This is a genomic window from Bacteroides sp. 4_1_36, assembly GCF_003466325.1.
In the GTDB taxonomy this organism is placed as follows: Bacteria; Bacteroidota; Bacteroidia; order Bacteroidales; family Bacteroidaceae; genus Bacteroides; species Bacteroides uniformis.
This window is the reverse complement of record NZ_QSOX01000028.1, coordinates 1-41,935: the sequence shown is the minus strand read 5'-3', so window position 1 is coordinate 41,935 and position 41,935 is coordinate 1. Positions and strand designations below refer to the sequence as shown.

Here is a 41,935-nt window from a genome sequence, read left to right as displayed (position 1 = left end):
CGTTTTCAGAAGAAGCCTCCGTGTCTGATAAGGATACGGAGGCTTTGTTCGTTTTATATCTTTACATATACTTGGATGCCGGCATGGATTGTTCTTGTGTTTTAGGCCATGAGTTTTCTGCTGATTTGTAGTGATATCAGGGTGAAATGAACATAAAAAAATGAATATTTTACTCTAAATACTACATAATGAGGATAATTATTCGTATCTTTGTCGCCCGAATAAACAAAAGAAGCTTTGGGAAAGTTTGATAAATACAAAATAGACCTGAAAGGTATGCAAGCAGATTCATGCAAATATGAGTTTGTGCTAGACAACCTTTTCTTTGCCAATATTGATGGACCGGAAGTGCAGAAGGGTAAAGTCAATGTGGTGTTAGTTGTAAAGAAAACATCTCGTGCTTTCGAATTGAACTTCCAGACAGACGGAATGGTGTGGGTGCCATGTGACCGTTGTTTGGACGATATGGAACAGCTTGTCAGCTCGACAGATAAGCTGCTGGTTAAGTTCGGTCATGAATATGCCGAAGAAGGTGACAATCTCATTGTAATTCCCGAAGAGGAAGGTGAGATTAATGTAGCATGGTTTATGTACGAGTTTGTAGCTTTGGCCATCCCCATGAAGCATGTGCATGCTCCGGGTAAGTGTAACAAGGCAATGACCAGCAAATTGAGTAAGCATATGCGCACTACTCCGGATGATGATATGGCTGAGGACACATTTGCTCCGGAAGAAGAGGTGGAGCTGATGAATGAAGAAGAAACGCAGGTAGACCCGCGTTGGGACGAATTAAAGAAAATATTAGATAACAATTAAAGATTAAAGAAAATGGCACATCCTAAGAGAAGACAGTCAAAAACAAGAACTGCGAAGAGAAGAACTCATGATAAAGCAGTAGCTCCTACACTGGCTATTTGCCCGAATTGTGGTGAGTGGCATGTATATCACACTGTATGTGGTGCATGTGGTTACTATAGAGGTAAGCTTGCAGTTGAAAAGGAAGCTGCCGTATAATTACGGTCAGTTTGACTAAAACTTATACTTGAATATCGGGCGTCTAAAAAGATTTGTAATTTAATAAGCAAACCTTTTTAGACTACCGTTGTTTCAGTAGTTCTATAAGTAAACAAGATTTTAATGGAAAAAATAAATGCAGTAATTACAGGAGTCGGCGGTTATGTACCTGATTACGTCTTGACAAACGACGAAATCTCAAGAATGGTGGATACCAATGACGAATGGATTATGACTCGTATCGGAGTAAAGGAAAGACGTATCCTGAATGAAGAAGGGTTAGGTAGTTCCTATATGGCGCGTAAAGCTGCCAAACAGCTGATGCAACGTACTGGCGCGGATCCGGATGATATAGATCTGGTGATTGTAGCTACTTCCACTCCGGATTATCATTTCCCTTCTACAGCTTCTATTTTATGTGATAAGCTAAGGCTGAAAAATGCATATGCTTTTGACTTGCAGGCAGCCTGCAGCGGATTTCTCTATCTGATGGAGACGGCGGCCAATTTCATCCGTTCTGGAAGATATAAGAAGGTTATCATTGTGGGAGCCGACAAGATGTCGTCAATGGTTGATTATACAGACCGTGCTACTTGTCCTATCTTTGGAGACGGCGCTGCAGCTTTCATGCTCGAGCCGACAACAGAAGATGTAGGTATTATGGATGCTATTCTGAGAACCGACGGCAAAGGTTTGCCTTTCCTGCATATGAAAGCGGGTGGGTCGGTTTGTCCTCCCTCTTATTTTACTGTAGACAACCACATGCATTACATTTATCAGGAAGGACGTACTGTGTTTAAGTATGCCGTATCCAATATGTCGGATGTTAGCGCGGCCATTGCCGAGAAAAACGGTCTGACAAAGGATAGCATTGACTGGGTGATTCCGCACCAGGCCAATCTTCGTATCATTGATGCTGTGGCACATCGTCTGGAAGTTCCTCGTGAGAAAGTACTGATTAATATCGAACGTTACGGCAATACCAGTGCTGCTACGTTGCCTCTTTGCATCTGGGACTTTGAAGATAAGCTGAAGAAAGGCGACAACCTTATTTTCACTGCATTCGGCGCAGGATTTACCTGGGGAGCCGTGTATGTGAAGTGGGGATACGACGGAAAGAAGCAGTAACATACTATTGCTAAATATAATATGATAAAAACGCATCCTATTTCGATTCGATGCGTTTTTTTGTCTCAATTCAAATACTGAAGTCATGCACAAAGCAGGTTTTGTAAATATCGTGGGAAATCCGAATGTGGGCAAATCCACATTGATGAACGTTTTGGTAGGTGAGCGCATTTCTATCGCCACTTTCAAGGCGCAGACCACCCGTCATCGGATTATGGGCATCTATAATACGGATGACATGCAAATTGTGTTTTCGGACACTCCGGGTGTATTGAAGCCAAACTATAAGTTACAGGAGTCCATGCTGAATTTCTCCACTTCGGCATTGACGGATGCGGATGTGTTGCTGTATGTGACAGATGTGGTTGAGACTCCCGACAAGCATAATGACTTTGTGGAGAAAGTGGGACACTTGGACGTTCCGGTATTGCTGCTTATCAATAAGATTGATTTAAGCAACCAGGAAAAGCTGGTGGAACTGGTGGAAGCATGGAAGGAATTGCTGCCGAAGGCGGAAATTATTCCTATCTCTGCTACTTCGAAATTTAATGTGGATTATGTCATGAAGCGGGTGAAGGAGCTGTTGCCCGACTCTCCTCCCTATTTCGACAAGGACCAGTGGACGGACAAGCCGGCGCGTTTCTTCGTGACCGAAATAATCCGTGAGAAAATTCTGTTGTACTACGATAAGGAAATCCCTTATTCGGTGGAGGTGATGGTAGAACAGTTTAAGGAGGAGGCAAAGAAGATTCATATCAGTGCCGTAATCTATGTGGAGCGTGATTCGCAAAAAGGTATTATCATAGGCAAGCAGGGGAAGGCTTTGAAGAAAGTGGCTACTGAAGCGCGCCGTGATTTGGAGAGGTTTTTCGGGAAAACGATATTCCTGGAGACGTTTGTGAAAGTTGATAAGGATTGGCGGAGTTCGGACAAGGAACTGCGTAATTTTGGTTATCAGCTGGATTAAGAGTTATTCATACGACTGTGACAGTCGCAAAAAACAAAGAGTGTGAACTATGGGAAATTTAGTTGCAATCGTAGGACGTCCCAATGTGGGAAAGTCTACATTATTTAACCGTCTGACCAAGACACGTCAGGCAATTGTGAATGAGGAAGCGGGAACCACCCGTGACCGCCAATATGGAAAGACCGAATGGTTGGGACGTGAGTTCTCCGTGGTAGATACCGGCGGTTGGGTAGTGAACTCTGATGATATTTTCGAAGAAGAGATTCGTAAGCAGGTATTGATGGCGGTGGACGAAGCCGACGTGATACTGTTCGTGGTGGATGTGATGAACGGGGTTACGGACCTCGACGAGCAGGTAGCTGCCATCTTGCGTCGTGCCAAGAAGCCTGTGTTGCTGGTTGCCAATAAGACTGATAATCATGAACTGCAATACAATGCTCCTGAGTTTTACAGTTTGGGTTTGGGTGACCCTTATTGTATTTCTGCTGTAACGGGTAGCGGTACGGGCGATATGATGGACCTTATCGTCAGCAAGTTCAAGAAGGAATCTGATGAAATTCTGGACGAGGATATTCCCCGCTTTGCAGTAGTGGGACGCCCTAATGCCGGAAAGTCTTCCATAGTCAATGCCTTTATTGGAGAAGACCGCAACATCGTGACGGAGATTGCCGGTACCACGCGCGATTCTATCTATACCCGCTACAATAAATTCGGTTTTGATTTCTACCTGGTAGATACGGCGGGTATCCGTAAGAAGAACAAGGTGAATGAGGATTTGGAGTACTACTCTGTAATCCGTTCCATTCGTTCCATTGAGAATGCAGATGTATGTATTTTGATGGTAGACGCTACGCGTGGCATCGAAAGCCAGGATTTGAATATCTTCTCCTTGATACAGAAGAATGCCAAGGGGCTGGTGGTTGTGGTGAACAAGTGGGACTTGGTGAAGGACAAGACTGTGAAGGTGATGAAGACTTTCGAAGATGCTATCCGCAACCGTTTCGCTCCGTTTGTGGATTTTCCTATCATCTTTGCTTCGGCACTGACCAAACAGCGTATTCTGAAGGTATTGGAAGAGGCGCGTGATGTGTACGAAAATCGTATGACGCGTATTCCGACAGCTCGTTTGAACGAGGAAATGCTGCCGCTTATCGAGGCGTATCCACCCCCTTCAATTAAGGGTAAGTATATCAAGATAAAGTATATTACGCAGTTGCCCAATACCCAGGTGCCGTCATTTGTTTATTTTGCAAATCTTCCACAATATGTGAAAGAGCCTTACAGACGATTCCTGGAAAATAAGATGCGTGAGAAATGGAAGTTGACCGGAACTCCGATAAATATCTATATCCGGCAGAAGTAAAATATATCGTGATGATATAGTCGATTCTATTAACTGGTTTTATGAAGAGAAAGCGTCCGGAACATAGCTTCCGGACGCTTTCTTATGTAATAGGTTAGAAAATGAGGTGTGGTTTTATCCTTCAAGGTTCTGTATCTCCACTTCTTTGACTTTCCGGAATAGGTCAGATGCAAATATGAAACTGTTCAACCGCTCGTTGGTGGAAGTGAAGATATCGTCTTTATTGCCTTCCCATTCTTTGTGTCCTTCGTAAATATAGATGATTTTTTCTCCGATACCCATTACAGAGTTCATGTCATGAGTGTTGATGAGAGTAGTCATATTGTATTCTCGGGTTATATCTTGTATCAGTTCGTCGATGACAAGCGAGGTCTTGGGGTCAAGTCCTGAATTCGGCTCGTCACAAAACAAGTATTGCGGGTTTAGGGCAATGGCACGGGCAATGGCTACGCGTTTCTGCATACCGCCGCTGATTTCTCCGGGAAATTTGTCTTTGGCTTCAATCAGGTTTACACGCTCCAAGCAGAACATGGCACGACGAGTCCGATCGCGCAGGGTATCGTTGCTGAACATGTTCAGTGGAAACATCACATTGTCCAGTACCGTCATGGAATCGAACAGCGCGGCACTTTGGAAAATCATTCCCATTTCCCGGCGGAGCGCTTTCTTTTCCTTCTTTCCCATGGCGAGGAAGTTGCGGTGGTCATACAACAATTCTCCTTTGTCCGGTGTCAGCAGACCCACGATACATTTCATGAGTACGGTTTTTCCCGAACCGCTCTGCCCTATGATTAGGTTGGTCTTTCCATTCTCGAAAGTGGCATTGATATCTTTCAGTACCTCTTTCTCTTCAAATGATTTGCAAAGTCCTTTCAGTTCAATCATCCCATTAAAAGTTGAGTTAATATTAGGTCGGCGAATAAGATAAGTACGCTGCTGCATACTACGGAGTCGGTGGACGCCTTGCCCACTTCGATGGAACCGCCTTCGACGGTGTAACCGAAGAATGCCGATACGCTGGCAATGATAAAGGCAAAGAACAGTGACTTGATGATGCCGCACCAAATAAACCATTCGACAAACATGTACTGCAAGCCGTATTCCAAATCTACCGCCGACATGATGCCGCCGAACCAGCAAGTACAGAAGGCACCTATGATGCCGGCGAATATACTGAACGTCACCATCAGTGGAATGGTTGTCACCATAGCGGCAATTTTCGGTAGGATGAGATAGTTGGCAGAATTGACACCCATAATTTCAAGGGCGTCTATCTGCTGGGTGACTCGCATGGTGCCCAGCTCCGAGGCGATGTTTGACCCGACCTTTCCTGCCAGAATCAGACACATGATGGAGGAGGAGAATTCCAGCAGCATGATTTCTCGGGTTACATATCCCACTGTCCATCGAGGCATGAAAGGACTCTCGATGTTCAACTTTATCTGTATGGTGATTACAGCTCCGATGAAGAACGATATCAGCAATACGATGCCGATAGAGTTCACGCCGAGCTGTTCCAACTCGTTGACATATTGGCGGAAAAACATACGCATACGTTCGGGACGGGCAAATACGCGTCCCATCAGTATGATATATCGTCCCACTGTCTTAAGTGCTTTAAACATAACATATAAGTATTTGAATGCAAATGTACACTATTTCGGCTTATTTTTGCTACATTTGCGGCGAAAACCTTTAGAGTATGGAAGAAGAAAAAGGCATAAAGGACAATGTAGAGGAAGTTAAGGAAAATCTGCAGGCCGGACCAAGCTTGACTGCCGGGGCAGAGCCACGGGAGGAAGGTAGCATGGTGCTGCGTACGGAGGATTTGGTGAAAAAGTACGGAAAGCGTACGGTAGTGAGCCATGTGTCCATTGATGTGAAGCAAGGGGAGATTGTCGGTTTGCTGGGGCCGAATGGCGCCGGTAAGACAACTTCGTTTTATATGACCGTAGGGCTGATTACTCCCAATGAGGGACGTATCTTCTTGAATGATTTGGATATAACGAAATATCCGGTATACAAGCGTGCGCAGACGGGTATCGGTTATTTGGCGCAGGAGGCTTCCGTGTTCCGTCAAATGAGTGTGGAAGACAATATTGCATCTGTACTGGAAATGACCGACAAGCCTTTGGAGTATCAGAAAGACAAGCTGGAGAGTCTGATTGCAGAGTTCCGCTTGCAGAAGGTAAGGAAGAACAAGGGTAACCAGTTGTCAGGTGGCGAGCGGCGCCGTACAGAAATTGCCCGTTGTCTGGCCATTGACCCCAAATTTATTATGTTGGACGAGCCTTTTGCCGGTGTAGACCCGATTGCAGTGGAGGATATTCAGCAGATTGTGTGGAAGTTGAAAGATAGGAATATCGGCATTTTGATTACTGACCACAATGTGCAGGAGACGCTGAGCATTACCGATCGTGCTTATCTGCTGTTTGAAGGAAAAATTCTGTTCCAGGGTACGCCGGAAGAGTTGGCCGAGAATAAGATTGTACGTGAAAAGTATCTGAGTAATAGCTTCGTACTTCGTCGCAAGGATTTTATGAAGTAATCCCGGATACTGTCGATTGATAGAAATAAAAAAAGACCACTCATTCAGTGGCCTTTTTTTATTTCTCCTTAAATCTCTATGATTAATATTTTGGAGGTCTTGCTTCTTTCACTACCATTTGGCGGCCGAAGAATTCAGCACCGTCTAGTTCGGCAATAGCTTTAGCTGCAGCAGCGTCATCTTCCATTTCTACAAAAGCGATGCCTCTGAAACGTCCGGTGGTGCGGTCATTGATAAATTTTACAGAAGATACTGTGCCGTAATCTTCCATTGCCTTCTGCAGGTCACTCTCCTTAACGCGGTAGTTAAGGTTTCCAACATAAATGTTCATAATGAAATTGATAAAATAAATATAATGAATAAAACTCTCTTGGAAGGAAGGCTGAATAATAAATGGATTACAACGACAGAGAGTTTACAAAAGCGTTCTTGAAAACGGAAGTAAAAACCATGTAATGGAAATCGAAAAACTAATGCGCCATCATTCCGCGACAAAGAAACGCATAAAATTCGGATAAACAATGTTTTTCCTTAATTATTTTTGTAGATTGTCGTGCCTTCGGGCATCTCCCATTTCTCTTCATAGAAACTGGACGGTTCGGTTTATCATCGTCTTTTCCCTGAGTATCTTTCCCGTAAACGTCCTCCGTTGTCAGCCCGATGGTTGGGCTCTTCTACCGCTCTATCCAAGAATTAAACTGAAATAAATCGGCAATGTTCTTTTGATAATTGAAAGAATAACGCTAATTTTGCACGCCCATTTGAGATATGGAACAAAGTATAAATCAAATAAATAATTGTCAGAATGAACGTTTCATTACAAAACATTGACAAAGTAAGCGCACTGCTTACTGTAAAGCTTGAGAAAGCAGATTATCAGGAAAAAGTAGACAAATCATTGAAGAGCTTCCGTCAGAAGGCACAGATTCCCGGTTTCCGTAAGGGAATGGTTCCTATGAGCTTAGTTAAGAAAATGTATGGTAAGTCTGCATTGGCTGAAGAGGTGAACAAGCTGCTTTCAGAAACAGTATATAAGTATATCCAGGACAATAAGGTAAATATATTGGGCGAGCCTTTGCCCAACGAAGACAAGCAGCAGGAAATTGATTTCGATACTATGGAAGAGTTCGAATTCTTGTTTGATATTGCTTTGGCTCCGGAATTTAAAGCTGAAGTCAGTGCAAAAGATAAGGTAGATTACTATACTATTGAAGTTACAGACGAAATGGTGGATAACCAGGTCAAGGCTTACACTCAACGTAACGGCAAGTATGACAAGGTAGACGTTTACGAGGACAATGACATGCTGAAAGGTTTGCTTGCTGAACTGGATGAAGAAGGTAATACCAAAGAGGGTGGTATTCAGGTGGAAGGTGCTGTAATGATGCCTTCGTACATGAAAAATGATGAACAGAAAGCTATCTTTGCCGGTGCAAAAGTGAACGATGTGCTTGTATTCAATCCGAATACTGCTTGGGACGGAAATGCTGCCGAATTGTCTTCTTTATTGAAGATTGACAAGGAAGCTGCTCCCGAAGTAAAATCCAATTTCAGCTTCCAGGTAGAAGAAATCACACGTTTCGTTCCGGGTGACTTGACTCAGGAAATTTTCGACCAGGTATTTGGCGAAGGTAATGTGAAAACGGAAGAGGAATTCCGTGCCAAAGTGAAGGAAGTTATTGCCAACCAGTTCGTGGCAGACAGTGACTATAAGTTCTTGATTGACGCACGTAAGATGCTGACAGAGAAAGTAGGCAAGCTGGAATTCCCGGATGCATTACTGAAGCGCATTATGCGTCTGAACAATCCTGACAAGGAAGAAAGCTTTGTAGAGGACAACTATGACAAGAGCATCGAAGAGCTGACTTGGCACCTGATTAAAGAACAGCTGGTGAAAGCCAATGATATCAAGGTTGAGCAGGAAGACATCACAAACATGGCTAAGGAAGCTACCCGCGCACAGTTTGCACAATATGGTATGATGAGTGTGCCTGAAGAAATCCTGGAAAACTACTCAAAGGAAATGCTTAAGAAGAAAGAGAGCATAGAAGGCTTGGTTAATCGTGTGGTTGAATCTAAATTGGCTACAGCATTGAAGTCTCAGGTGGAACTGGAGCATAAGAACGTTTCTGCTGAAGAGTTCAATAAGATGTTTGCATAAGAGTAATGTGAGCCTACGGCTAAAATTTATAAAGAAACACAGAGTTTGACAAACTATAACTCTGTGTTTTTTTGTGTCTCTGTGTTCTTTTTTGTTTCTTTGTATCCTTATAAATTAAAAAATAGAAAGAAATGGATGATTTTAGAAAATACGCTACCAAGCATCTTGGTATGAACAGTTTGGTGCTGGACGATGTGATTAAATCACAAGCCGGCTATTTGAATCCCTATATCCTCGAGGAACGCCAGCTCAATGTAACGCAGTTGGACGTGTTTTCCCGTCTGATGATGGACCGCATCATTTTCCTCGGTACGCAGGTTGATGACTATACAGCCAATACTTTGCAGGCTCAGTTGCTTTATCTGGATTCGGTGGATCCGGGCAAGGATATTTCCATCTATATCAATTCGCCGGGCGGTTCGGTATATGCCGGTCTGGGTATTTATGATACCATGCAGTTCATCAGTAGTGATGTGGCTACCATCTGTACTGGAATGGCGGCAAGCATGGCAGCCGTATTGCTGGTTGCCGGTGCCGAAGGCAAACGCTCCGCATTGACCCACTCCCGCGTGATGATACACCAGCCGATGGGAGGTGCCCAGGGGCAGGCCTCGGATATTGAAATCACGGCACGTGAAATCCAGAAGTTGAAGAAAGAACTTTATACCATTATCGCCGACCACTCCCACACTCCCTTTGACAAGGTATGGGCAGATTCTGACCGTGACTACTGGATGACAGCCCAGGAGGCCAAAGAATATGGTATGGTAGATGAGGTTTTGATTAAAAAATAAATATGGCAGATTCAAGAAAGAATAAAAATAGATGCAGTTTTTGCGGTCGCACCGAAGATGAAGTCGGATTTCTCATAACGGGGATGAATGGCTATATCTGCGACAGTTGCGCCACCCAGGCTTATGAGATTACTCAGGAGGCTTTGGGGGCTGGCAAGAAGGCAAGTGCCACGAAGCTGAATCTGAAAGAACTTCCTAAACCCGTAGAAATAAAGAAGTTCCTCGATCAATATGTCATTGGTCAGGACGATGCCAAGCGTTTCTTGTCTGTGTCGGTGTACAACCATTACAAACGTCTGCTCCAGAAGGACGGCGGTGATGATGTGGAGATTGAAAAATCGAACATCATCATGGTAGGCAGTACCGGTACGGGAAAGACGTTATTGGCGCGTACTATCGCAAAGTTGCTGCATGTTCCTTTTACTATTGTAGATGCAACAGTTCTGACAGAGGCAGGTTATGTGGGTGAGGACATTGAAAGCATTTTGACACGTCTGCTCCAGGTGGCGGATTATAACGTGCCCGAGGCAGAGCAAGGTATCGTGTTTATTGATGAGATAGACAAAATAGCGCGCAAGGGTGATAATCCTTCCATAACCCGTGATGTGAGTGGTGAAGGCGTGCAGCAGGGATTGCTGAAACTGCTGGAAGGTTCTGTGGTGAATGTGCCTCCCCAGGGTGGGCGCAAGCATCCCGACCAGAAAATGATTCCGGTCAATACCAAGAATATTCTGTTCATTTGCGGTGGGGCTTTCGATGGCATTGAAAAGAAAATTGCCCAGCGGCTGAATACGCACGTTGTCGGGTATAGCGCTGTACGCAATACGGCAACCATTGATAAGAGCAACATGATGCAGTACATTGCTCCGCAGGATTTGAAGTCGTTCGGACTGATTCCCGAGATTATCGGCCGCCTTCCGGTGCTGACTTATCTGAATCCGTTGGACCGTGCGGCATTGCGCTCCATTCTTACGGAACCGAAGAATTCCATCATCAAGCAATACATCAAACTGTTTGAGATGGACAATGTGAAGCTGACGTTTGAAGATGCTGTATTTGAATATATCGTGGATAAAGCGGTAGAATATAAGTTGGGAGCCCGCGGCTTGCGTTCCATTGTGGAGACAATTATGATGGATGCCATGTTCGAAATTCCGTCAGAACAGAAGGACAATTTTGTTGTGACGTTGGACTACGCCAAGCGCCAGCTTGAAAAGGCAAATATAGCACGACTGCAAAGTGCTTAAGAATCAGATGGTAATACGGGGTAAAACCGACTATTTTACTTTTTATTGAAAAATATTCGATGGATTATGCTTGAAATTTAAGAAGTTGTTTATAACTTTGTTAGGGTTCTTTGTGAAAACAAGGCGGAGTACCACTATTAAAAGTTAACTCAATAAACAACAACCTAATGAATCATGGCAGGGAAGAAGATTAATTTGATAGACCAGCTGAAGAAATACTTCGGGTTCGATACATTTAAAGGAAATCAGGAAGCAATCATAGAGAATCTGTTGGCGGGTAATGATACATTCGTGTTGATGCCTACCGGTGGTGGAAAATCTTTGTGCTACCAACTGCCGTCCTTGTTGATGGAGGGCACGGGTATCGTGATTTCTCCTCTGATTGCCTTGATGAAGAATCAGGTCGATGCGATGCGTAACTTCAGCGAAGAGGATGGGATAGCCCACTTCATCAATTCTTCCCTAAACAAGAGCGCGATAGACCAGGTCCGGTCCGACATACTCAGTGGTAAGACAAAGCTGTTGTATGTAGCTCCGGAATCACTGACGAAGGAAGAGAATGTGGAGTTTCTGAAAACGGTGAAGATTTCGTTCTATGCCGTGGACGAAGCCCATTGTATTTCTGAATGGGGTCATGACTTCCGTCCTGAGTATCGCCGCATCCGTCCCATTATCAATGAAATAGGAAAAGCCCCTCTGATAGCGTTGACTGCGACGGCTACACCGAAAGTGCAGCATGACATCCAGAAGAATCTGGGTATGGTGGATGCGCAGGTGTTCAAGTCATCGTTCAACCGCCCGAATCTCTATTATGAGGTACGCCCCAAGACTGCAAATGTAGACCGGGACATCATCAAGTTCATTAAGAACAATCCCGAAAAGTCAGGCATTATCTATTGCCTGAGCCGGAAGAAAGTGGAGGAGCTTGCTGAAATCCTGCAGGCAAACGGAATCAATGCCCGTGCCTATCATGCCGGAATGGATTCGGCTACACGAACACAGAACCAGGATGATTTCCTGATGGAAAAAATTGATGTGATTGTAGCTACCATTGCTTTTGGTATGGGGATTGACAAACCGGATGTGCGCTATGTCATCCATTACGATATACCCAAAAGTCTGGAAGGATATTACCAGGAGACCGGACGTGCCGGAAGAGATGGAGGAGAAGGGCAGTGTATTACTTTCTATACCAATAAAGACTTGCAGAAGCTCGAGAAGTTTATGCAAGGCAAACCTGTAGCAGAGCAGGAAATTGGCAAGCAGCTTCTGCTGGAGACTGCTGCGTATGCCGAATCTTCCGTATGCCGCCGAAAAGCATTGCTTCATTACTTCGGCGAAGAATATATAGAAGAAAATTGTGGTAATTGTGACAATTGTTTAAATCCGAAAAAACAAGTGGAAGCTCAAGAATTATTGTGTACCGTGATTGAAGCTATTCTCGCGGTGAAAGAAAATTTTAAAGCGGACTATATTATAGACATAATACAAGGTAAGGAAACTTCAGAAGTGCAGGCGCATCTGCATGAAGATCTCGAAGTGTTCGGCTCTGGTATGGGCGAAGAAGACAAAACGTGGAATGCTGTGATCCGTCAGGCACTTATTGCCGGTTACCTGAGTAAGGATGTCGAAAACTATGGCTTGCTGAAAGTGACAGATGACGGTAAGAAGTTCCTTAAACATCCCAAATCATTCAAAATAGTGGAAGACAATGACTTTGAGGATGTGGAAGAGGAAGCACCTGCACGTGGAGGCGGTGCGTGTGCGGTAGACCCGGCATTGTACTCCATGTTGAAGGACTTACGAAAGAAGTTGTCCAAGAAGTTGGAAGTGCCTCCTTATGTCATTTTCCAAGACCCGTCTTTGGAAGCGATGGCGACCATATATCCGGTGACTTTGGACGAGTTGCAGAACATACCGGGTGTAGGAGCCGGAAAGGCAAAACGCTACGGCGAGGAATTCTGTAAACTCATTAAGCGGCACTGTGAGGAGAATGAGATTGAACGTCCCGAGGACTTGCGTGTGCGTACTGTGGCCAATAAGTCAAAAATGAAGGTGGCCATCATTCAGGCCATTGACCGTAAGGTGGCATTGGATGACATTGCCATGTCAAAGGGCATTGAGTTTGAAGAGCTGCTGGATGAGATAGAAGCTATCGTCTACTCCGGAACGAAATTGAATATCGACTATTTCTTGGAGGATATTATGGATGAAGACCACTTGCTGGATATCTATGATTATTTCAAGGAATCTACCACTGATAAGATTGACGATGCTCTGGATGAGTTGGGTGATGACTTTACGGAAGAAGAGGTACGTTTGGTACGCATCAAGTTTATTTCAGAGATGGCAAACTGATTGGTTTTAGTTGATAAAAAAGAAAAAAATGTTGCGTGCAAGTATACGGAATGGAATAAAAACCGTATATTTGCACGCAATAAATTTTAAACGCATAGCCCTATGTCATTTATTGCTGATAAGATTGTAATGGATGGATTAACTTATGACGACGTACTGTTAATCCCCGCTTATTCTGAAGTCTTGCCCAAAACAGTCGAACTCTCGACTAAGTTTTCACGAAACATTGAGTTAAAAATCCCGTTTGTAACTGCTGCCATGGATACGGTTACCGAAGCGAAGATGGCTATTGCCATTGCCCGCGAAGGTGGTATCGGAGTTATTCATAAGAATATGTCCATTGAGGAGCAGGCACGTCAGGTAGCTATTGTGAAGCGTGCCGAAAACGGTATGATTTATGACCCGGTGACTATCAAGAGAGGTTCTACGGTAGCTGATGCGCTGGCTTTGATGGCTGAATACAAGATTGGTGGTATTCCGGTGGTAGATGATGAAAGATATTTGGTAGGCATTGTTACCAATCGTGACCTTCGTTTTGAGAAAGATATGAATAAGCGTATCGATGAGGTAATGACTAAGGAGAACATCATTACTACCAATCCTACGACGGATATGGAGGCTGTTTCTCAAATTCTGCAAGAACATAGAATCGAGAAGTTGCCGGTAGTAGATAAAGACAACAAATTGGTAGGTCTGATTACCTATAAGGATATTACCAAGGCAAAGGATAAACCTATGGCGTGCAAGGATAGCAAAGGTCGTCTGCGCGTTGCTGCCGGAGTGGGAGTGACGAATGACACTTTGGAGCGCATGCGGGCTTTGGTGGATGCAGGGGCGGATGCCATTGTCATTGATACGGCTCACGGACATTCCAAGGGGGTTATTGAAAAATTGAAAGAAGCCAAGGCTAACTTCCCTCATATTGATATTGTTGTTGGTAATATTGCTACCGGTGAAGCTGCGAAGGCATTGGTCGAGGCTGGTGCTGATGGAGTAAAGGTGGGCATCGGTCCGGGTTCCATCTGCACTACCCGTGTAGTTGCCGGTGTGGGTGTTCCTCAGTTGTCTGCGGTTTATGATGTGGCAAAGGCACTGAAGGGCACGGGTATTCCTTTGATTGCCGATGGCGGTTTGCGTTACTCGGGCGATGTGGTGAAGGCGTTGGCTGCCGGTGGTTACAGCGTGATGATCGGTTCGCTGGTTGCCGGAACGGAAGAGTCTCCGGGCGATACGATTATTTTCAACGGTCGTAAGTTCAAGTCCTATCGGGGTATGGGGTCGCTGGAAGCTATGGAAAATGGTTCCAAGGACCGCTACTTCCAAAGCGGTACCAGTGACGTGAAGAAATTGGTTCCAGAGGGCATTGCTGCCCGCGTTCCTTATAAAGGTACTTTGTATGAAGTGATTTATCAGTTGGTTGGCGGTCTGCGTGCCGGTATGGGCTATTGCGGTGCAGCCAATATAGAGAAACTGCACGATGCCAAGTTTACCCGCATTACTAATGCAGGTGTACTCGAAAGCCATCCGCATGATGTATCTATAACCAGTGAGGCACCGAACTATAGCCGTCCAGAGTAAGATAATAACAAAATAATAGTGAATGCCCGGAGAGAGATTGCCGCTTTCCGGGCATTTTGTTTATATTTGCAGCCGTATAAAAAGAACGGATGGTGCTTATGGTTAGATTGTTTTGGGTGTTTTTCTTCCTCGGGTTCGGATTGGCTGTTTCGGCCCAGGACGATCCGGTACTGATGCGTATCAATGGAAAGGAGGTCCTCCGTTCTGAATTCGAACGTAGCTATAATAAGGGCGGTACCTCTGTCGGTGCAGGCCGGAAGGCATTGGATGCATATGTGAATAAGTTTATAGACTTCAGGCTGAAAATAGAGGCTGCCGAAGTTGCGGGATTGGATACTTCCCGTGTCTTCCAGAAGGAGCAGGATGAGTATCGCCGCTGTCTGATTAAATCATACTTGACAGATGAGGAGACGGCAGAGCAGGAGGCACGGCAGTATTATGACAAGATGAAATCCGGCCGGCGTGCGGGCCGGGTATATGTGAAGCATATTTTTAAATATCTTCCCCAGAATATTTCCGGTCATACCTTGCGTGAGATGGAGTCCAGGATGGATTCTATCTACAGGGCTCTTGCAAAGGAAGGGGGAGCTGTGCCGTCTTTCGATGCTTGCGTCGAGCAATTTTCCGATGAGAAGAAAGCGTTTTGGGTGGGTTGGCTGCAGATGCCGGTGGAGTTTGAGGATATTGTATTCGGGTTGAATGCCGGAGAGATTTCCCGTCCGTTCCTCACTCCTCAAGGCATTCATATCGTGAAAGTACTCGAACAGCAGGAAATCCTTCCTTTTGAGAGGATGAAGGACAAGATAATCCGTTGTCAAACCCGTCGTCATGGAATGGATAAAGGAACGCGGGCTTTTGTGGATAAACTGAAGAAAGAATATCACTATATGCCGGATAAAGCCGGTATCGACGAACTGCTGGCCAAAGGAAGCACTTCCCGTGTATTGTTTACACTGGATGGCAAGGCATACGGTGGAAAAGAGTTTGCCGGATTTGCCGCTGTTTATCCGGCAGGGACGCGCAGACAGTTGGAGGCTTTTACAGTAAAAACGATTCTGGACTATGAAAACTCCCGTCTGGAATTGAAGCATCCCGAATTCTGTGCGTTGGTGCAGGGGCATCGTGACAGCATGTTGCTTGCCGAAATCACTGACCGTGAAGTGGGAAAGAGGAGTGTGGTGGATGAAGCGGGATTGAAAGCATATTTTGAGGCGCACCGTTCGGACTTCCATTGGGACGAACCGCGTTATAAGGGTATTGTGCTGCATTGTACTACCAAGCGGGTGGCGAAGCAAGTACGGAAATTTCTGAAACAGATTCCGGAAGAGGAGTGGATGGATGCCATCCGTCTCACTTTCAATGCCGGCGATACTCCCAAGGTGCGGGCAGAGCAAGGATTATTTGCTCCCGGTGATAATGCATATGTGGATGAATTGGTGTTCAAAGGGAAGAATGCAACCCCGGTTTTGTCATTTCCCTTTACTGCTGTACAAGGTCGTAAGCAGAAGGGACCAGATAGTTGGCAAGAGGTGCGAGAGCCGCTCGTAACCGCTTATCGGAACTATTTGGAAACGCATTGGGTGGCAAAGTTGCGTGCTGCCGGTAAGGTTGAAATTGACCAAGAGGTTTTAAAAACCGTTAATAATCACTGATGCAACCGATTAAAACACTATCTTCGTACCTCAAAACGAAGTAAATATCAGTTGGTGATGCGAACAACCTGCTTTGGGCTTTTAATTTTCCTTCTCTGTGCGGCGTGCAGCGAGCAGCACGACCATAAAGGGTGGACACCGTTAGTGGAGTTGGACGGCAATTTCCTTTACCGGGAAGATTTGCAATCGGTACTTCCTGCCGGTTTGTCCAAAGACGACAGTCTGTTGTTTGCAGAACATTATATCCGTAATTGGGTGGAAGATATTTTGCTGTACGATAAAGCGCAGAGCAATATTCCCAATAACGGTGAGATTGATAAACTTGTGGAGAATTATCGCAAAGCATTGATAATGCATACCTATCAGCAGGCTTTAATACATCAGCGGCTATCAGAGGAGATTTCAGAACAAGACTTGACGGAGTATTACGAGAAGAACCAGGCGCTCTTCAAGGTGGAACGTCCGTTGATGAAAGGCTTGTTCATCAAAGTTCCTTTGACAGCCCCGCAGCTGGGCAATGTTCGTCGCTGGTACAAGACGGAAACCCGTGAGGCGGTGGAACATCTGGAAAAGTACAGTCTGCAGAATGCTGTGAAGTATGAGTATTTTTATGATAAATGGGTGCCGGTATCGGAAGTGCTGGATATGCTGCCCTTGAAGGTTCCTAATGTGGACGAGTATCTGGACAAGAATCGCCATGTAGAGCTGAAGGATACGGCTTTCCATTATTTCCTGAATGTGAGCGATTATCGCCCGGTGGGAGAGCAGGAACCCTATGAGTTTGCCCGTAGGCAAGTGAAGGATATGCTGCTGAACGTGAAGCAGGTGGAATTCATGAAGCAAGTGAAGGATGATTTGTACCAACGGGCGGTGAAAAGAGACAAGATTAAATATTATTTAGAATAAGACACCAAGAATGAAACAGTGTATGAACTTTAAGTTTGTAATTTTATTTGCCTTGACGCTATTAGTCGGTTCTACCGTTTATGGACAAGACAACGTAATTGACGAGGTAGTGTGGGTAGTAGGTGACGAGGCTATACTGAAGTCCGAAGTGGAAGAAGCACGCATGAGTGCATTGTATGAAGGACGCAAATTTGACCGTGACCCTTATTGCGTGATACCGGAGGAGATAGCCGTGCAGAAGCTGTATCTTCACCAGGCTGCCCTCGACAGTATCGAAGTATCCGAGAGTGAGGTTATCCAGCGTGTGGACTATATGACGAACATGTATATCGCCAACATCGGTTCGCGTGAGAAAATGGAGGAATACTTCAATAAGACTTCCAGCCAGATTCGTGAAACGCTGCGCGAGAATGCCCGTGAAGGATTGAAAGTTCAGAAGATGCAGCAGAAACTGGTGGGTGAGATTAAGATAACTCCGGCTGAGGTGCGCCGTTACTTCAAGGATTTGCCGCAGGACAGCATTCCTTATATCCCTACCCAGGTGGAGGTGCAGATTATCACTCAGCAGCCCAAGGTTCCTTTGGAGGAAATAGAAGATGTAAAGAGGCGTCTGCGTGAGTATACCGACCGTGTCAATAAGGGCGAAAGCTTTTCCATGTTGGCTCGTCTGTACTCCGAGGACCGTGGCTCGGCCATGCGTGGCGGTGAAATAGAGTTTTCGGGACGCGGTATGCTGGACCCCGCTTATGCCAATGTAGCTTTCAACTTGCAAGACCCCAGCAAGGTTTCCAAGATTGTAGAGTCTGAATATGGTTTCCATATCATTCAGTTGATAGAGAAGCGCGGTGACCGTATTAAAACACGCCACATTCTGTTGAAACCGCATATTCCGGAAGAAGCTCTGGCTGCCGGTTGTGCCCGTTTGGATTCTATTGCCGATGATATCCGCAATAACAAGTTCTCTTTTGAAGAGGCTGCCTCAGTGCTTTCGCAGGATAAGGATACGCGTAACAATCATGGTTTGTTGCCGAATCCCAATACGAACACTTCCCGTTTTGAGATGCAGGAACTTCCCCCTGAAATAGCCAAGGTGGTGGATAAGATGAAAGTGGGCGAAATCTCCGAAGCCTTCACCATGATTCCGCAAAAGACCGGAAAAGAAGAGTGTGTGATTGTGAAACTGAAGAGCCGTACGACGGGACACAAGGCTACCATTGCCGATGACTATCAGAACTTGAAAGAGATTGTGTTGGAGAAACGCCGCGACGAAGTGCTGGACAAGTGGATTCGTGAGAAGCAGAAGCACACGTATGTCCGTATCAAGGATAATTGGAAGAATAACTGTACGTTCAAGTATCCGGGCTGGATCAAAGAATAATCCGGAAGGATTTACATGGATTTGTATGCAAAAGAAGAATACAAAAAATCATTTCCTGAACAAGCATAGATACCTCCTGGTAGGCATTCTATGCTTGTTTGGCATCTGTCTGCTGAGTGCGCAGGACAAAAAGAAGAGTACTGGTGCACCGGAGAAGAGGAAAGTGGACTCGATTGAACAGAAAAAGACGGAGACGTCGGAAAAGAAGAAGACGCGCGTCGATTTGTTGTACGCAGATGAGGCGCAGGCGGACAAACAGTTGCGTCCTGATGTGCAGGTACTCATCGGTTCGGTGAGGATGAAGCATGACAGTATGTACATGTTCTGTGATAGTGCGCTGATATTCGAAAAGATAAATTCTGTGGAGGCATTCGGCAATGTGCGTATGGAGCAGGGCGACACCTTGTTTATCTATGGAGACTATCTGTATTATGACGGCATGTCGCAGCTGGCCATGCTGCGTGAGAATGTACGTATGATAAATCGTAATACGGTGCTGACAACCGACAGTTTGAACTATGACCGTCTGTACGATTTGGGTTATTACTTCGAAGGCGGTACGCTGACCGACGAGGATAATGTGCTGACTTCCGAGTGGGGAGAATATAGCCCTGCCACCAAGTTGGCTGTCTTCAATCACGACGTGAAGCTGGTCAATCCGAAGTTTGTCTTGACTTCGGATACCTTGAAGTATAGTACAGCTACCAAGATTGCTACTATTTTAGGCCCCTCCGACATTGTGAGTGACCAAAATCATATTTATTCCGAACGTGGCGTGTACAATACGACTACTGAGCAGGCAGAACTGCTCGACCGTTCCGTACTGACTAACGAAGGCAAGAAACTGACCGGTGACAGCCTTTTCTACGACCGCATCTTGGGATACGGCGAGGCTTTTGACAATGTACAGATGAATGATACGGTCAACCGGAACATGTTGACTGGCGACTATTGTTTCTACAACGAACTGACCGGAAGCGCCGTTGCCACCAAACGTGCCGTAGCTATCGACTATTCGCAGGGCGACAGTCTGTTTATGCACGGTGATACTTTGCGGCTGATTACCTACCATATGAATACCGATTCCATGTACCGGGAGATGCGTGCCTATCATAAGGTGCGTGCTTATCGCACGGATGTGCAGGCCGTATGCGATTCGTTGGTGTATAATTCCAAGGACTCTTGCATGACGATGTACACCGACCCTATCTTGTGGCACGGGGAACAACAGTTGTTGGGCGAGGAAATTAAAATTTACATGAACGATAGTACCATCGACTGGGCACATATCATCAATCAGGCCCTGACGGTAGAGAAAAAGGACAGTATTCACTATAACCAAGTTTCCGGTAAGGAGATGAAAGCTTTCTTCATAGATGGAGACATGCGTCTGGTGGAGGTAAACGGCAATGTATTGGTGGTGTATTATCCGGTAGAGGAGAAGGACAGTTCGCTGATTATGATGAACTATTCGGAAGGTGGACTTTTGAAAATGTACTTGAAGGAGAGAAGAATGGAGCGCGGAGTCTTTGTTGGAAAGACTACCGGTACAGCCTATCCTTTGGACCAGATTCCACCAGATAAGAGCAGGCTGCCTTCTTTTGTTTGGTTCGACTACATCCGTCCGCTCAACAAGGAGGACATCTTCGAGTGGAGGGCTAAAAAAGCAGGTGAAGTATTGAAGAAAAGTGACCGGAAACCTGTAACTTCGCCAAGGAATATGCATATTAAACGAAATAATAAGTAGCGTCATGGGAATGTTTGCAATGCGGAAGCCTCGTGGCTTCAATCATAGCTATATCTATGTGGATGAGCGGAAAGAGAAGTTGGCGAAGATGGAAGAAAACGCCAAGCGTGACCTGGGTATGCTGCCGGAAAAGGAATTCTCGCCCGAGGATATACGGGGCAAATTCATAGAAGGAACAACTCACTTGAAGCGGCGCAAGGAGAGCGGACGTAAGCCGATGCATTTGGGCATAATCCTTGTTGTCATAGCTGTGCTGATTTATCTGTGGTATGCCATCAGTAACGGAATCATTTAATAATGATTAATCATTAATCTCTAATCATTAAACATTATCATGAGCGATATCATTCATTTGCTGCCCGATTCGGTTGCCAATCAGATTGCTGCCGGAGAGGTGATTCAGCGTCCGGCATCTGTTGTGAAGGAATTGGTGGAAAATGCAATTGATGCCGAAGCAGAGGAAATACATGTGCTGATTACCGATGCGGGCAAGACCTGCATCCAGGTGATTGATGACGGAAAGGGGATGTCCGAAACGGATGCGCGTCTTTCTTTTGAACGCCATGCAACTTCAAAGATACGCGAAGCTGCCGATTTGTTTGCCCTACGCACCATGGGCTTCCGTGGAGAAGCGTTGGCTTCCATTGCTGCGGTAGCTGAAGTGGAGTTGAAAACACGCCCAGCCAGCGAGGAACTGGGGACGCGACTGTTGATTGCCGGCTCTAAAGTCGAGGGCCAGGAAGCCGTTTCCTGCCCTAAGGGAAGCAATTTTTCCATCAAGAACCTATTCTTCAATATTCCTGCCCGGCGTAAATTCCTGAAAGCCAACTCTACGGAGTTGAGCAATATCCTTACGGAATTCGAGCGTATAGCGCTGGTGCATCCTGAGGTAGCCTTCTATCTGTATAGTAATGATACGGAATTGTTCAATCTTCCGGTAATGCCTTTGCGGCAACGCATCATGGCAGTTTTCGGAAAGAAACTGAATCAGCAGTTGCTGTCCGTAGACGTCAATACGACGATGATAAAGATTTCCGGTTTTGTTGCCAAGCCGGAAACCTCGCGCAAGAAAGGAGCGCACCAATACTTTTTTGTGAACGGGCGTTATATGCGTCACCCCTATTTCCACAAAGCGGTGATGGACGCTTATGAGCAGCTGATTCCTGCCGGTGAGCAAATCTCCTACTTTATTTATTTCGAGGTAGACCCTGCCAATATCGATGTGAACATCCATCCGACGAAGACGGAGATTAAGTTCGAGAATGAGCAGGCTATCTGGCAGATTCTGTCGGCTGCGGTCAAGGAATCCTTAGGCAAGTTTAGCGCTATACCTACTATCGATTTTGATACCGAGGACATGCCGGATATTCCTGCATTCGAGCAGGCTCGTCCGATAGAGCCTCCGAAGGTACACTATAACACGGATTTCAATCCCTTCAAGACGTCTTCCGCTTCTTCCTATGGAGGCGGTGGCAATTATTCGCGCCCCAAAGTGGAGTGGGAGGGGCTTTATTCCGGTTTGGAAAAAGCCAGCAGGATGAACGAGCCGATGGAGGAAGAGCCTTTTGTAGAGGATACGGTTACCGGTACGGCTCCAAGAGAGGAGGAGAGGGTTCCTTATTTCCAGGAAACGGTTCCTTCCGGGGCAAGCGCCTCTTTCTATGGCAATGAGGCAACGGTAGAGAAAGGAGCGCAACACTTCCAGTTCAAGGGGCGTTTTATTCTGACTTCCGTTAAATCGGGTCTGATGCTGATAGACCAGCACCGGGCGCATGTCCGGGTATTGTTCGACCGCTATATGAGCCAGATTCGACAGAAACAAGGCGTATCCCAGGGGGTATTGTTTCCGGAGATTATCCAGTTGCCGGCTTCGGAAGCTGCCGTACTGGAAAGTATATTGGAAGATTTGTCGGCAGTAGGCTTCGATTTGAGCCCGCTGGGTGGCGGCAGCTATGCCATCAACGGCATACCTTCGGGCATAGAGGGGTTGAACCCGGTAGAATTGGTCCGGAATATGGTACATACTGCTATGGAAAAAGGGAATGACGTTAAGGAAGAGGTGCAGACAATTCTTGCATCGACCTTGGCACGTGCTGCGGCCATCGTCTATGGACAAGTGCTGAGCAACGAGGAAATGTCCAATCTCGTGGACAATCTGTTTGCATGCCCATCCCCGAATTATACTCCGGACGGAAAGACGGTGCTGGCGACCATTAAAGAAGACGACATAGAAAAGCTTTTCTCCAAATAAGGAAGAGTACTTTCTTTTGCATCAAGGCAAAAAAAGTACAAATATTCAGAACCTTTTAGTTCTGTTGGCGTTAATTAGACAGTTTGAATGATAAAGAGTTTAATTAACCACTTAACTATTTTAAGGTATATGAAAAAGATTCTAATGTTACTGGCTTTAGCTGGTGTGTCTTCTGTTGCCATGGCGCAGCAAAAGACTGAAGTTGTGGAAGAATTTGGTGTTATCCAGGTTCAGGATAAATATCAGGTAATCACTAATCCGTTCTGGAGTAATTGGTTTTTCTCTATAGGCGGTGGTGCCGAAGCAACTTTTGGAGATAATGATAAGGCAGGAAGTTTTGGCAAGCGTATCAGTCCGACGCTGAATTTTGCCATCGGCAAATGGTTCACCCCGGGACTGGGAGTACGTCTGCAATATAGCGGCCTTCAGGCAAGAGGATATACGTATGATGCAGGTGCTGACTACGTGAAAGGCACTCAGATGGATGACGGCTACTACAAACAGCGTTTCGACTATATGAATCTGCACGGAGATGTGATGTTCAATCTGAATGCGCTGTTTGGAGGATACAACCAGCACCGTGTGTATGAAATCATTCCTTATGTAGGTGCTGGCTTCACTCACAACTACACAAAGCCTCACCGCGAAGCTCTGTCTGTAAACGCGGGTATCATCAATCGCTTCCGTATTTCCAATGCGATAGATATTAACCTGGAGCTGAGCGCAATGGGCGTTGAAGATAAGTTCGATGGCGAAGTTGGCGGCGATCATGGATATGATGGCGTGCTGAGTGCAACGGTAGGGTTGACATACCGTTTCCCCGCCCGTGGATTCCGTCGCCCGATGCCTCAGTTGATTTCTCAGGTAGAGCTGGCTGCCATGCAGGCACAGCTTGCAGAGATGGGAGCTGCCAACCAGCAGCTGCAGAATGCATTGGTGGCTGCACAGAACCAGCCGGTGGCCGAAGTTACGGAAACCGAAGTGATTGTTCCCGATCCGGATATAGCACCGCGTACCGTATTCTTCAATATCGGTTCTGCCGAAGTCTCTCCACGTGAAGCAATGAACTTGTCTTATCTGGCAGACCAGATGAAACAGTTCCCGAACGCCACTTACACTGTAAACGGATATGCAGACTCTGCAACCGGTACGCCGGCATTCAACAAAGAGTTGAGTTTGAAGCGTGCACAAGCCGTGGTCGATGTATTGGTAAAACAATACGGAATTCCTGCTGACCGCCTGAAGGTGGATGCCGGTGGTGGTGTCGATAAGTTCGGACAGCCGATTCTGAACCGTGTGGTATTGGTGAAATCTGCCAATTAGAAAGCTACGAGCTACAAGCTACAAGGAGTTACGAGTTATAGAAATGAGAAGGGGCATGCGTTATTATGACGCATGCCCCTCATTTTTTGTAACCAGTAACTTGTAACAGGTAGCTCCTTGTAACTCGTAACTTCTGTAACTCGTATCTCCTATCCCTTATTCTCCGCCGAATTTCTTTACTTGCTCTGCAATCAGTTCCGCATCATCAAAGTAGTTTATCTTCATAGCCTTGCGTACATCGTCCAAGGTTGCGGCAGCGGTTTCCCTGGCAGTTTCGCAACCTTTCTTCAGCATGTCGTAGATGGCGGGGATGTCTTTTTCAAACTCCTTGCGGCGGTTGCGGATAGGCTCCAGTGTCTCCTGCATAATTTCGTTGAGGAACTTCTTCACTTTCATGTCGCCCAGACCGCCACGTTGGTAGTGGGCTTTCAGTTCGTCCAGATTCGGATATTCGGGCAGATAAAGGCCGAAGTGTTCCGGACGGCAAAAGGCATCCAGGTAAGTGAATACGGTGTTGCCTTCCAATTTTCCGGGGTCTTGCACACGCAGGTGGTCGGGGTCGGTATACATGCTCTTCACCTTCTTCTGCACCTCGTCGGCAGAGTCCGAAAGATAGATACAGTTGCCGAGGCTCTTGCTCATCTTGGCTTTGCCGTCCGTTCCCGGCAGGCGCAGGCAGGCTGCATTGTCGGGCAACAGGATTTCCGGTTCCACGAGGGTTTCACCATATATATAGTTGAAACGGCGTACGATTTCACGAGCTTGTTCAATCATCGGCTCCTGGTCTTCGCCCACGGGCACGGTAGTGGCGCGGAAGGCGGTAATGTCCGCTGCCTGGCTGATGGGGTAGGTGAAGAAACCTACGGGGATGCTTGTCTCGAAATTACGCATCTGGATTTCGGTCTTTACCGTCGGGTTGCGTTGCAGGCGGCTCACGGTCACCAGGTCCATATAGTAGAAGGTCAGTTCGCAGAGTTCCGGTATCTGGGATTGGATGAAGATGGTACTCTTCGTCGGGTCCAGTCCGCAAGCCAGGTAGTCCAGTGCCACCTCGATGACGTTCTGGCGCACCTTTTCCGGATTCTCCATATTGTCCGTCAGCGCTTGTGCGTCGGCGATGAAGATGAAAATCTTGTCGTACAAGCCGGAGTTTTGCAGTTCCACTCTTCTTCTCAATGAGCCTACATAGTGTCCTATGTGCAGGCGTCCTGTGGGGCGGTCGCCCGTAAGGATGATTTTTTCTTTTGCCATATTATGTATTTTTTAGTTTCTTCATTGTATAAAAGCCATTAAGACCGGCAAAGATACCTATAATTATCGAAACCTCAAGGGATGACGCTTTCTTTCCTTTTCACGTATACCTTATGGCTTCCGATGCCGCTTGTATCGATTCCGCTGCCGGGAGTATGTGCCCATTTGCGCAGTTCCACGGTGGCGGTGGAGCGGACGAGTCCGGTCAGTTGCCGGTAGATGCTGACAGTAAGGAAGGCGTGCTTGTCCAGATACTGATGCGCCAGAGCCAGACGTTGTTCGGGGGTGTATTTCTTCGACGAGTGTGCGGGTTTCCAGGAGGCACGTTCCAGTTCGCACCAATGGTTGGTTTCTCTAATCAAGGCCTTGTCCGTGCGGAAGTTCACGCCGCTTACGTAGATGCTCCGTGCATTTCGCTTCGTGCTGCTTTCTTGGGGCTGTTCGCGTTCTTTGTCGGGGTAGATGGACAGTGCGGGGGTGAATACGCCCAATCCTTCTATCTTCACCGAGCGTCCCATTCCCATTTCGTGGGCCAGGGCTTCGCCCAGCTCGCAGATAACTCCTTCGGTTACGCCTTTCGAGAATCCCGAGGTCATGGCGATGTATTCCGCCAGTTCGCGCGTGCCGGTCTGTCCGGTCATCACCATCTTGGGGTAGGTGATTGGTTCGCCCGTACCTTGCAAGTCGGGCATTTCTTTCATTTGGTAGCGTGTGGTCATTGTTGCGTTCTCCTTTCTTTTCTTTCCTTCGTTGCAAAGTCCTTTTCCCTGCGGAGCAAAGTTCTTTTGGTGGCGGAGAAATCTTAGAATAAAGCCTTTATTCCAAGGAATAGAAATTTTATTTTTAAGAATAAAGGCTTTGTTTGTAGAAACAGAATCCTTGTTCTATTTTTGTATAGGCACAAAGGTAAGTTTCCGTGGCGAGAAAAGCAAGTTTTGGTGGGGAGAATCTTCATATTTATCCGCAAATGCCTTTACTGAGATATAGTCTTTCTTTTTTATATGGAATCGCATTTTTCGGAAAAAGATTTCGGTTGTGGGCGACGGCCGCTCTTCTATTATGGAGGATGACGTTTCTTTTATGCAAAAAAATATGCCACAATTTGCTCTTTTCGTAAATAAGTCGTTACTTTGCACAAATTTTAAAGAGACTATGCAATCGCAGGAAATGAGAAGCAAATATAACCTCCGTTCGAATGAATTTCATTCGGGAGCCGTCAGTTTCTCTTTTTTCGAGAAAGATATTTTTAGTTCTTTGGTAATGCGTTAATCCTTTATTGGGTGACGCATTTTTTTTGTGAAATAGCTACAACTCGTAGTTCGTAGCTTGTAACTCGTAACTTAATAGACAACAAGAGAATATGGAAAAGAATTTAAAGAAAGTGCTTGTCTTGGGTTCTGGTGCGCTCAAGATTGGTCAGGCCGGAGAGTTTGACTATTCCGGTTCGCAGGCGCTGAAGGCGTTGCGCGAAGAAGGTATCGGTTCTGTTTTGGTAAACCCGAACATTGCTACTATCCAGACATCGGAAGGTATCGCCGATCAAGTTTATTTCTTGCCGGTAACTCCTTATTTCGTGGAAGAAATCATCAAGAAAGAACGTCCCGACGGCATTTTGCTGGCATTCGGCGGACAGACGGCGCTGAACTGCGGTACGGAACTCTATCAGAACGGAATTCTTCAGAAATATGGCGTGCGCGTGCTGGGTACTTCCGTTGAGGCGATTATGTACACCGAAGACCGTGACCTCTTTGTGAAGAAGCTGGACGAGATTCCGATGAAGACTCCGAAGAGCCACGCTGTGGAGAGCATGGAGGACGCACTGAAGGCAGCCCGCGAGATTGGCTACCCCGTGATGGTGCGCTCGGCTTATGCTCTGGGTGGACTGGGAAGCGGTATTTGTCCGGACGAGGAAGCCTTCATTAAATTGGCCGAAAGCTCTTTCACTTTCTCCAAGCAGATTCTGGTAGAAGAGTCTCTGAAGGGTTGGAAGGAAATTGAATTCGAGGTAATCCGCGATGCCAACGACCACTGCTTCACGGTGGCAAGCATGGAAAACTTCGACCCGCTGGGCATTCATACGGGTGAGTCCATCGTAGTGGCTCCCACTTGCTCATTGACCGACGAGCAGGTGAAAATGTTGCAGGAGCTCTCCACCAAATGTATCCGCCACCTGGGCATCGTGGGCGAATGTAACATCCAGTATGCGTTCAACGCCGAGACAAACGACTATCGTGTCATCGAGGTGAACGCCCGTCTGTCCCGTTCTTCCGCATTGGCTTCCAAGGCTACCGGTTATCCGCTGGCATTCGTGGCTGCCAAGATTGCGTTGGGCTATACGCTCGACCAAATCGGCGAGATGGGAACTCCCAATTCTGCATATGCTGCTCCGCAACTTGATTACCTGATTTGCAAGATTCCGCGTTGGGACTTGACGAAGTTCGTAGGTGTCAGCCGCGAAATTGGCTCCAGCATGAAGTCGGTAGGCGAAATCATGTCTATCGGACGTTCCTTTGAAGAAATTATCCAGAAGGGCTTGCGTATGATTGGTCAGGGAATGCACGGATTCGTGGGCAATGAGGGAGTGGAGTTCGATGACTTGGATTACGAACTGTCACATCCCACCGACCTGCGCGTCTTTGCCATTGCCGAGGCTCTGGAAAAGGGATATGCCATCGACCGCATCTTTGAGCTGACCAAGATTGACCCCTGGTTCTTGGGCAAGCTGAAGAACATCGTAGACTACAAGCAGAAACTTTCCCAATATAATAAGGTGGAAGACATCCCCGCCGACGTGCTGCGCGAAGCCAAAGTGCTTGGCTTCTCCGACTTCCAGATTGCCCGCTTCGTGCTGAATCCGCAAGGCAATATGGAGAAGGAAAACCTTACCGTACGCGCCCGTCGTAAGGAGCTGGGCATCCTGCCCGCCGTGAAGCGCATCAATACGGTGGCTTCCGAACATCCGGAACTGACGAACTACCTCTACATGACGTATGCCGTTCAAGGTTATGATGTGAACTATTATAAGAATGAAAAATCAGTGGTTGTGCTTGGTTCGGGCGCTTACCGCATCGGTTCGTCTGTAGAGTTCGACTGGTGCTCGGTGAATGCCATCCAGACTGCCCGCAAGCTGGGCTACAAGTCCATCATGATTAACTATAACCCCGAAACCGTTTCTACGGACTACGACATGTGCGACCGTCTCTACTTCGACGAGCTCTCCTTCGAGCGTGTGCTCGACGTTATCGACCTGGAGCAGCCGCGCGGTGTCATCGTGTCCGTGGGTGGACAGATACCGAACAACCTGGCAATGAAGCTTCACCGCCAGTCAGTTCCCGTGTTGGGTACTTCCCCCATCTCCATCGACCGTGCCGAAAACCGTAACAAGTTCTCTGCCATGCTCGACCAGCTGGGCATCGACCAACCGGCTTGGCAGGAACTCACTAGCCTGGAAGATGTGAAAGGCTTTGTAGAGAAGGTGGGCTATCCGGTACTGGTGCGTCCGTCTTACGTACTCTCCGGTGCTGCGATGAATGTATGCTACGATGAAGAAGAACTGGAAAACTTCTTGAAGATGGCTGCTGAGGTATCTAAGGAATATCCGGTGGTGGTATCCCAGTTCTTGCAGAACACCAAGGAAATCGAGTTCGACGCTGTTGCCCAAAACGGTGAAGTGGTGGAATACGCCATCTCCGAGCACGTAGAGTTTGCCGGTGTACACTCCGGTGACGCTACGCTGGTATTCCCGGCACAGAAGATTTACTTTGCAACGGCACGCCGCATCAAGAAAATCAGCCGCCAGATTGCGAAGGAACTCAATATTTCCGGTCCTTTCAATATCCAGTTCCTGGCACGCAACAACGAGGTGAAGGTTATCGAGTGTAACCTCCGTGCATCGCGCAGCTTCCCGTTCGTATCCAAGGTGCTGAAGCGTAACTTCATCGAGACTGCTACCCGTATCATGCTGGACGCTCCCTATACACAACCGGACAAGTCGGCATTCGACATCGACCGTATCGGTGTGAAGGCAAGCCAGTTCTCCTTCTCCCGTCTGCACAAGGCAGACCCGGTATTGGGTGTGGACATGTCGTCTACGGGCGAGGTAGGCTGTATTGGCGACGACTTCTCCGAAGCATTGCTGAATGCCATGATTGCTACCGGATTCAGAATCCCCCGTCCCGAGAAGGGCGTGATGTTCTCCTCCGGAGCCATGAAGTCCAAGGTGGATTTGCTGGATGCCAGCCGCATGCTCTTTGCCAAAGGCTATAAGATTTATGCTACGGCAGGTACAGCCGCTTTCCTCAACGCCCATGGCGTGACGACGGAAGCCGTTTACTGGCCGGATGAACGCCCGGATGCGGAAAACAACGTGATGACGATGATTGCCGACCATGCCTTCGACCTGATTGTCAACATTCCGAAGAACCATACGAAACGCGAGCTGACCAATGGCTACAAGATTCGTCGCGGTGCTATCGACCACAACATTCCGTTGATTACCAATGCCCGCCTGGCAAGTGCCTTTATCGAGGCATTCTGCGAAATGAAGCTGGAAGATATCCAGATTAAGAGCTGGCAGGAGTACAAATAAATTGTTTGCTCTATAAACGATTGCAGGAGCGGAAAGCCGAAAGGTTTTCCGCTCTTTTGGTATACTGCGTTTATTTCCGTATTTTTGTTCGGGGCTGAGTCTCTGTATGAATCAAAAGAAGAAATAATATGAATGAAGTGGAAAAAATGCGTAGCTCCCAGTTGGCGGATATGTCCGTTCCGGAGATACAGGTGAAGTTCGAGCATGCCAAGCGCTTGCTGGCAAAAATGCGTGTGATGAGTACTTACGATGAGGATTACCGGAGTTTGCTGGAGGAACTGGTGCCAGGTATTCCCGCTACTTCCATCATCTGCCCGCCCTTCCATTGCGACCACGGGGATGGGATCCGGCTGGGTGAGCATGTCTTTGTCAATGCCAATTGCACTTTCCTGGACGGGGGATATATCACGATTGGTGCCCATACGTTGGTCGGTCCATGCGTACAGATATACACTCCCCATCATCCGATGGATTATATCGAGCGTCGTACGGAAAAGGAATATGCCTATCCGGTGACGATAGGAGAGGATTGCTGGATTGGCGGCGGTGCCATTCTGTGTCCAGGCGTCACCGTCGGCGACCGTTGTATCATCGGTGCGGGTAGTGTGGTGACGAAAGATATTCCATCCGATAGCATAGCCGTTGGTAATCCGGCAAAGGTCATCCGGAAAAATGAGGCAAAAAAGTGAACGTACTAAATGCTTGAGAAACAGAGCGTGTCGCTAAATGACTAAAAAAATATCGAAAAATATTATGCAAAAGTTTTGGTAATGTCAAAATAAGCTGTACCTTTGCATCGCTTTTGAAACGGAAGTGTACGGGCGTTTAGCTCAGCTGGTTCAGAGCATCTGCCTTACAAGCAGAGGGTCGGCGGTTCGAATCCGTCAACGCCCACACAAAATCCAAGCACTTTCGTTCATCAAAAGGGCGTTTAGCTCAGCTGGTTCAGAGCATCTGCCTTACAAGCAGAGGGTCGGCGGTTCGAATCCGTCAACGCCCACACAAAATCCAAGCACTTTCGTTCATCAAAAGGGCGTTTAGCTCAGCTGGTTCAGAGCATCTGCCTTACAAGCAGAGGGTCGGCGGTTCGAATCCGTCAACGCCCACACAAAATCCAAGCACTTTCGTTCATCAAAAGGGCGTTTAGCTCAGCTGGTTCAGAGCATCTGCCTTACAAGCAGAGGGTCGGCGGTTCGAATCCGTCAACGCCCACTGGAAATTTTCATTCGAAGGTGGTCTTGCAAGTGATTGTAAGGCCATTTTTTTATCCGTTAACTTCCTTTTCTTAAAATCTTTATCCTTTATGTCTTGTTACTCAGAAAAAAGCAGTAATTTTGCAGTCCGATAATTATCATCATAAATACGACGTATGAAACTTGATTTACTTACCGCAATCTCTCCGATTGACGGTCGATACAGAGGCAAAACGGATGTTTTGGCTGCCTATTTTTCAGAATTTGCACTGATTAAATACCGTGTACAAGTTGAAATAGAATACTTTATCACGCTGTGTGAGCTGCCTTTGCCGCAACTGAAAGGGGTGGATAAGGGCGTTTTCGAAACCTTGAGAAACATTTACCGTAACTTCTCCGAAGCCGACGCGCAACGCATTAAGGACATTGAGAGCGTGACGAACCATGATGTGAAGGCTGTGGAGTATTTCTTAAAAGAAGAGTTTGACAAGTTGGGTGGTATGGACGACTATAAGGAGTTCATCCATTTTGGCCTGACTTCACAAGATATCAACAATACGTCTGTTCCTTTGTCTGTAAAGGAGGCGTTGGAGCAGGTGTACTATCCTCAAATAGAGGAACTGATAGCGCAGCTCCGTGCTTATGCGGAAGAGTGGGCCGCTATCCCCATGCTTGCCAAGACACACGGACAACCGGCTTCGCCTACCCGTTTGGGCAAGGAGGTAATGGTGTTTGTCTACCGTCTGGAACGCCAGTTGGCAACGCTGAAGGCTTGTCCGGTGACAGCAAAGTTCGGTGGCGCTACGGGTAATTACAATGCCCATCATGTGGCTTATCCGGAATATGACTGGAAGGCATTCGGCAATAAGTTCGTTTCCGAAAAGCTTGGCTTGGAACGCGAGGAGTATACTACCCAGATATCCAATTACGATAATCTGTCTGCCATCTTTGATGCCATGAAGCGCATCAATACGGTGATGATTGATATGAACCGTGACTTCTGGCAATATATCTCTATGGAATACTTCAAGCAGAAGATTAAAGCCGGTGAGGTGGGCTCCAGCGCGATGCCGCACAAGGTGAACCCGATTGACTTTGAAAATGCGGAAGGAAACCTGGGCATGGCGAATGCTATTCTTGAGCACTTGGCGGTAAAACTGCCGGTTTCCCGTTTGCAGCGTGACTTGACGGACTCTACCGTGCTCCGCAATGTGGGTATGCCGTTCGGGCATATCATTATTGCCATACAAAGTTCTTTGAAGGGTTTGCGTAAGTTGCTGTTGAACGAACCGGCCATCTACCGTGACCTGGACAATTGCTGGAGCGTGGTGGCCGAGGCTATCCAGACCATTCTGCGCCGCGAGGCCTATCCGCATCCCTATGAAGCGTTGAAAGCGTTGACCCGTACCAATCAGGCCATTACGGAAGCGTCTATCAAGGAATTTATAGAGGGACTGAATGTAAGTGAAGAGATAAAGAAAGAATTGCGGGTGATTACCCCCCATACTTATACGGGAATTTAAGCAACCACAGAAGTGTACCGGAGGAATTTCAACTTTTTACTCCGGCAATTGTTATAGAAACATATAAAATTCAAGGTATAATAGAGACAATGAATGGCCGTGAGGCCAAGGTTTAATTTTATTCGAATAAAAAACAATGAGTACAGAAAACGAAACTTGGCGTGATGCTTCTTCCGCAGAGGAGAACTCAGGTGCCGGCCGCGATGGTAACCAATTTAACAAGGAAGGTGGCTACAGCCGTCCGTCTTACAACCGTGATAATGGCGACCGTCCTTATCGCCCCAGATTTAACAGTGAAAACGGGGACCGCCCGCAGCGTCCTTATAACAGTGACCGCCCTTATCGCCCGCGCTTTAATCCTGGTGCGGACAATGGTGACCGTCCGCAGCGTCCTCGTTACAATAACGATAATGGCGACCGTCCCTATCGTCCGCGCTATAACAGCGAAGGCGGCGACCGTCCGCAACGCCCTTATGGAAACAATTCGGGTGACCGTCCTTACCGTCCGCGCTATAACAGCGAAGGTGGCGACCGTCCGCAACGCCCTTATAATAGTGACCGTCCGCAGCGCCCGCGTTATGGCAATGAGGGTGGTGACCGTCCGCAACGTCCTTATAACGGCGACCGCTCCTACAACAGCGACCGTTCTTATAATACGGACCGTCCCTATCGTCCGCGCTACAACAGCGAAGATGGCGACCGTCCGCAGCGTCCTCGCTACAATAATGAGGGTGGTGACCGTCCTTATCGTCCACGCTTCAATTCGGGTGGTGGAAGACCTGGCGGATACGGCAACAGAGACAGCTATAGCCGTCCAGTCCGTCGTTCGGCCGATTATGACCCCAATGCTAAGTACAGCAAGAAGAAACAGATAGAATATAAGGAGCAGTTTGTGGACCCGAACGAGCCTATCCGCCTGAACAAATTCCTGGCCAATGCCGGTGTTTGCTCCCGTCGCGAGGCTGATGAATTCATCACTGCCGGAGTCGTTTCTGTAAACGGAGAGGTGGTGACGGAATTGGGAACCAAGATTAAGCGCGGTGATGAAGTGAAGTTCCACGACCAGACGGTCAGCATAGAACGTAAGATTTACGTACTGCTGAACAAGCCGAAGGATACTGTGACTACTTCGGATGACCCCCAAGCACGTCGCACGGTGATGGATTTGGTGAAGGGCGCATGCGACGAACGTATTTATCCGGTAGGTCGTCTGGACCGCAATACTACAGGTGTATTGCTGCTGACAAACGATGGTGACCTGGCTTCCAAGCTGACGCATCCCAAGTATCTGAAGAAGAAGATATATCATGTGCATTTGGACAAGAACCTGACAAAAGCCGATATGGAGCAGATTGCAGCCGGTATTCAACTGGATGACGGGGAAATCCATGCAGATGCCATCAGCTATACGGATGACTTCAAGAAAGATGATGTCGGTATTGAAATCCACTCCGGCAAGAATCGTATCGTGCGTCGTATCTTCGAATCGCTGGGATACAAGGTGATGAAACTGGACCGTGTGTATTTTGCCGGTTTAACCAAGAAAGGCCTGCGCCGCGGCGAATGGCGTTACCTCACGGAACAAGAGGTGAACTTCCTGCGCATGGGTTCTTTTGAGTAATATATAATAAGGTATAATAACTGTTTTATGGAAAAGATTAGTAGAACAAAGATTGTTGACCTGCTGAAGCGTGAAGATTTTGGCGCTATGGTCAACGTGAAGGGCTGGGTTCGTACCCGCAGAGGTAGTAAGCAAGTAAACTTTATCGCGCTGAATGACGGTTCTACAATAAATAATGTGCAGATTGTAGTAGACTTGGGTAACTTCGATGAGGAGATGCTGAAAGAGATTACTACCGGTGCTTGTTTGAGCGTAAACGGTGTGCTGACGGAATCTGTCGGTTCCGGTCAGAAGGCCGAAGTGCAGGCCCGCGAAATCGAAGTGCTGGGAACTTGCGATAACACGTATCCGTTGCAGAAGAAAGGTCATTCCATGGAGTTCCTCCGTGAGATAGCCCATCTGCGTCCCCGTACCAATACGTTCGGGGCTGTGTTCCGTATTCGTCATAATATGGCGATTGCCATCCACAAGTTCTTCCATGACAGAGGATTCTTCTATTTTCATACTCCGATTATCACGGCTTCCGACTGCGAAGGCGCAGGCCAGATGTTCCAGGTGACTACGAAGAACCTTTACGACTTGAAGAAAGATGAGAACGGTTCCATTATTTACGATGATGACTTCTTCGGAAAGCAGGCCAGCCTGACTGTTTCCGGACAGTTGGAAGGCGAACTTGCCGCTACTGCATTGGGAGCCATCTATACATTCGGTCCTACGTTCCGTGCCGAGAATTCCAATACTCCCCGCCACTTGGCAGAGTTCTGGATGATTGAGCCGGAAGTGGCGTTCAATGATATTACGGACAATATGGACCTGGCGGAAGATTTCATCAAATATTGTGTACAGTGGGCTTTGGACAACTGTGTCGACGATGTGAAGTTCCTCAATGACATGTTTGATAAGGGCTTGATTGAACGTCTGCAAGGTGTCTTGAAAGAAAGCTTCGTGCGCCTGCCTTATACGGAAGGTATCAAGATATTGGAAGAGGCTGTTGCCAAAGGGCATAAGTTTGAATTCCCGGTGTACTGGGGAGTTGACTTGGCTTCCGAACATGAGCGCTATCTGGTGGAAGACCACTTCAAGCGTCCGGTTATCCTGACTGACTATCCGAAGGAAATCAAAGCGTTCTATATGAAGCAGAACGAAGACGGCAAGACCGTGCGTGCCATGGATGTACTCTTCCCGAAGATTGGAGAAATCATTGGCGGTTCCGAACGTGAATCGGATTACAACAAGCTGATGACGCGCATTGACGAACTTCACATCCCGATGAAGGATATGTGGTGGTATCTCGATACCCGTAAGTTCGGTACATGTCCCCACTCTGGGTTCGGTTTGGGCTTTGAGCGCTTGCTGCTGTTCGTTACGGGCATGACGAATATCCGTGATGTCATACCGTTCCCGCGTACGCCGCGCAACGCCGAGTTCTAAGTTTCGGAATATACAAACTGGATAAAATCATCCGCACAAACATTCTGTTGTTTGTGCGGTTTTTTTATACCCAAAAATGTTATAATCTCAAAATAAATCTTTATATTTGTGTCTAACGGAACGACATAACGTTAACCAACATCATACGAATATGAAACGGAACTATTTCTTTACCATGCTGGCAGCGGTGCTGCTTGCGGTAGCGGGAGCCAATGCGCAGGAGAGCGCAGAGTTTAGGCCTGCGGAACTGGCAGGAATTTGGCAGTTATGTCATTATGTGTCTGAAATCCCGGATGTTCCCGGGATATTGAAACCGAGTAACACCTTTAAAGTGCTGAGTGATGACGGCCGTATTGTCAATTTTACAATTATTCCAGGCAAAGATGCCATCATCACTGGATATGGGACTTATCAGCAGCTGACGGATAATTCCTATAAGGAAAGCATTGAGAAAAACATCCATTTGCCCATGTTGGACCATAAAGACAATATACTGGAGTTTGAAATAGGGGACGACGGGGTAATGTACCTGAAGTATTTTATAGCTAAGGACTTGAATGGTAATGAACTGAATACATGGTTCCATGAAACATGGAAGCGGGTGGGCATGCCTGCAAAATTTCCCGAAGACCTTGTCCGTTGATATTTCTTTCTCTTTCCCGTTTCTTTCTCATGCAGCTTTGAAAGCCTTCTATGACGGCACCGACCGATGAAGGCCGCATCATAAAGAGTTGTTCTGCGGAGATTCTTCCCTTTCTCCGCAGGATAACTTTGTCTGTTGTATATCAGCCAAGTGGCTCTCTAAAAAAAAGTGGAAAACTTTTGCCAGTTCTAAGAAAAACCGTACCTTTGCAAGCCGATTATTATCTCAAAAGGATAAGCATTTAATTCATAGCGAGTTAATCTTCCATTGTCCGGGATGACTGGCTTGCGGTGAAGAAAAAATTTTAGTAGTAACATTTTAAAAAACAATTAAGAGTGGATACTTTAAGTTACAAGACCATTTCTGCAAACAAAGCTACAGTGACTAAAGAATGGGTCATTGTTGACGCTACAGACCAGGTATTGGGTCGTCTGGGCGCAAAAGTTGCGAAACTGTTGAGAGGAAAGTATAAACCTAACTTTACCCCTCACGTAGATTGTGGCGATAATGTAATCATTATCAACGCCGACAAAGTAAAATTAACCGGTAACAAGTGGAATGACAAGGTATATCTGTCATATACAGGTTATCCCGGCGGCCAGAGAGAAATCACTCCTGCCCGTTTGCAGGCAAAACCGAACGGTGATGACAAGTTACTGAGAAAAGTAGTAAAGGGTATGTTGCCTAAGAACAAGTTGGGCGCAAAATTGCTGGGCAATATGTATGTATATGCCGGCAGCGAGCACAAACACGATGCTCAGAACCCGAAAATGATTGATATTAACGTACTTAAATAAGAGATAATGGAAGTAGTAAATGCATTAGGCAGACGTAAAAGTGCAATTGCACGTATTTTCGTAAGCGAAGGTACTGGAAAGATTACTATTAATAAGAGAGACCTCGCAGAGTACTTTCCATCAAGCATTCTTCAGTATGTAGTTAAACAGCCGTTGAATAAGCTGGGTGTTGCTGAAAAGTACGACATCAAAGTTAATCTCTGCGGTGGCGGTTTCACCGGTCAGTCTCAGGCTTTGCGTTTGGCAATTGCCCGCGCACTGGTGAAAATCAATGCTGAGGACAAGGCTGCTCTCCGTTCTGAAGGCTTCATGACTCGTGATCCTCGTTCTGTTGAACGTAAGAAACCGGGACAACCGAAAGCACGTCGTAGATTCCAGTTCAGTAAACGTTAAGAGTTGGAGAACGGTTGGGGCGGACAAGTTGCTTAATTCTCGACTTTCACCTCTCAACTCTCAACTGAAAAAGCGTTTAGTATCTAAACTACCGGGACTCTTCAGATTCAGACTACCCGGCGGTTGGTTTAGAAGAAACAAAAAAGAAAGTAAACGATTAATTTAAAAAAAAATGTCTAGAACAAATTTTGATACATTATTGGAAGCCGGTTGCCACTTCGGTCACTTGAAAAGAAAGTGGAACCCTGCAATGGCTCCTTACATCTTCATGGAGCGCAATGGTATTCACATCATTGACCTCAACAAGACGGTTGCTAAAATTGACGAAGCTGCTGAAGCTTTGAAGCAAATCGCTAAATCAGGAAAGAAAGTCCTGTTTGTTGCTACTAAAAAACAAGCTAAGCAGGTGGTTGCCGATAAGGCTGCATCTGTAAATATGCCTTATGTAATCGAGCGTTGGCCGGGTGGTATGTTGACTAACTTCCCGACTATCCGTAAGGCTGTCAAGAAGATGGCTACCATCGACAAGTTGACAAGCGACGGTACCTATTCAAACCTCTCCAAGAGAGAAATTCTTCAGATTTCACGTCAACGTGCAAAGTTGGACAAGACTTTGGGCTCTATCGCTGACCTGACTCGTCTGCCGTCTGCTCTGTTCGTTATCGACGTAATGAAGGAAAACATCGCAGTTCGTGAAGCTAACCGTCTGGGGATTCCCGTATTCGGTATCGTTGATACAAACTCCGATCCTACGAATATCGATTTCGTAATCCCGGCAAATGATGACGCTACTAAGTCAGTAGAAGTTATTCTTGATGCTTGCTGCGCTGCTATGCAGGAAGGTCTGGAAGAACGTAAGGCCGAAAAGGTAGACATGGAAGCTGCCGGTGAAGCTCCTGCCAACAAAGGTAAGAAGAAAGCTACAAAAGCAAGACTCGACAAGTCCGACGAGGAAGCAATCAATGCCGCTAAGGCTGCTGCTTTCATGAAGGAAGAAGAGGCTTAATCATACTGTTGAGAGTTGAGAATTGAAAGTTGAGAGTTACTTTACGGCAATTCTCAATTCTCTATTCTCAACTCTCAATTACTTTATAAGGATATTATTAACAATTAAAATAAAAAGATATTATGGCTGTAAGTATGGCTGATATAACCAAGCTCCGCAAGATGACCGGTGCTGGTATGATGGATTGCAAAAATGCTTTGACTGAAGCTGAAGGCGATTTCGACAAGGCAATGGAAATTATCCGTAAGAAGGGACAAGCTGTTGCAGCTAAGCGTTCAGATCGCGAGGCTTCTGAAGGCTGTGTGCTGGCTAAGACTACGGGTGACTTTGCCGTTATCATCGCTCTGAAGTGCGAAACTGACTTCGTGGCTCAGAATGCTGATTTCGTGAAATTGACTCAGGACATTCTGGACCTTGCCGTGGCTAACAAGTGCAAGACTCTGGACGAAGTAAAAGCTCTGCCGATGGGCAACGGTACTGTACAGGATGCTGTAACAGACCGTAGCGGTATCACTGGCGAGAAGATGGAGTTGGATGGTTACATGACTGTAGAAGGTGCAAGCACTGTGGTTTATAACCACATGAACAGAAATGGCCTCTGCACTATTGTTGCTTTCAACAAGGCTGTTGAAGAAGGACTGGCTAAGCAGATTGCCATGCAGATTGCTGCCATGAACCCGATTGCAGTAGACGAAGATGGCGTATCTGAAGAAATCAAGCAGAAGGAAATAGATGTTGCTATCGAGAAGACAAAAGCTGAACAGGTACAGAAGGCTGTTGAGGCTGCTTTGAAGAAGGCTGGTATCAACCCGGCTCACGTGGACAGCGAAGACCACATGGAAAGCAACATGGCCAAAGGCTGGATTACTGCTGAAGACGTGGCAAAGGCAAAGGAAATCATTGCTACTGTTTCTGCCGAGAAAGCTGCACATCTGCCTGAACAAATGATTCAGAATATTGCTAAGGGCCGTCTTGGCAAGTTCTTGAAAGAAGTTTGCTTGCTGAACCAGGAAGACATCATGGACGGCAAGAAGACAGTTAGAGAAGTCTTGAAAGAAGCTGATCCTGAATTGAAGGTTGTTGACTTCAAACGTTTTACTTTGCGCGCTGAATAATTCCGCTTAGAAACGATTCTATAAAAAGAAGTGGCCGTATATGGAGTTGAATTCCTAAACGGTCACTTTTTTATGCCTCTACAGTTGCAGTGAGACGGATGATGCGTTTATCCCACGGGCTTGGTTTGCGTGTATCCTTCTGCCTTCAGGAGGTCGATGACACGTTGTTTGAAGTCGCCTTGCACGATGATTTCTCCATCTTTGGCACTTCCGCCTACTCCACATTTACTTTTCAGCAATTTGCCCAGTTCTTTCAGATTATTGTCGGTGCCCACGAAACCGGTGACAAGAGTGACGACTTTGCCACCCCGGTTCTTGCGGTCCAGCTGTACACGCAGGCGTTGTTGTGCAGGGGGGAGGGTAGCTTGCTCCTCATCGTCATTCATCTCATAGTTGTAGTCCGGGTTGGTGGAATAGACTATATTCAACCGTTCTTTCCAATCATTATTCTTCATACTTCTTTCTTTTAAACTTCCCAAAAGTACGATATTATGTGGAATTATGCAATTAGAAATTATGTTAAGCTTTTGTTGCATCCGTGTTACTGATTAGAAAAAAAGCACTACTTTTGTCAATCGCAATATTGAGAACTTAAATAAGAAACTATGAGCAGTCCGTTACAGAAAAAAGAAACCATGAAGGTGCCGGAACCTACCTTGCGCCGGCTTCCGTGGTACCTTTCTAATGTAAAGTTGCTGAAACAAAAGGGGGAACGATTCGTATCATCCACCCAGATTTCCAAGGAAATCAATATTGATGCTTCACAAATTGCCAAAGACCTTTCGTATGTCAATATCTCGGGGCGTACGCGTGTGGGCTATGAGGTGGACACACTGATAGCTGTACTGGAGGACTTCCTGGGATTTACCAATATACACAAAGCCTTTCTGTTCGGTGTCGGAAGCTTGGGAGGTGCCTTGCTGCGCGACTCGGGCCTAAGCCATTTCGGTTTGGAGATAGTGGCTGCTTTCGATGTGAAGCCCGAACTGGTGGGTACGACACTGAGCGGCATCCCCATCTATCACTCGGACGAGTTCAAGCAGAAGATGCAGGAGTACGATGTCAATATAGGCGTGCTGACGGTACCTATCGAAATAGCCCAGCAGATAACGGATTCCATGGTAGAGGGCGGTATCAAGGCCGTATGGAACTTCACCCCGTTCCGTATCCGTGTTCCCGAGAACATTGTCGTGCAGAACACTTCCCTTTATGCCCATCTGGCCGTGATGTTTAACAGACTGAACTTTAACGAAATCAAGTAATGAAGATTATTGCTGTAGGAATGAACTATGCTCTGCACAACAAAGAGCTGGGACATACACACGAGAATAAGGAACCGGTTATTTTCTTGAAACCCGATTCGGCCATTCTGAAAGATGGCAAGCCTTTCTTTATCCCCGATTTTTCCAACGAGGTACATTATGAGACGGAAGTGGTGGTGCGCATCTGCCGTTTGGGCAAGAATATTGCTCCTCGCTTTGCCCATCGCTATTATGATGCGGTGACGGTGGGCATCGACTTCACGGCACGCGACTTGCAACGTAAGTTCCGTGAGGCGGGTAATCCGTGGGAGCTTTGCAAAGGTTTCGACAATTCGGCAGCTATCGGCACCTTTGTCCCTTTGGAACAAGTGGGCGGCAATGTACAGAATCTGGACTTCCATCTGACGATTGATGATAAGGAGGTGCAACGTGGCCATACATCGGATATGTTGTTCCGGGTAGATGATATCATTGCCTATGTCAGTCGCTTCATGACCTTGAAAATCGGTGACTTGCTGTTCACGGGTACCCCTGTGGGAGTAGGTCCCATCAGCATCGGACAGCACTTGCAGGGCTATCTTGGGGAAGGGAAAGTACTTGACTTCAATATCCGGTAAATATGTTTAGCTGTCTTATCTTGATATAGGTAGACACATTTACAAACTAATAAATGTGTTACTATTATGACTTCAAAACG

Annotated in this window: 36 protein-coding genes and 4 tRNA genes; 34 read left to right on the top strand and 6 right to left on the bottom strand. The window is 46.7% G+C overall.

What is annotated here, in order from left to right; translation table 11 throughout:
- Nucleotides 1–237 precede the first annotated feature (237 nt).
- The 5 genes from DXD65_RS19140 (at nucleotide 238) to der (ending at nucleotide 4,472) form a co-directional block, all read left to right on the top strand.
- Nucleotides 238–816 carry a DUF177 domain-containing protein gene (locus DXD65_RS19140; protein WP_005829530.1) on the top strand — a complete coding sequence of 193 codons (579 nt, stop codon included), beginning with the start codon at nucleotides 238–240 and terminating at the stop codon, nucleotides 814–816.
- A 12-nt stretch (nucleotides 817–828) separates the two neighbouring features.
- Nucleotides 829–1,014 (top strand): 50S ribosomal protein L32, encoded by a 186-nt coding sequence (rpmF, locus tag DXD65_RS19135; protein ID WP_004288267.1) that lies wholly within the window; start codon nucleotides 829–831, stop codon nucleotides 1,012–1,014.
- A gap of 123 nt (nucleotides 1,015–1,137) precedes the next feature.
- Nucleotides 1,138–2,142 (top strand): beta-ketoacyl-ACP synthase III, encoded by a 1,005-nt coding sequence (locus DXD65_RS19130; RefSeq protein ID WP_005829534.1) that lies wholly within the window; start codon nucleotides 1,138–1,140, stop codon nucleotides 2,140–2,142.
- An 85-nt stretch (nucleotides 2,143–2,227) separates the two neighbouring features.
- Complete coding sequence (gene era / locus DXD65_RS19125; protein WP_005829536.1) at nucleotides 2,228–3,109, top strand: GTPase Era; 882 nt, start codon at nucleotides 2,228–2,230, stop codon at nucleotides 3,107–3,109.
- A gap of 49 nt (nucleotides 3,110–3,158) precedes the next feature.
- The gene (gene der, locus DXD65_RS19120; protein ID WP_005829538.1) at nucleotides 3,159–4,472 is read left to right on the top strand and encodes a ribosome biogenesis GTPase Der; all 1,314 of its coding nucleotides are present in this window, start codon (nucleotides 3,159–3,161) and stop codon (nucleotides 4,470–4,472) included.
- Nucleotides 4,473–4,586: 114 nt separating this feature from the next.
- On the opposite strand, the gene DXD65_RS19115 is transcribed toward der, so the two are convergent.
- Both DXD65_RS19115 and DXD65_RS19110 read right to left on the bottom strand, forming a co-directional pair.
- Nucleotides 4,587–5,357 (bottom strand): ABC transporter ATP-binding protein, encoded by a 771-nt coding sequence (locus tag DXD65_RS19115; protein ID WP_005829539.1) that lies wholly within the window; start codon nucleotides 5,355–5,357, stop codon nucleotides 4,587–4,589.
- Nucleotides 5,354–6,097, bottom strand: a complete 744-nt coding sequence (locus DXD65_RS19110) for an MlaE family ABC transporter permease (protein ID WP_005829541.1) — start codon at nucleotides 6,095–6,097, stop codon at nucleotides 5,354–5,356. Before DXD65_RS19110 ends, DXD65_RS19115 begins: the two co-directional genes overlap by 4 nt.
- A 182-nt stretch (nucleotides 6,098–6,279) precedes the next feature.
- Between DXD65_RS19110 and lptB the strand changes: the two genes are divergently transcribed.
- Nucleotides 6,280–7,020 carry an LPS export ABC transporter ATP-binding protein gene (gene lptB, locus DXD65_RS19105; protein ID WP_034523256.1) on the top strand — a complete coding sequence of 247 codons (741 nt, stop codon included), beginning with the start codon at nucleotides 6,280–6,282 and terminating at the stop codon, nucleotides 7,018–7,020.
- An 82-nt stretch (nucleotides 7,021–7,102) separates the two neighbouring features.
- On the opposite strand, the gene DXD65_RS19100 is transcribed toward lptB, so the two are convergent.
- Nucleotides 7,103–7,351 (bottom strand): RNA recognition motif domain-containing protein, encoded by a 249-nt coding sequence (locus tag DXD65_RS19100; RefSeq protein ID WP_005829545.1) that lies wholly within the window; start codon nucleotides 7,349–7,351, stop codon nucleotides 7,103–7,105.
- 474 nt (nucleotides 7,352–7,825) lie between these two features.
- Between DXD65_RS19100 and tig the strand changes: the two genes are divergently transcribed.
- From tig to DXD65_RS19040, 12 genes are all read left to right on the top strand, one after another.
- Nucleotides 7,826–9,181: a trigger factor gene (gene tig / locus DXD65_RS19095; RefSeq protein ID WP_005829551.1), complete on the top strand. Its 1,356-nt coding sequence runs from the start codon at nucleotides 7,826–7,828 to the stop codon at nucleotides 9,179–9,181.
- Nucleotides 9,182–9,312: 131 nt separating this feature from the next.
- On the top strand, nucleotides 9,313–9,975 hold the full coding sequence (gene clpP, locus DXD65_RS19090) for an ATP-dependent Clp endopeptidase proteolytic subunit ClpP (RefSeq protein WP_005829555.1): 663 nt from the start codon (nucleotides 9,313–9,315) through the stop codon (nucleotides 9,973–9,975).
- 2 nt (nucleotides 9,976–9,977) lie between these two features.
- Complete coding sequence (gene clpX / locus DXD65_RS19085; protein ID WP_005829557.1) at nucleotides 9,978–11,222, top strand: ATP-dependent Clp protease ATP-binding subunit ClpX; 1,245 nt, start codon at nucleotides 9,978–9,980, stop codon at nucleotides 11,220–11,222.
- Nucleotides 11,223–11,396: 174 nt separating this feature from the next.
- Nucleotides 11,397–13,580 carry a DNA helicase RecQ gene (gene recQ, locus DXD65_RS19080; protein WP_005829559.1) on the top strand — a complete coding sequence of 728 codons (2,184 nt, stop codon included), beginning with the start codon at nucleotides 11,397–11,399 and terminating at the stop codon, nucleotides 13,578–13,580.
- Between the two features lie 102 nt (nucleotides 13,581–13,682).
- Nucleotides 13,683–15,158 carry an IMP dehydrogenase gene (gene guaB, locus DXD65_RS19075; protein WP_005829561.1) on the top strand — a complete coding sequence of 492 codons (1,476 nt, stop codon included), beginning with the start codon at nucleotides 13,683–13,685 and terminating at the stop codon, nucleotides 15,156–15,158.
- Between the two features lie 89 nt (nucleotides 15,159–15,247).
- Nucleotides 15,248–16,810 (top strand): peptidylprolyl isomerase, encoded by a 1,563-nt coding sequence (locus DXD65_RS19070; protein WP_005829563.1) that lies wholly within the window; start codon nucleotides 15,248–15,250, stop codon nucleotides 16,808–16,810.
- A gap of 57 nt (nucleotides 16,811–16,867) precedes the next feature.
- Nucleotides 16,868–17,716, top strand: a complete 849-nt coding sequence (locus DXD65_RS19065; protein ID WP_005829565.1) for a peptidylprolyl isomerase — start codon at nucleotides 16,868–16,870, stop codon at nucleotides 17,714–17,716.
- Between the two features lie 10 nt (nucleotides 17,717–17,726).
- Nucleotides 17,727–19,094, top strand: a complete 1,368-nt coding sequence (locus tag DXD65_RS19060; RefSeq protein WP_005829568.1) for a peptidylprolyl isomerase — start codon at nucleotides 17,727–17,729, stop codon at nucleotides 19,092–19,094.
- A 25-nt stretch (nucleotides 19,095–19,119) separates the two neighbouring features.
- Nucleotides 19,120–20,841 carry an OstA-like protein gene (locus DXD65_RS19055; RefSeq protein WP_005829570.1) on the top strand — a complete coding sequence of 574 codons (1,722 nt, stop codon included), beginning with the start codon at nucleotides 19,120–19,122 and terminating at the stop codon, nucleotides 20,839–20,841.
- 4 nt (nucleotides 20,842–20,845) lie between these two features.
- Nucleotides 20,846–21,136: a hypothetical protein gene (locus tag DXD65_RS19050; RefSeq protein ID WP_005829571.1), complete on the top strand. Its 291-nt coding sequence runs from the start codon at nucleotides 20,846–20,848 to the stop codon at nucleotides 21,134–21,136.
- A gap of 39 nt (nucleotides 21,137–21,175) precedes the next feature.
- A complete protein-coding gene (gene mutL / locus DXD65_RS19045) occupies nucleotides 21,176–23,092 on the top strand; it encodes a DNA mismatch repair endonuclease MutL (RefSeq protein WP_005829573.1) in 1,917 nt (638 codons plus the stop codon).
- Nucleotides 23,093–23,221: 129 nt separating this feature from the next.
- Nucleotides 23,222–24,415, top strand: a complete 1,194-nt coding sequence (locus DXD65_RS19040) for an OmpA family protein (protein ID WP_009037822.1) — start codon at nucleotides 23,222–23,224, stop codon at nucleotides 24,413–24,415.
- 156 nt (nucleotides 24,416–24,571) lie between these two features.
- On the opposite strand, the gene trpS is transcribed toward DXD65_RS19040, so the two are convergent.
- Nucleotides 24,572–25,666: a tryptophan--tRNA ligase gene (trpS, locus tag DXD65_RS19035; RefSeq protein WP_005829577.1), complete on the bottom strand. Its 1,095-nt coding sequence runs from the start codon at nucleotides 25,664–25,666 to the stop codon at nucleotides 24,572–24,574.
- A gap of 74 nt (nucleotides 25,667–25,740) precedes the next feature.
- A complete protein-coding gene (locus DXD65_RS19030; RefSeq protein WP_022401787.1) occupies nucleotides 25,741–26,385 on the bottom strand; it encodes an HU family DNA-binding protein in 645 nt (214 codons plus the stop codon).
- Between the two features lie 641 nt (nucleotides 26,386–27,026).
- Here DXD65_RS19030 and carB point away from each other — a divergent pair.
- The 14 genes from carB (at nucleotide 27,027) to tsf (ending at nucleotide 39,976) form a co-directional block, all read left to right on the top strand.
- Nucleotides 27,027–30,254 carry a carbamoyl-phosphate synthase (glutamine-hydrolyzing) large subunit gene (gene carB / locus DXD65_RS19015; protein ID WP_005829587.1) on the top strand — a complete coding sequence of 1,076 codons (3,228 nt, stop codon included), beginning with the start codon at nucleotides 27,027–27,029 and terminating at the stop codon, nucleotides 30,252–30,254.
- 128 nt (nucleotides 30,255–30,382) lie between these two features.
- The gene (locus DXD65_RS19010) at nucleotides 30,383–30,943 is read left to right on the top strand and encodes a sugar O-acetyltransferase (protein ID WP_005829589.1); all 561 of its coding nucleotides are present in this window, start codon (nucleotides 30,383–30,385) and stop codon (nucleotides 30,941–30,943) included.
- 130 nt (nucleotides 30,944–31,073) lie between these two features.
- Nucleotides 31,074–31,148: transfer RNA gene (locus tag DXD65_RS19005), tRNA-Val, on the top strand.
- Nucleotides 31,149–31,179: 31 nt separating this feature from the next.
- Nucleotides 31,180–31,254, top strand: a tRNA-Val gene (locus tag DXD65_RS19000).
- Nucleotides 31,255–31,285: 31 nt separating this feature from the next.
- Nucleotides 31,286–31,360: transfer RNA gene (locus DXD65_RS18995), tRNA-Val, on the top strand.
- Between the two features lie 31 nt (nucleotides 31,361–31,391).
- Nucleotides 31,392–31,466, top strand: a tRNA-Val gene (locus DXD65_RS18990).
- 157 nt (nucleotides 31,467–31,623) lie between these two features.
- On the top strand, nucleotides 31,624–32,970 hold the full coding sequence (purB, locus tag DXD65_RS18985) for an adenylosuccinate lyase (RefSeq protein WP_005829591.1): 1,347 nt from the start codon (nucleotides 31,624–31,626) through the stop codon (nucleotides 32,968–32,970).
- A gap of 136 nt (nucleotides 32,971–33,106) precedes the next feature.
- Nucleotides 33,107–34,591, top strand: coding sequence for a pseudouridine synthase (locus tag DXD65_RS18980; protein ID WP_008664272.1), 1,485 nt, complete (start codon nucleotides 33,107–33,109; stop codon nucleotides 34,589–34,591).
- 27 nt (nucleotides 34,592–34,618) lie between these two features.
- Nucleotides 34,619–36,022, top strand: a complete 1,404-nt coding sequence (gene asnS / locus DXD65_RS18975; RefSeq protein WP_117887874.1) for an asparagine--tRNA ligase — start codon at nucleotides 34,619–34,621, stop codon at nucleotides 36,020–36,022.
- 151 nt (nucleotides 36,023–36,173) lie between these two features.
- Nucleotides 36,174–36,665: a DUF4488 domain-containing protein gene (locus tag DXD65_RS18970; RefSeq protein ID WP_035450126.1), complete on the top strand. Its 492-nt coding sequence runs from the start codon at nucleotides 36,174–36,176 to the stop codon at nucleotides 36,663–36,665.
- 335 nt (nucleotides 36,666–37,000) lie between these two features.
- A complete protein-coding gene (rplM, locus tag DXD65_RS18960; RefSeq protein ID WP_005829602.1) occupies nucleotides 37,001–37,462 on the top strand; it encodes a 50S ribosomal protein L13 in 462 nt (153 codons plus the stop codon).
- Between the two features lie 6 nt (nucleotides 37,463–37,468).
- A complete protein-coding gene (rpsI, locus tag DXD65_RS18955; RefSeq protein ID WP_005829603.1) occupies nucleotides 37,469–37,855 on the top strand; it encodes a 30S ribosomal protein S9 in 387 nt (128 codons plus the stop codon).
- 172 nt (nucleotides 37,856–38,027) lie between these two features.
- The gene (gene rpsB / locus DXD65_RS18950; protein ID WP_005829604.1) at nucleotides 38,028–38,861 is read left to right on the top strand and encodes a 30S ribosomal protein S2; all 834 of its coding nucleotides are present in this window, start codon (nucleotides 38,028–38,030) and stop codon (nucleotides 38,859–38,861) included.
- Between the two features lie 122 nt (nucleotides 38,862–38,983).
- Nucleotides 38,984–39,976, top strand: a complete 993-nt coding sequence (tsf, locus tag DXD65_RS18945) for a translation elongation factor Ts (protein WP_005829605.1) — start codon at nucleotides 38,984–38,986, stop codon at nucleotides 39,974–39,976.
- A gap of 107 nt (nucleotides 39,977–40,083) precedes the next feature.
- Here the strand turns inward: tsf and DXD65_RS18940 are convergent, their stop codons facing one another.
- A complete protein-coding gene (locus tag DXD65_RS18940) occupies nucleotides 40,084–40,431 on the bottom strand; it encodes a translation initiation factor (RefSeq protein WP_005833443.1) in 348 nt (115 codons plus the stop codon).
- Nucleotides 40,432–40,581: 150 nt separating this feature from the next.
- Between DXD65_RS18940 and DXD65_RS18935 the strand changes: the two genes are divergently transcribed.
- On the top strand, nucleotides 40,582–41,238 hold the full coding sequence (locus tag DXD65_RS18935; protein ID WP_005829607.1) for a redox-sensing transcriptional repressor Rex: 657 nt from the start codon (nucleotides 40,582–40,584) through the stop codon (nucleotides 41,236–41,238).
- The gene (locus tag DXD65_RS18930; RefSeq protein WP_005829609.1) at nucleotides 41,238–41,855 is read left to right on the top strand and encodes a fumarylacetoacetate hydrolase family protein; all 618 of its coding nucleotides are present in this window, start codon (nucleotides 41,238–41,240) and stop codon (nucleotides 41,853–41,855) included. The genes DXD65_RS18935 and DXD65_RS18930 overlap by 1 nt, the downstream gene beginning before the upstream one ends.
- Nucleotides 41,856–41,935: the final 80 nt, after the last annotated feature.

What these genes read in the sequence shown, in the direction of transcription:
- rpmF (WP_004288267.1), top strand. Translation starts at nt 829, where the DNA reads ATGGCACATCCTAAGAGAAGACAGTCAAAAACAAGAACTGCGAAGAGA.
- DXD65_RS19130 (WP_005829534.1), top strand. Translation starts at nt 1,138, where the DNA reads ATGGAAAAAATAAATGCAGTAATTACAGGAGTCGGCGGTTATGTACCT.
- era (WP_005829536.1), top strand. Translation starts at nt 2,228, where the DNA reads ATGCACAAAGCAGGTTTTGTAAATATCGTGGGAAATCCGAATGTGGGC.
- der (WP_005829538.1), top strand. Translation starts at nt 3,159, where the DNA reads ATGGGAAATTTAGTTGCAATCGTAGGACGTCCCAATGTGGGAAAGTCT.
- DXD65_RS19115 (WP_005829539.1), bottom strand. Translation starts at nt 5,357, where the DNA reads ATGATTGAACTGAAAGGACTTTGCAAATCATTTGAAGAGAAAGAGGTA.
- DXD65_RS19110 (WP_005829541.1), bottom strand. Translation starts at nt 6,097, where the DNA reads ATGTTTAAAGCACTTAAGACAGTGGGACGATATATCATACTGATGGGA.
- lptB (WP_034523256.1), top strand. Translation starts at nt 6,280, where the DNA reads ATGGTGCTGCGTACGGAGGATTTGGTGAAAAAGTACGGAAAGCGTACG.
- DXD65_RS19100 (WP_005829545.1), bottom strand. Translation starts at nt 7,351, where the DNA reads ATGAACATTTATGTTGGAAACCTTAACTACCGCGTTAAGGAGAGTGAC.
- tig (WP_005829551.1), top strand. Translation starts at nt 7,826, where the DNA reads ATGAACGTTTCATTACAAAACATTGACAAAGTAAGCGCACTGCTTACT.
- clpP (WP_005829555.1), top strand. Translation starts at nt 9,313, where the DNA reads ATGGATGATTTTAGAAAATACGCTACCAAGCATCTTGGTATGAACAGT.
- clpX (WP_005829557.1), top strand. Translation starts at nt 9,978, where the DNA reads ATGGCAGATTCAAGAAAGAATAAAAATAGATGCAGTTTTTGCGGTCGC.
- recQ (WP_005829559.1), top strand. Translation starts at nt 11,397, where the DNA reads ATGGCAGGGAAGAAGATTAATTTGATAGACCAGCTGAAGAAATACTTC.
- guaB (WP_005829561.1), top strand. Translation starts at nt 13,683, where the DNA reads ATGTCATTTATTGCTGATAAGATTGTAATGGATGGATTAACTTATGAC.
- DXD65_RS19070 (WP_005829563.1), top strand. Translation starts at nt 15,248, where the DNA reads ATGGTGCTTATGGTTAGATTGTTTTGGGTGTTTTTCTTCCTCGGGTTC.
- DXD65_RS19065 (WP_005829565.1), top strand. Translation starts at nt 16,868, where the DNA reads ATGCGAACAACCTGCTTTGGGCTTTTAATTTTCCTTCTCTGTGCGGCG.
- DXD65_RS19060 (WP_005829568.1), top strand. Translation starts at nt 17,727, where the DNA reads ATGAAACAGTGTATGAACTTTAAGTTTGTAATTTTATTTGCCTTGACG.
- DXD65_RS19055 (WP_005829570.1), top strand. Translation starts at nt 19,120, where the DNA reads ATGCAAAAGAAGAATACAAAAAATCATTTCCTGAACAAGCATAGATAC.
- DXD65_RS19050 (WP_005829571.1), top strand. Translation starts at nt 20,846, where the DNA reads ATGGGAATGTTTGCAATGCGGAAGCCTCGTGGCTTCAATCATAGCTAT.
- mutL (WP_005829573.1), top strand. Translation starts at nt 21,176, where the DNA reads ATGAGCGATATCATTCATTTGCTGCCCGATTCGGTTGCCAATCAGATT.
- DXD65_RS19040 (WP_009037822.1), top strand. Translation starts at nt 23,222, where the DNA reads ATGAAAAAGATTCTAATGTTACTGGCTTTAGCTGGTGTGTCTTCTGTT.
- trpS (WP_005829577.1), bottom strand. Translation starts at nt 25,666, where the DNA reads ATGGCAAAAGAAAAAATCATCCTTACGGGCGACCGCCCCACAGGACGC.
- DXD65_RS19030 (WP_022401787.1), bottom strand. Translation starts at nt 26,385, where the DNA reads ATGACCACACGCTACCAAATGAAAGAAATGCCCGACTTGCAAGGTACG.
- carB (WP_005829587.1), top strand. Translation starts at nt 27,027, where the DNA reads ATGGAAAAGAATTTAAAGAAAGTGCTTGTCTTGGGTTCTGGTGCGCTC.
- DXD65_RS19010 (WP_005829589.1), top strand. Translation starts at nt 30,383, where the DNA reads ATGAATGAAGTGGAAAAAATGCGTAGCTCCCAGTTGGCGGATATGTCC.
- purB (WP_005829591.1), top strand. Translation starts at nt 31,624, where the DNA reads ATGAAACTTGATTTACTTACCGCAATCTCTCCGATTGACGGTCGATAC.
- DXD65_RS18980 (WP_008664272.1), top strand. Translation starts at nt 33,107, where the DNA reads ATGAGTACAGAAAACGAAACTTGGCGTGATGCTTCTTCCGCAGAGGAG.
- asnS (WP_117887874.1), top strand. Translation starts at nt 34,619, where the DNA reads ATGGAAAAGATTAGTAGAACAAAGATTGTTGACCTGCTGAAGCGTGAA.
- DXD65_RS18970 (WP_035450126.1), top strand. Translation starts at nt 36,174, where the DNA reads ATGAAACGGAACTATTTCTTTACCATGCTGGCAGCGGTGCTGCTTGCG.
- rpsI (WP_005829603.1), top strand. Translation starts at nt 37,469, where the DNA reads ATGGAAGTAGTAAATGCATTAGGCAGACGTAAAAGTGCAATTGCACGT.
- rpsB (WP_005829604.1), top strand. Translation starts at nt 38,028, where the DNA reads ATGTCTAGAACAAATTTTGATACATTATTGGAAGCCGGTTGCCACTTC.
- tsf (WP_005829605.1), top strand. Translation starts at nt 38,984, where the DNA reads ATGGCTGTAAGTATGGCTGATATAACCAAGCTCCGCAAGATGACCGGT.
- DXD65_RS18940 (WP_005833443.1), bottom strand. Translation starts at nt 40,431, where the DNA reads ATGAAGAATAATGATTGGAAAGAACGGTTGAATATAGTCTATTCCACC.
- DXD65_RS18935 (WP_005829607.1), top strand. Translation starts at nt 40,582, where the DNA reads ATGAGCAGTCCGTTACAGAAAAAAGAAACCATGAAGGTGCCGGAACCT.
- DXD65_RS18930 (WP_005829609.1), top strand. Translation starts at nt 41,238, where the DNA reads ATGAAGATTATTGCTGTAGGAATGAACTATGCTCTGCACAACAAAGAG.